Raw genomic sequence first — 57,671 nt, forward strand, 5'->3', positions numbered from 1 at the left:
GCGACGCTGTGGGCTGGATCGATAACGGCGAGTGGCTTGAGTACACCATCAACGTGGAGCAAGCGGGCAGCCACACCCTGTCCTTCGTGACCTCGGGCCCCAGCGGCGGGCGCAGCATCACCGCTTCGCTGGAACAGGACGGTAGCGTCTACGAGCAGGGCAGCGTGGCCACGCCGGTGACCAGTGACTGGGGCGTCTACGTCGACACGGCGGCGATGACCCTGGACCTGGAGGCAGGCGTGCAGGTGCTCAGACTGACCTTCAACGGCGGTTCCCAGGATCTGGCCTCGTTCCAGCTCACCCGGGATCCCGACGTGGCGGCGGCCAGCCTGTCTACCAGCAGCCTGTTGCTGGCAGCGGACGACCCTGTTGTCGATGTCTCCAACGACGATGTGGATGACCTGCCGATGAGTGACGACGTGGGCGTGCAGGGCGTGCAGGACGATGCCGGCCTGTAAGCCAGCGACGACCGGTGACGCCCGCGGTGGGTGAGGCGGGCGTCACCGAATGACGTAAAACGACCAGATGCATGGTCTAAGGGAGGTACCCCTCAGGGAAACGCAGCATCGTCCCTCAGGGGGGTGTCATCGGCGGAGGCTATCAGGGAGGCTTCTGTCGGACATGTCATGGTGTCCCGTGCCGGCAGGGAGCTGGCCCTGCGCGGATCGTCCCCCTGAACCTTGATCCGCGCAGTTTTTTTTGCCTTTCTCATGGTGGTTGGGTGGCGGTGCTATTGCTTGCGCAGGCGTCATTCCTCGCGCATGGCCCTGGCCAGCATGTCATTAAGCGGCTTCAGCATGTAGCTGGCAAAGCTGCGCTCTCCGGTACGAATCATGACCTCTGCGGGCATGCCCGCGACGAGTGTCATGCCCTCAGGCAATACGCTAGTGATCGGGTCTGTCACCTGGACGATGACCTTGTAGTAGCGCTGCCGACTCGTTTCATCGTCAAAGCTGTTGGCGCTGACATGGCCGATGGTGCCCGCGACCACCTTGGTTAAACGCTGATTGAAGGCACTGAAGCGGATGTCGGCGTGCTGGCCGACATGCAGATGATCCACGTCCTGGCTGGGGACCCGTGCTTCGACCACGAAGCGGTCGTTGGACGGAACCAGCTCCAGCAGGATATCGCCACCACGGACCACCGCGCCGATCGTGTGCACGTCGAGTCCGACCACCGTGCCGGACACCGGCGCCACAATGTGCGTGCGCGTCAGCCGATGATTGAGCGCGACCAGGCGCTCTTCGGCGTCGGCCACCTCGGCCTGAACCCGCCGCAGGTCCTCGCCCACCTGTTGCTGAAACTCCTGTCGCCGCACCTGCTTGTTCAGTACCAGCTCGCTGATCTGAGCCTGCAGCCTGGCAATGTCCGCTGCATGCCTGGCGTTGTCGCTCTGGTACTCAAGGCTTTCGCGCTCCAGCTCGCGCAGCCGCTGGCTGCTGATCAGGCCATCGTCAAACAGGCGGCGGTGGCTGGCGATGTCCCGCTCTAGGGAGTCGATACGCAGGTCGGTAATCCCCCGGGTACGCTCGAGCCCCTGGATCTGCTCCTCCAGTTGGATCACCTGTTGATCCAGGGCCGCCAGGGTGTCCGCAAGGGCCTGGCGACGTACCTCAAAGAGGTGTCGCTGCACCGCCAGCACCTCACGCACGCGCTGTAGCCGGGCGGCCGTCAATTCATCGGGAAAGGTCAGCACAGCGGCATTTGCCTGCTCCGCCAGCAGTCGAATCTCACTGGCACGCGCGATCAGGTAATCGCTGTCGGCGATGCGGCGTTCTGCCCGTGCCAGGGTGTCATCGAGGCGGAGCAACAGCTCACCATATTGCACCTGATCCCCATCCCTTACGAGAATGTCGGCGACGATGCCCCCCTCCAGATGCTGAACACGCTTGGTGAAGCTTTCCACCGATACCGCGCCGGGCGCGACCACGGCCACCGCCAGCTGAGCCGTGGTTGCCCACAGCACAAAGCCGCCCAGGGCGATCATCAGCAGCGCAAATCCCATGCGGCGATAGACGAGCAGCGCTGTCGGCGGCCCGCCTTGCGGTAGGGCTGGCGATAGGGCTGGCGATAGGGCTGGCGAAAGGCCTGGCGGTGGGGAGGCGTTGTGGGGGACGCTGGGAGACGCGCTGGGAGAGCCGCCGGCGTCTAAAGGGACCGCAGTCTTAGCGGAGGTCTCGGTGGATGAGCCAGGCGAAGGCAAGGTCATGGCGGGCCTCCTGCCGATGCCGATCGGTGTGGTGTCACCCGTTTGATCACCTTGCCGGGCAAGGTCTTGGCCCCGACCGGGTCATCGTCGGCGCTGCGGCGGGTGTGCAGCGCGGCCACCTGGCCGTCGCGAAGCGTCAGGATACGGTCTACCCGATCCAGCAGGCACTGACGGTGGGTGATCACCAGGGTGGTCGTCCCCTGGCGGCGCAGCCCATCGAGTGCCTGCGCCAGGGCGCGTTCGCCAGCGTCATCGAGGCTGGCGTCAGGTTCATCCAGCACGACCAGGCAGGGATGGCCGTAAAGCGCCCGCGCCAGTCCGATACGCTGGCGCTGACCGGCAGAGAGGCCCAGACCCTGTGGGCCGATGACGGTGTCGTAGCCGTCATCGAGGGACAGAATGAGCTCGTGCACGCCGGACAGGGTCGCGGCCTTGACCACGGCCTCGGCGTCGACGGCGGCAAAGCGCGCGATGTTATCGGCAATGGTCCCCGCCAGCAGCTCGACGTCCTGGGGCAGATAGCCCAGGTGAGGCCCCAGGGCGTGACGCTGCCAGCCGAGAATATCGGCGCCGTCGAGGCGCACGCAGCCATCCAGGCTGGGCCAGATGCCCAGCACGACCCGCGCCAGGGTCGACTTGCCTGAACCGCTGGGACCCACCACGGCCAGCTGCTCCCCGGGCGATAGCGTGAGGCTGATGGCCTTCAAGGTGATGTTCTGGGATCCCGGTGGAGCGGCGCTGACGCTCTCCAGGCTCAGCGAGCCTTGGGGGCAGGGCAACGCCATGGGCTCACCCCCCGTCGCGCCGCCTAGCAAGGTATTGAGACGTTCCGATGCATTGCGCGCTGCGATGAAGGTCTTCCAGCCGTTGATCAGCTGATCCAGTGGCGCCAGCGCGCGGCCGAGCAGAATCGAGCCGGCGATCATCATCCCTGGGGTCAACTCCGCGATCAGGACCAGCCAGGCGCCGAGCCCCAGGATCAAGGACTGGGACAGCAGTCTCAGCGCTTTTGACAGATGGGTCAGGGTGCCTGCGCGGTCGCTGGCCAGGGACTGCAGGGTGAGGCCTTCCCGATGTATCGCCTGCCAGCGATGCTGGACGCTTTCGACCATGCCAAGGGCATGCAGCACCTCGCTGTTGCGCAGGTTGGCCGCGGTGGTATCTCGATTGGACACCTGTCTGGCCCCGGCCTGCTTGAGCAGTTGCCGGGTCCTGGCCTCGTTGAGCACCGCCAGGGCCAGTAGCAGCGCTCCGGCACACAGGGCGAAGAGCCCGTAGTACGGATGAAACAGCGTCAGGATACCTAGATAGACGGGTATCCAGGGGGTGTCGAGGAACGCCGGGACGGCTGGGCTCGAAAAGAACTGACGTAGCGTGGCAAGGTCATCCAGGCCCTGGATGGAGGCAGCGCTGGGATTGGCGAGTGCCTGCCGATAAAGCGATTGATGAAGCCGCTGCTGGAGCTGTTCGTCGAAACGATTGCCCAGCCTCACCAGCAGGCGCGAACGCACCCAGTCCAGGCCGGCCATGATCGCAAACAGGAAGATCACGACAAGCGTCAGCATGATCAAGGTATCGACGCTGCGACTGGCGAGTACACGGTCATAGACCTGCATCATGTAAAAAGAGGGGACCAGCATCAGCAGATTGATGGCAACGCTGAAGATGGCCACATCCACGAGCCCCCTGCGACAGCCGCGCAGCGCTGCGGCAACGGCAGACGCCTCGCGGGATAGAGCATTGTCCTGAGACGGGGAGAAGCGCATGGCGATGAGCTCTTGGCAGCGTGAATGGAGGCGCTGGCGAGAAGCCTGGTGGCTCTCGATGGTAGGGCCTGATTCGTCGGTCCGGTTCGTCGTTCTGACTCGTCGTTCTGGTTCGTTCTGGTTCGGCAGATTGATTCAGTCCGTTCGCTCGGCAGAGTTTTAGTCGAACGACAACGGAGCTCTGGCAAGGCTCTGGCAGAGCGACAGTAGAGCTCCTGCAGTATGACAATAGAGCTTTCGCACAATGACGCACACAGCAATGTACTGTGTTCCAGAAAAGGCAGTTCTGACGTCGTTGTCTACCCGCCAGTATTATGTAGACATATTTGAGTAGGAATCTAGCGATTATTTGTCGTAAGCCTGGTTCAAGTTTTCTTTCATATATGACTTTTTAAGCACAAATATCTCGATCAAAGGTGATAAATTATTCTGTATTTTCTCTTCGATTTTTCTCACTTCTGAAAATTAGAAATTATCAATTTCGCGAACTATTTTTCTCATGCTATTGTTTTTTAATAAAAAATTTTCCTGTGCTGTAGGTGTTTTTCGACATGTCTTTGTGCCTTTAGGCGCATTGTTTTTTTGATTGCCTGTTGGTGTAAAAAAAGTAGCTTCAAAATGGCATTTTTCTCAATCAATGTAAGAATAGTGCTATTTATTTTTCTGTAAAAATTGCGCTCTATTGTGCCCATTGCGAGATTTACTGATGGGGAGGGCGGGGTGTGAGCGATGAAATCCGTACAAACGATGTAAGCGGCAGGAATGATGTCGACGGTGTCAGCGATGTAAAGGATGTCAACGAGGTAAGTCGCGAAAACGCGGTTAACGATGTCGATCACCTGGGGCAGGCCTTGCCGCCGTCCTCGGCGGTGGCGGCCCCAACGGTGATCAGCGAGCGGAGCGTATGGCGCATCAACTTTCAACCTGAAGCCTCTGCGGCAGTGGACGGTTATGCCGTAGACAGCGGCAAGGCGTTTGGCGAACAGGCGATCGAGGTCGGGGGCGTGTCCCACCAGTACGGCTGGGTCAGCGGCGCCAGCATCGCCGATGGCATCGACAACGGCACCACTCCCATGTCGCTGGTCGGTGTGGATGCGTCCTTGCTGGTTGACCGCTCGGGGGACTTTGACGGGTTGGACCCTCGCCAGGCCAGCTACGCCCAGATGACGCGTGATGTTGGTGTCGACGTCAATGCGGGATGGGAGATCGAGCTGGCGCCGGGCTTCTATGAGGTTACCCTGGCGGTGGGGGATGTCTCCGGCCGTTTTGATGCCTTCTATCAGGTCAACGCAGAGGGCGCTTCGCTCATCGATGGGTTTGTGCCCGCGCGGCCCGGCGACTTCCCGTTGGATGCCAACCTTACCGACGACACCGATGGCTTTCGCACGACGCTGGTGACCAGGGTGGTCGAGGTCACCGACGGACGCTTGACCCTGGACGCGCTGGGCGCGGATGCCCGCAACGTCAAGCTGCAATATGTCGAGATTCAGTCGTTGCCGGACCCCTCCCCAGGTGATGATCGTGATGCCGTCGATGACTATGCCCGGTTTGTCGGGGCCAGAGCCGTGGCGGGCGTCGGCAGCCAGGCGGTGGACGTTGAACTGGATCGGGATGATGGCGGTTTGCCTACCGGGGTCGATCCGGCCTCGGACATCTTCGTGGGCGTTCAGGTGGTGGAAGGCAGGGGAGGTGTACTGCTGGAAAGCCTGGCGGATGGATCTGTGCGCCTGTTTGAGACGGTCACCGGTGTCGAGGTGAACTTCGATATCAACACCACCGGTGGTTTCGATTCCCTGACCCTGTCCCCGGTTGACCCGTTCAAGCCCTATACCAGCTATACCCTGGTCATCGATGGTTTTCAGGATCGCGGTGACAACAGCGATATCGATGCGCCAACCCGTGACTTCCTTAAATACACCAACACCTTTGTCACTGGACCGGTGACCGAGAGAGACGCGGACGTCGACGTTGCCTTCGAGGGCACCGTCGAGCTCGACGGTGCTGCAGATGATGCTGTTGCCTTTACCTCACTGACGCTCAATGGGGCAGGCGACACCCTCTATGTGGTCAGCATGGGCGGTCAGATCCGACGCTACGGATTAGACCCGGAAGATGGCTCGCTGGGGCCAGGTGAAGTGCTGGACCTGGGATGGGATCCATTCGCGCAGCCTGATTCGGTGACTGACAATGTGCGCAGGGCCATTATCGGCGTGGCAGAAGACCCCTCCGATCCCCAGGTGCTGTGGGTCACCGATAACTATCCGGTGCCGCTGTTGGGACAGGTGCGCAGGGTGCCAGACTTCAGTGGTCGGCTGTTGAAGATCACCCTGGACGAGGATGGCAGCTTCAGCGGGCAGGTTGAGGTGTATCTGACCGGCCTGCCGCGCTCTGCGGCGGACCATGTCAGCAACAGCATCGAGTTTCGCAAGAACCCAGAGTTTGACCCGGATTCCCCCGACGCCGGCCCCGAGTATCTGCTGTACCTGACCCAAGGTTCCAACACGGGTGTAGGAGGCGTCGACAGCGCCTGGGCCAACCGGCCCGAGCGCCTGCTGTCTGCCACGGTGCTGGAAATCGACCCGAGCCGAACGCCTCCCGAGAGCGGATTTGACGTCACGACCGAGCCCCTGCCCGAGGATCAGACCCGCTTTCGCGACGACGATAACAACCTGAAGGATGATCCCATTTCCATGGGAGACGGGCGCTATCTGGTCTTCGACGAGCGCGGCGTCGCCAGCGTCCAGGACGTCGATGGTAACGTCCTGTCGACGTTCTACGATCCTTTCGCAGAGGACGCGGTGGCCAAGATCTTTGCCACCGGTATCCGTAACGCCTATGACCTGGTGTGGCACTCGGATGGCCGACTGTACGTGCCTACCAACGGGGGCGCCGCAGGAGGCGTGGTACCGGACGACCCGGCGACGACACAGGATGAATCGCTGATCAGCGTGGGGCTCCAGGACGATTATCTCTTTACTGTCGATCAGGGGGGCTATTACGGCCACGGCAATCCGTTGCGGGATGAGTACATACTGGATGGTGGCAACCCTACCCGTTTTGACGACGCCAACGAGGTGTCGACCTACGCGCCCGGCACCCAGCCTGATCCCAATTATCGGGTGGAAGATACCTACGCTCTGGGACCCAACCGCTCACCCAATGGGTCCACCGAGTTCACCAGCGACATCTTTGGCGAGGCCTTGAAGGGCAGCCTGCTGTTCACCGAGTTTTCCGGCGGCAATGATATTCGCTGGATACGCCTGGACGATGACGGCAAGGTCATCAGCGACGATGTGCTGCGTGACAGTGACGGCGGCGTCATCCGTTACAACAGCCCCCTGGATATCATCGAAAACCCGGCCACCGGGCAGCTGTATCTATTGACCTTGAATCGGCGTACCGGCGAAAGCCAACTGGTCCGTCTGGATCCGGTCTTGCCAGAACTGCCTGAGCCGCCGGAGCAGCCTGTGAAGCTAGCCACCATCCAGGCCGAGGACGATACCCCGAACGACGGTACCAGCGCCACGCTGTCAACGACCGGCGATGTAGCGATCTTTCAGGGCATAGCAGAGGACACGCCAGGCCTGCGACCGGGCAGCTATGGCAACGATGGCAATCTCGATGATCGCGACGGTGTCGGTGGCGGCTATGCCGACTTTGGCGTCAGCGCCCAGGATTGGATCACCTTTGGCTTCACCCTGGCGCCAGAGGAAGCAGGCTACAACGTGCTGCGCATCCGCTATGCCAACGGTGGCGGCAAGGAACGTCCCCTGGAGATATTTATCAACGGAGAAAGCTATGGGCTGGTGAGCTTTCCGGCTGCCCCGAGCCTTCAAAGCCTTGATGAAAGGTGGAACCTGTGGATGACCCAGGATGTACAGATCGACCTGCCGGCGGGGGAGGTCGAGGTTCGCCTGCAATCCTTGGGCAGGGCGGGCCCGAACATTGACCAGCTCGAGGTGTGGCAGGGCGATGCCTTTGGTCATACGGGCTATGAGGCAGAAGAAGCGATGCTTCAAGGTGTAGTGCCAACGCCGGATGACAGTGGTCGCGACGCTTCTGGCGAAGCCTATGTCGCGCTGTCGGACGCCCAGGAGCAACGTATCACCTGGGCGATTCGGGTCGAGCGGGGCGGTCACTACGAGCTGGGGTTTCGCTACTACCTTCCCGCGGATGGCGAGCCGCGTCAGCTGCCGTTCTCGCTCGATGGCGTCGAGCTGGCGCCGCTGCAGCTTGCGGCGGACAGCGAGACAGCCGATGACTGGGTGTACGTGAACGTGGAGGTATTCCTGGAGGCGGGAAGTCATGCGCTGGCGTTGGTCTCAGAGGGGGGGAGTGCGGTCGACGTCGACCTGCTATGGGTGCCGGATCTGTCACGGGAAGCCATCCGGGAGGCCATCAGCCACCCGGCAGACGCCACCGATGGGATGCGTATCTCGCTGGATGACGGCGTGTCTGGCCTGGTCTCCAGTCCGCGCACCGCCGATGCGTTTTTCACGGTCAGCGAGTCAGGCCTATACCGACTGGACCTGACGGTAGGCGAACCGGGGGACGAGCTTGACGTCACCCTCAATGGGGAGCCATTGCCGCCCCCGTTGCAGGCCGACGATGGCTCTGGCGGGGTGTTCTGGTATGTCGAGCTTGAGGCCGGTACGGAGTATCGCTGGCACCTGATATCGGATGATGACAGCAGCTCCCGGGTCGAGGCGGTGGAGGTGGCGCCGGTCGCTGTGGCAGAGGGGGCCGACGTGAGCCTGGTGAACGCCGAGAGCCAGTTCTTCCACGACCGACTGCTGTTCAACTATTTAGATATCAATGACTTTGCGGCCCCTGATCGGGATTTCAGGGAAACTGGCCTGGCGCGCATTACCAATGAAGGCAGCGAACCCCTGCAGATTCTGAATGCGATGCTCGATGGACCCTTTAGGCTGGCCGATGCCGACGCGCTGCAAGGGCGCGTGCTGGCAGCAGGCGAGTCCATCGACATCACGGTCATGTTCGATCGTGACAGTTACCAGGCCCCCGAGCGCAATGACGATGATGGACGTTTCTTTGGCCGGCTGACCCTGTTGACCAACGACGCCGACTCGCCGGTGACGTCCCTTGAGCTGGCGGGCTTCTGGCAGGCCCAGGACGAGGGCGGTTGGGAACCCACCGTGGATGAGATCTGGAGCGTCGCCGGGCTTGGCAACCGCATCGGCGGGCTGCCCCTCGCCGGTGGCGGCGGTGGGCCTGGCTCCCCCCTGTACGACTTTGGCTACTATCGTCCTGTCACTGACGAGGAGGTGCTGTCGCGTTACTGGACCTTTGCCGACGGCGTCGACAGCGTGCGCATCACCCAGCTCGCCTCCATGCAGAATCCCGGTGGGGCAGCGTTAGGGGTACATGCTTTCCAGGATACCTCCCAGGATCTCAGCCTGCTGCCCCACGGCCCGGACCAGAACCAGTCGCTGCTGCCACGCACCTTTGGTCGTGGTGAGTTTCCGGAGGTCACCTTGCAGCGCTCCGACATACCGGAGGACTGGACCGGGGACGCGCTGTTTGGCTTCGAGATCGCAAGGCTGTCATCAGACCCGTCTCTCAACCCCACAGGCCAAGGCACGCCCCCAGCCAATGGCCCTGATCTGGAGCGAGGCTACTTCATTCGTCTGTTCCAGGCCCTGGACGAGGAAGGCAACGACATCCCGGATACCTACCTGGTCATCCAGGACTTCAATGGCGGGAACTTTGACTACAACGACAACATGTACGTGATCGAAGGCATCAAGCCGATGTACGACGGCGATGGCGTGGTCCCGACTGCCCTAATGACTGAACCGCGGCCCGACCAGCAGCCCGTTGCGGACGTCACCTTGTGGTCAGAGGAGTCGCTGCAGCCAGACGTGTCGCCACAGGAGGAACTTCGACAGAGGCTTCTGCGGCAGGAACCGGAGCAGCAGCAATCCGAGCAGCAACGCCAGGCACCACCGCCCTCTGACGATATGGTGGAGGTGCAGGGCCTGCCCGATTCTGGGAGCGATATCTGGTGAAGGCGGGAGTGATCGAAATTGTAGCGTCTCCATCGGGCGACATATGGTGTGCTTGCCCGGCGACAGAGGTGGTTGTACGAACTTTGCGATACCCTACGACGATATCGCCTCTACGGGTTGTCACAGTGAATCGATAACCAGAGGCAAGAGTATCAGGATCAATAGGGGATCAAGAGTATGCCGATGGTAACTTCTGCTGCGAAATGGCTGATGCCGCTTCTGCTGATCATGACCGTTGCGGGCTGTAGCTACGAACCGGCGCGCATCTCGTCTGAGCCGTTGATCATCCTTGACGATGATCATCGTGACCACGGCGGCCATCACGGCGGCGACTTCTGTCCGCCGGGGCAAGCCAAGAAAGGCCGTTGCTAGGTGCTACTGCTAGCAAGGCACCAGTGTCAGCCTGGCGCGGTGGCTAGCCGCCGCACCGACGGCTGGCAACTGCCTTGGGATGGATGTCAAAGGTTGACCGACGTCAATCAAACGGGTGGCCTGCTGGCGGTGGCAAAAACGCCAGGTCAGGCCACGCCGAGCTGGCCTGCTGCGGCCAGCTTGGCGGTGATGATGGTCCCGGGAGTGGTATCAAGGTCGGGTTTTCCGGCACTATCATGGGGTAGACTCGCCCAGGAGCAGGCTTGGCTTGCTTTGGCCTGAACTGCTGTGGCCAGGGATAGACTCGCTCAGGTACCGACTCGTGGAGAGGGTGCCGAACTGGTGCCCCAGGGTACGCAAGACACGGGGAGCGAGATCGCGTCATCACCGGAGACCGATGTAGATGAAACTGTTTTACCATCCTGACCAGGAACGTCACGCACCCCCTCAGTTCTTGAAGCGAGGCGTGTTGAGCGATTCGCCCGAAGGGCCGCGTCGGTCAGAGTTGCTGAGCGAAGGTCTCGCCGAGGTCGGCCTGGCGCTGACCGCACCCGCCGAAGTCGACAGTCCCAAGTTGAGGGAGCGGCTCAAGGAGATCCATACCGAGCGTTATTTGGATTTTCTCGAGACGATTCATTCCCGTTGGCAAACGCTGCCCGAGGCCACCGACTTCGTGGCGCCCAACGTGCATCCCTGCGGTGGTGGCAAGCATTATCCGCGACACCCGGTGGGTCAGGCAGGCTGGCATCTACACGACATGGCCTGCCCGCTGACCGCCACAAGCTTTCAGGGCATTCTGGCCAGCGCCGCGACGGCTCAGGCCGCGGCTGAAAGCATCGTGTCGGGCGCAGGCACGGCGTATGCACTGTGTCGTCCGCCGGGGCATCACGCAGGGCCAGATCGCGCCGGGGGCTTCTGTTATCTCAACAATGCCGCTCTCGCGGCCACCGTGCTGCGCGAGCATGTGTCCCAGGTGGCCATCCTGGACATCGATCTTCATCACGGTAACGGCACCCAGGACATCTTCTACGACCGCGGCGACGTCTGGACCGGTTCACTGCACGCTGACCCTGCGGACTTCTATCCCTACTACTGGGGTAGCGCAGAAGAGACCGGCATCGGCCCTGGGCTAGGGGCCAATCTGAATGTCCCGCTGCCGGTGGGCAGTGGCATCGATGCCTTCCAGGCAGCGCTGGACGAGCTGCTCGATGCCATGGCGAGCTTTAGCCCGGATGCACTGGTACTGGCGCTGGGGCTGGATGCCCACAAGGATGATCCTCTGGCGGGGCTGAGCCTCGATACTCAGGACTTTGTGACGATTGGCCGCCAGGTGGGCGAGCTGGGCCTGCCCACGGTGCTGGTGCAGGAGGGGGGTTATCCGACCCCGGCGCTGAGCCGTAACCTCGCTGCCTTTCTGCGCGGGTTCACCGATACCTGAAGGTGCTGAACGTGAGTTTGCTGTGGCGACGTTGCTGCGGCGACGTTGCGGCGACGACATTGTCGCGGCCACATAGCACGGTCGCCTTAGCCGCTGACGTCCTCTGGGAAAGAAAGGCGTCGCAAAAAAGAAAAGCGCCACGACCGATGGACGTGGCGCAGCAATCTTTTTGCTTTCTTTCCTCCCTGAGGCACTATCCCGGTGCCTGAACTCCCTCGATGCGTCCTGCATCGTCGCATCCGTGACGCTCATGGGGCAGTATCCATTGCCCGATGTTGCCTGAACACGAGTGTAGTATGTCCTGCCAATATGACAAATCCGTAAACGCCGCGTGATGCTTTGGTGACATCCCGCAGCCAGCGCTTTTCTGGTATCCTTCGCGCCGACTTTTGCGGGAAACCTGCGCTATTCCTGGCTTTGCGCCCAGGTTTTCCCCTCCCTCAACCCTCGTAACCCCAACTCGGATGTTCCTATGAACGCAGTAATTATTGCCGTTCTGGTGATGGTGGGCCTGTCGCTGGCGCGGGTCTCGGTGGTGCTGGCGCTGGTGGTCGGCGCCCTGGTGGGTGGCCTGGTCGGTGGTCTGTCCATCGAGGATACCCTGGCGGCTTTCAATGACGGCGTAGGGGGAGGTGCCAAGGTGGCGCTGGCCTATGCCACGCTGGGGGCCTTCGCGGTGGCGATTTCTCGCTCAGGCCTGCCTGACCTGCTGGCCCGTCGCCTGATCACCTTGCTGGGGCAGGAATCCAGCGCATCTCGCCAGGCCACGGTCAAGTATCTGTTGCTGGGCAGCGTCCTGTTGGTCGCGGTATCGTCCCAGAACCTGATTCCCGTGCACATCGCCTTTATCCCGATCCTGATTCCGCCGCTGCTCAAGGTCATGAACCAGCTGCGTATGGACCGTCGCGCCGTGGCCTGTGCCCTGACCTTTGGTCTGACGGCGCCCTATATGCTGCTGCCGGTGGGATTTGGCGCGATCTTCCTCAACGATATTCTGCTGGCCAACATCAATCAGGCCGGGGAGAGCCTTGGGCTCGAGATCGGCCGTGCCATGGTGCCCATGGCGATGGGCGTGCCCGTGGCTGGCATGTTCCTGGGATTGCTGGTGGCGGTGTTTCTGTCCTATCGCAAGCCTCGTGACTATTCTGAGGCCGAGCTAACACACCATGCCCACGGCCATGAAGCGGGCGACACCGAGGAGCCCCGCGCGTTGGGGCTGATCATGTCGGTGGTGGCCATCGTCGCGGCGCTGGGTATCCAGCTTTACACCGGTTCCATGATCCTGGGTGGGCTGGTCGGTTTCTCGCTGTTGTCCATGGGCGGCATCTTCCGCTGGCGCGAGGCGGACGACCTGTTCACCAGCGGCATGCGCATGATGGCGCTGATTGGCTTCATCATGATCTCCGCCTCGGGTTTTGCGGCGGTGATGACGGCCACCGGCGATATCGAGAGCCTGGTCAGTGCCAGTGTCGAGGTCATCGGTGACAACCGTGGCCTGGCGGCGCTGCTGATGTTGCTGGTCGGTCTGTTCATTACCCTGGGCATCGGCTCCTCGTTTTCCACCATCCCCATCATTGCCGCCATCTTTGTTCCGCTGGCGGTGCAGTTCGGTTTCTCCGATCTGGCGACGGTGGCCCTGGTGGGTACCGCAGCGGCGTTGGGTGATGCGGGTTCACCTGCCTCGGATTCCACCTTGGGTCCGACCTCGGGGCTCAATGTGGACCGCCAGCACGACCACATCTGGGATAGCGTCGTGCCGACCTTCGTGCACTACAACATTCCGCTGGTGGCCTTTGGCTGGCTCGCGGCGATGACGCTGTAATCTCAGGAGCCCATTGAGGCCCTATAGAGACGTCCTAGCCAGCGTAAGCGGCCTAAGCTGAGGGGCTAAGCTAAGCGGCTAACGTAAGGGCTAACCTAAGCGGCTCACGTAAGGCAATGACAGCGCACACGCGATAGACCAAAACAGTGCCCGTGCTCCCGCAGCACGGGCATTGTCGTTTCAAGGGGGGGTAAAGGGGGCTGTAAAGGGTGTATGACGATATCGCTTACGGGTTGTGCTGATCCTTCACTTTGGTCCAGGCTAAGGGACAGGGAGTCGCGAGATCGAGTCGTCGAACACGGCCAACTGTCGTCAAGGCTCGGCGCTGAACTCTCTACAGGGAGAGAAAGACGTTCCTGACGGCAGGGTGTTCCAGAAGGAGCGTCGTACCCGATGGAAAGACACTTCACATGGAAAGGAGCCTCTAGATGATCAAGGCAACATGGTGGTTAGGCGCTAGCCTGCTGGTGGCGGGTGCAGCACATGCCGCGACCGAGGTGGAGATGCACCGTGTCAGTACCGACGGCGTGGGGGATAGCGTCGGTACCATCACCTTCGAGGATAGCGATCATGGCCTGCTGATTACGCCTGCCCTGGAAGGGCTGGACACAGGAATCCATGGCCTGCACGTACACGTCAACCCGGATTGCTCCCCGGCAGAGAAGGACGGGGAAGTGGTGGCTGCTGCCGCTGCCGGTGGTCACTATGACCCCGAGGAAACCGGCACCCATCAGGGCCCCTATGGCGATGGACACCTGGGGGATCTGCCCGCACTGTCCGTAGGACAGCAGGGCGAAGCCGAGCTGACGACCCTCGCCCCAAGGGTGAAGGAGTCTGACCTAAGCGGCCGCGCGATCATGATTCATGCCGGTGGCGACAACTACAGCGACGAACCCCACCTTGGTGGTGGCGGAGCCCGCGTCGCCTGTGGGGTCATTGACGGCTAAGCGTCAGCCCGAGCGGGTCGTGACAGTGTCGCGACCCGCGTTTAGGTGAACGATGCACTGTCGTTCTAGTCAATCAAAGGCCGCTCTACCCAGGTAAGAGCCGCTCTAGCCAACCAAGGGCCGCTCTAGCCGGTCAAATGCCGCTAGCGGTTGTCGTCGTAAGGAAGGTGGCTTTCCAAGGAGGACAGCCAGCCTCGCAGCAACGAAAGCTCCTTGCGCGAGGGGGTAGCACGGGCGAACAGGGCCTGCAGCTGCTCTTCAGTTTTCGCGTGGGGCTGGGTGATAAAGCCACTGCGTTGCATGACGCGGCTCAGGTGGCTCTGAAAGTGCCCCACCTGCTCACGTGTCGGCGGTGTCGCTATAGACCCGGCACCGGCCGTAGACTCCGCAGCATGCTTGCGCCATGCCCGCCTGGCCTCGTAGGACAGCACCTGGACCGCCTGGGACAGGTTCAAGATGCCGTAGTCAGGATTGGCAGGAATGCTGACCTGATGCGAGCACAAGCGAATCTCATCGTTGGTCAGGCCGTAGCGCTCGCGGCCGAACACCATCGCCACGGGACTGTTGCGAGCATCCTCCACCAGGTCCTTGGCCAGTTCATCCGGCTCGTCGTAGTGGGGCAGTGGCAGGCTACGCAGTCGCGCGCTGGCGCCGACTACCCGCACGCAGTCGCCAATGGCATCTTCCAGCCGCTCGACCACTCTTGCTCCCTCGATCACATCCAGCGCGCCCGCCGCCAAGCGGCTGGCTTCCTCGTCTGGAAAGGCACGGGGATTGACCAGCACCAGGTCCGTCAGGCCCATGGTCTTCATGGCGCGGGCGGCGGAGCCGATGTTGCCGGGATGATAGGTCTGGACGAGAACGATGCGGATATTGGAGAGCATTCGACAGCAAATCGCAGTAGAGACAGGGAGCGCCATTGTAGCCGCCAGCGGCCTGGCGGGGAATGAGCGGGCTTCTACGCCTTGTCTGTCCTGGTCTTTTCTCAGTCGCTACATCGACCTTCGCCATGTCTCCAGGGCGGCGATATGGCTGGGGCTGATGCCGCAGCAGCCGCCGATAAGGCGAGCACCGCGTTCGAACCAGCGAGTGGCGTAGTCCAGGTAGCCCTGGGGAGTGATCTGGCGGTCCTGGGTCAGGATGGCGTTGGCCTGATGGGCTGCGGCAATGGGCGCGAAGCTGTTGGCGTAGGCCCCCAGCGGCAGCGAGCAGCGCAGGCGTCGCATGGCGTCACTGGCATCGATCAGAGCCTGCTCGATCACTTCTGGAATCGAGCAGTTGAAGAGAATGGCATCGGCACCGCCCTGGCAGAGTTGTGTGACGGCTTCTGCCACGCTCTCGCCGGAGCGCAGGCGCGCCACGTCGGTGATATCGTCCTGCAAGGTCAGGGCAAACCAGCGTGGTGCGTCGCTATTCGCCAATACCTCCTGGACGACAGCGATTTCTTCCAGGCTCGACAGCGTCTCGGCCAGCCACAGGTCCACGAAGGGCTCTTGAGCTCGGTAAAGGTCCGTCAGCAGCGAGCGTGCACGATTGGCGTCAAACAGGTCCGGGCGGTAGCTGCCCATGACGGGCGGAAGGCAACCGGCGACCTGGGCGCGGCTGCTGGAGGCCTCGCCGGTCTGATCGGCCTGCCATTCGCTGATGGATCGCGCGGCTAGCCGGGCGGCTTGGGTGGCAAGGGCGATACCCTGCTCCTGGTAGCGTTCTTCGCCGAGATGGAAGGGCACGCAGGCGTAGCTGTTCACCGTGATGACACGGGCGCCAGCATCAAGAAAGTTGCGGTGGGCCTCGACCACACGATCAGGTGCCTCGATCAGCGCCTGGGCGCTCCACAGCGGTTGTGAAAAGGGCGCGCCGATACGCTTCAGCTCTCGCCCCATTCCGCCATCCAATAGCGTCAGTTCCATCGCTTGCCTACCTCGAAAAAGCCGGGACATAGTGAACCACGGCAGGGATCGTTCGATAAGTGAAATGTCCTCAGCGTGGATATGAGGCGGATCGATGAAGAGGGCGATGGCAATGGCTATGGCGCCTAAGCGTCGGGCACGAAAAAGCCCTGCCGCAGGGGCAGGGCTTTTGTGTTTGCTCTAGGGCTAGTGCGCTAGGGCTGGCACGCCAGAGGCAAGTGGTTCGTCGCCTCTGGGTGCGGGGCCGGGCAGGCTAGCCTGCCCGTGGGGGCACTTACATCATGCCGCCCATGCCACCCATTCCGCCCATGCCGCCCATGTCCGGAGCAGCGTCTTTCTCGTCCGGATCGTCGGCGATCATGGCTTCGGTGGTGATCAGCAGGCCAGCGACGGAACCAGCGGACTGCAGTGCAGTGCGGGTCACCTTGGCCGGATCCAGCACACCCATGTCGAACAGGTCGCCGTACTCGCCGGTCTGGGCGTTGTAGCCGAAGTTGCCTTCACCGTCCTTGATGCGGTTGACGATGACGGAGGCTTCCTGGCCAGCGTTGGTGACGATCTGACGCAGCGGAGCTTCCATGGCGCGCAGGGCGATGGCGATACCGTGGGTCTGGTCTTCGTTGTCACCCTTGAGACCAGCGATCTTGGTCAGGATGCGGATCAGGGCAGTACCACCGCCAGGCACGACGCCTTCTTCGACGGCTGCACGAGTGGAGTGCAGGGCGTCTTCGACGCGAGCCTTCTTCTCTTTCATCTCGACTTCGGTGGCAGCACCGACGCGGATGACAGCAACACCGCCGGCCAGCTTGGCGACACGCTCCTGCAGCTTCTCGCGATCGTAGTCAGAGGAAGTCTCTTCGATCTGAGCGCGGATCTGGTTGACGCGAGCTTCGATGTCGCTGTCGTTGCCAGCACCATCGATGATGGTGGTGTTTTCCTTGGACATGGTCACGCGCTTGGCGGTGCCCAGGTGGTCCAGGGTAGCCTGCTCGAGGTTCAGGCCGACTTCTTCGGAGATCACAGTGCCGTTGGTCAGGATAGCGATATCCTGCAGCATGGCCTTGCGACGGTCGCCGAAGCCAGGCGCCTTGGCAGCTGCCACCTTGACGATGCCGCGCATGGTGTTGACCACCAGCGTTGCCAGGGCTTCGCCTTCGATGTCTTCAGCGATGATGACCAGCGGCTTGCCAGCCTTGGCCACGGCTTCCAGAGTCGGCAGCAGTTCGCGGATGTTGGAGATCTTCTTGTCCACCAGCAGGATGAACGGATCTTCCAGTTCCACCGCCATGGTGTCCTGGTTGGTCACGAAGTACGGGCTCAGGTAGCCGCGGTCAAACTGCATACCCTCGACCACGTCCAGCTCGTCTTCGAAGCCGCGACCTTCATCGACAGTGATGACGCCTTCCTTGCCGACTTTCTCCATCGCTTCAGCGATGATCTCGCCGATGCGAGTGTCGCCGTTGGCGGAGATGGTGCCAACCTGAGCGATAGCCTTGGAGTCGGTGCAGGGCACGGACAGAGCCTGGATTTCCTTGACCGCCGCAACGACCGCTTGGTCGATACCGCGCTTCAGGTCCATCGGGTTCATGCCGGCAGTCACGCCTTTCAGGCCTTCGGCGACGATGGCCTGGGCCAGAACGGTAGCGGTGGTGGTGCCGTCACCAGCAACGTCGGAGGTCTTGGAAGCGACTTCCTTGACCATCTGCGCGCCCATGTTCTCGAACTTGTCCTTCAGTTCGATTTCCTTGGCGACGCTGACGCCGTCCTTGGTCACGGTCGGTGCGCCGAAGGACTTTTCCAGCACCACGTTGCGGCCTTTCGGGCCCAGGGTTGCCTTGACGGCGTTGGCCAGAACGTCAACACCACGCGCCATGCGCTTGCGGGCATCATCAGAGAACTTGACTTGTTTCGCTGCCATTTTCTGTACTTCCTTTGAATCTAAGCGTCAAAAGTGAACGTTGAAACGACCGAGTCAGTGGCGTGGGCTCAGCCCTCGACGACTGCCAGGATGTCGGACTCGCTCATGATCAGGACTTCCTCGCCGTCGATCTTCTGCTTCTCGACGCCAAAGCCATCCTTGAAGATCACGGTGTCGCCGACCTTCACGTCCAAAGGACGTACGTCGCCGCTCTCGAGAATCCGGCCGTTACCGACGGCGAGCACTTCGCCACGAGTCGGTTTTTCCTGGGCGTTGCCCGGAAGCACGATGCCGCCTGCGGTCTTCTGCTCTTCCTCAACGCGACGGATGACGACGCGATCGTGCAAGGGACGGATGTTCATTGCTCACGTTCTCCTGATGGTTTTGCTAGGCCGGGGCATCCACCCGCGGCGGTTCATTGTTCACTCTCGTCGTGACGCAGATCGCGGCGAGAGCTGGAGGTCATGGCCAGGCTGCCGATGAAAGTGGCAGGCCTTTGTCGGCCCTCCTGTCAAAGGCGAGGGAGCAACCCCCTCACCGAAGCTTGATGCTGATCTGGTAAGTGGGGCTGGTGAAGGGGCTTTCAAGGGCGAGGACGAAATTTTTTTCACACTCATGCGCCCCGTCAGCGCATCACGGCACAACCTTGGCGCAAACCTGGGCATGCCCACGGGCAATCTCCCCCCGCAAGGGATAACGACAGCGGTGACGACAGGAAAACGACAGGGGGGATGAGGGGGATGATGAGATGGGGGAGAGGGGACGACAGGAATAGCGAGAGGGCTGAGGATAGTGCTGGAGATAGTGCTGGAGGGAGCGCTGGAGGGAGCGCTGAGGATAGCGCCATGAAAAGGGGCGAAGACAGGGGCCGTTAACGCCCCTGTCCTCGCCCCTATCTCCGCCCCTGTCTCGGCCCCTGTCTCCCTAAGGCTTAGCGTCGACGATCGTCCTTGCTGATGAATTCGCCTTCGATGGGGTCGGCGTCAGTGTTGTCGGTGCCCTGTTGCTGCCGTTCTTGCTGCTGGCTGGTGCCTGCGTCTCGGCCAGAGGCTTGCTCCCAGCCATTGGCTGAACCGGCGCCGAAGTCAGAGCCTTGCGAGCCACCGTAGCCAAAGGTAGAGCCACCCATCTGGAAACCCTTCATGCGAATATCAACCTTGGCCAGCAGCTTGCCCAGCAAGCGACGAGCGTCCGGGATCAGGCACATGAAGCCAAGGGCATCGGACAGAAAACCAGGGGCCATCAGCAGCGCACCGCCAAAGATCAAGGCAGCACCGGTCATCAGCTCCGAGGAGGGGATTTCGCCGCGGGCCATGCGCTCCTGGGCGCGGGCGAAGGTCGCCACACCCTCACGACGGATCAGATGCAGGCCGATAAAACCGGTAGCCAGCACCAGGGCGAGGGTCGACAGCAGACCGATCTCACTGCCGACCGAAAACAGCACGGCGAAGTCGAGCAGGGCAAAAATGGTGAAGATAAGAAGGAAGGGCATGTCAGCTCCGCGTTGTGGTCTGTTGAGAAGATGGGGGTGAAAGGCGAAGAGTTCAAGCATCAACCTCTGGCGCTGATGCACAGTGCCCGACGGTCGCTCGCACCGGCGCCCCCGCCACCGCGTGCTAGTGGTCGGTCGGTGGCTGTGAGCGTCTGGGGCGAGCTGCAGCTGTCACTGCATCGCAGTGGAATATTGTCGTTTGCGTTTTTGCGTTTTTGCGTGAGTGACGTGAGGTCGACTATCGACTCGGACGCATTGGTCGGTGCGTCAATGGCTTATAGCGGGTATGCCATCGCCTGCAAACTAGCGTTTGGCGCGAGCCGGGTGTCGGAAGGTAGCGCCGCGCCGGGAAACTTGGCATGCTGCAACGCAATAACTGCTCGTTGTGCAGCGTTCCGGGTCCCCGATCCGTGGAGCACGCGTCGGCGAGCCACCGACCGGCCTGTCAGCCATGGCACGGCTGGTGCTTACCAGGGGAAACCGTATGCAGTTGGAAAATGCCGTCATTGCCATCACCGGTGGTGCTCGTGGCCTGGGACTCTCCATGGCCCATCATCTGGGCAAGCTGGGTGCCCGGCCTGCACTGATCGACTTCGATAATGATCAACTCGACAAGGCCGTCAACGAGTTGGTGGACGCCGGTATCGATGCTCGCGGGTTCGTCGCCAATGTGGCGGACGAAGCGTCGGTCACGGAAGTCTTCGCCGACATTCGCCAGGGTATGGGCCCGCTGGATGGGCTGATCAACAATGCCGGCATCCTGCGCGATGGTCTGCTGGTCAAGGCTCGCGATGGCAAGGTAGAGAAGACGCTTGGGCTGGATGCCTGGCAGGCGGTCATCGACGTCAACCTTACCGGCGTGTTCCTGTGCGGACGGGCTGCCGCCGCTGCCATGATCGAAGACGGCCGTAACGGCGTTATCGTCAATATCTCCAGCATCTCGCGGGCCGGTAACATGGGGCAGAGCAATTATGCCGCCGCCAAGGCCGGTGTGGCTGCCTTGACCGTGACCTGGGGGCGTGAACTGGCGCGCCACGGCCTGCGTGTGGCTGCCGTCGCTCCAGGGTTTATCGAAACCGAGATGACCGCGTCCATGCGTGAAGACATGCTGGACAAGCTGACGGCTGGAGTACCGGTACGCCGCTTGGGGGCTCCCGACGAGATCGCCAAGACCGTGGCCTTTATCTTCGACAATGACTACGTCAATGGCCGCGTGATCGAGGTAGACGGCGGTCTGCGCCTTTAAGCGTGGCCGTTTCGATCTAGCGCTAGCGCCTGGTGATCTGCAAGCACCCGCCACGTCCTGTGGCGGGTGCTTGCGCGATGAACGCTATTCGTCGTGACGCCGACAAGTCAGTCGGTACTGATTTCGTCCTTGAGCCGCGCCACGGTGTTGGCGCCAATGCCTTTTACTCGAGTCAGGTCCTCTGCGCTGGTGTAGGGTCCATTGACCTGGCGGTCTTCGACGATGGCTTGCGCCTTGGTGGGCCCAATGCCCGGCAGCTCGGCCAGCAGCTCAACACTGGCCTCATTGACGTTGATGGGCGCAATGGCGGGGCCTTCTGCAGCGAAGGCCGGATGGGCCAGGCTCAGCCAGGCGACACTAAGCCAGGCCAGCGTCACGAGCGTGATCCCATGGGGCCGGCGACGACGGGCAGTGCGTTGAGTGGTAGACGTGCGGTGATGGATAGACGCGCGGTGATGGACAGACGCGCGGTGATGGACAGACGGATAGTCATTGAATGTTGGCATGAGAGACGTCCTGTTGTTGTTGGAAATGGGCGGCCAAGCGCTGTGTGTCAGCAATAGCAGCAGCACCTGTGCCAGAAAGGCCGCACCGTCGATCCTTTAGGTGTGCGCCAAGCCCTCCCGAGTGAACAGTCGTTGGCGTTGTCCTGGTGGCCGTCGGCTGTCTTCTCTCACCTTAGGGTTAAATAAGAAAACTCTGTTATAAGAATATTCTTAATAAAATATCAGTCATCTATGAAGATCTGAGCCAGCCAAGCGGCAGCGCAGGTAGCGCCAAGGCTGATATACTGCGGCGATTTGGCGCCCTTTGCCTGCTGCGGGCTAGCGGGTAGCGGGCCTGGCTCAAGGCCTCAGTATTGCCCCCCGTGCAAGGGCAGTACTCCCGGATCAACAGGGCGCCAGCGCTTCGTTCACTTCTCGCCGGAGGCCGCCGTGACCCCCTCATCTCCCTTGATCATCGCCCTCGACTACCCCTCCATGGACGCCGCCCTGTGCATGGCAGACCGGCTGGATCCGGAACGCTGCCGCGTGAAGGTCGGCAAGGAATTGTTTACTCGCAGCGGCCCAAGCGTGCTCGACGCCCTTCACGGTCGCGGCTTCGAGGTATTTCTCGATCTCAAGTTCCACGATATTCCCAACACGGTGGCCGCAGCGGTGCAGGCGGCGGCAGAGCAGGGCGTGTGGATGGTCAACGTGCACGCCTGTGGCGGTCGTCGCATGATGGAAGCGGCCCGTGAGCGTCTTGAACAGAACGGGCTGTCCACCCATCTGATCGCGGTGACGGTGCTGACCAGCATGACCGCCGATGAGCTGGCGACCACCGGCGTGTCGTCGCCGCTGGACGAGCACGTGGAGCACCTGGCGAAGCTGGCCAAGGATAGCGGCTTGGATGGCGTGGTGTGTTCTGCCCAGGAGGCCGCCCGCCTGAAGGCAGCCTGTGGCGAAGATTTCCTGAAGGTCACGCCGGGCATTCGCCCGAGTTTTGCCCAGGCGGGGGATCAGCGGCGGATCATGACGCCCCAGCAGGCGATGGAGGCGGGCAGTACCCATCTGGTGGTGGGGCGGCCCGTGACCCAGGCAGAAGATCCGATGGCCGCTCTTGCGGCGATCGAGGACGAGCTCAAGGGCTGACGCTCTGTTGCAGCGCTATTCGCCCTCGATGCCGGTGATTGGCTTGGTCGTGCCCCAGTTGCGGCAACGGGGGCACTGCCAGTGCAGGTGCTCCCCCGAAAAGCCGCAGCGTCGGCAGCGATGCCGCGGCAACGCCTTCAGCAGCGGCTGCGTGTGTTGACGAAGTAGATCAAAGCGGCTGTCACCGGCGTCAGCGCCGCTGCGCTGGTAAAGGCCCATCAGATAATCGACGCCGCCCAGGCTCGGCTCCTTCCTTAGCTGCTCAGTAATCAGCTCGATGGCTTCGTCATCGTTGCCACGCACCTGCCTGAGCGTCTGGGCCAGCAGCACGATAACGCTGGTGCAGGGGTTGAGCTCCAGCAGGCGCCGCAAGTGCTCGATCAAGCCCTCGGCATCGTCCAGCAGCTGATAGGTGCGCTCCAACGGCTCCAGCATGGTGGGGATGAACACCACATCCTGCTGGGGAATACGGTCAAGAAACTTCAGCGCCTGGCGGTACTGGCCGGTGTCGTGGCACAGCTTGGCATGCACGAGATTGGCGCGGATGCAGCGCTCGTCGATGGACAGCGCTTGCTTGAGGTGCTTGCGGGCGACCCCGTGGCTATTGGAGGTGCGTGCTATTTCTGCCAGCTCGCAATGCCAGTGGGCTGCCGCGCGGCGCAGGTCGTCGTGCTGGCGGGTCAGCTGCGGTACGGCAACCTCGATGGCGTTCTGCCATTCCCCTTCACGCTCGAACAGGTCCACCAGCAGCCGCTTGGCGTGGTGGCGAATCTCGGCGTGGGTGTCCTCCTTGACCAGGCCCTTGAGCAGCCGTTCGGCGCGGTCATGCAGACCCAGGTGCAGGAAGTCGCGGGAAAGCTCGAGCTGGACCCAGGCGCCCTGGTGGGCATCGAGGAACGGCCGGGCGAGCAGATTCTGGTGAATCTTGACCGCTCGGTCGGCCTCCCCGCGAGAGCGGAACAGGTTGCCTAGAGTGACATGGGTCTCGATGGTGTCGCTGTTCACTTCAAGCGCGGAGATAAACGTTTCGATGGCCCTGTCCTGCTGGTCGTTGAGCAGGTAGTTGAGGCCGACGAAATAGTCGCGATGCAGGCTGGGGGCAGGGCGTTGTTGCGGACGGCTTTCCCGCCGGCCGAGCGCCCAGCCAATGGCGAGGGCGACGACCAGCAGGCCCAGTAGCAGGAGATCCGGCATTCAGGGCAGTTCCTTCATCTCCTGCACTCGAAGGCGGTCGAGTTCCTTGCGCTGCTGCTGGTTGTGGCGCTGGGCGCGGGTGAGCAGCGTGCGCAGCCTGATGTAGACGCCGGTCATGGCGAGCATGCCGAGCAGGACGCCCACGGCCAGGGAGGCCAGCAGCCAGACGGACAGGGATGCCTCGGGCAGCTCGAACCAGATCAGGTTCAGCGGCAGGGCCTGCTGGTTATTGGTCGCGAACAGGATACCGATGATCAGTACCGCCAGCAGAATGATGGCCATGATCAGGCCTTTTAGCCAACGCATGTGTGACTTCCCGTAGTGAGACGAAGAGAGGTTGAGCCAGAGATAACGGAAAACGCTGGCGCGAGTGGGCCCAGACGTTGGTCGCTAGTATCCCAGCGCACGGCTGGCATCGACCTGTTCGCGCAACTCCTTTCCTGGCTTGAAGTGTGGCACGAACTTGCCTTCCAGCTCCACCGCTTCGCCGGTCTTGGGGTTGCGTCCGACCCGTGGCTCCCGATAGTGCAGAGAGAAACTGCCGAAGCCACGAATTTCGACGCGCCCGCCATCGGCCAGGGTGTCGGTGATGTCATCCAGAATGAGGCGCACCGCAGCCTCAACGTCCTTGATCGACAGCTCGGGCTGCCGCATGGAGATCTGCTCTATCAGTTCGGACTTTGTCATCGGTTATCTCCGTGAGTCCCATCTGGGTGATGAGCGCTGGTCAGGCCAGTGTCGAGGACCGCGTCGATCGCAGTCCCTTGTTTTTAGATAGCATACTTTTCAAGTGTTGATAAAACAACGCACTACATTGATCGACATTCGTGGCAGGCCCTTGCCCGGCATCACCTTTTTCGCCGCCGTGCGGCTGCCCGCCGTTGGTGCCTGCGGTATACTGGCGCCACACTTAACATCCCAGACGAGGTTCCCCTTGGATCAACCGTCTTCCGCGGCCTCCCAGCTCGAGGCCGAGCGCAAGCGCCTGCACTGGCACTCCCGTCGCGGCATGTGGGAGCTGGACCTTCTGTTGTTGCCGTTTCTGGAACACCGCTACGATGATCTTGATGAGGCCGACAAGGCCGCCTATCGCGACCTGATCACCGAAGAGGATCAGGACCTGTTTATATGGCTGATGCGTCGCGAATGGCCGGAAGAGCCGACTCGCCGGCGTATCGTGCAGATGATCGTGGACTATGCAGAGACCACGGGTCACGGCCACAATCGGGGCCTCTGACCGACAGCATCTCGCCCATGGTGCAGTGGTGGTGGCGGTCAGTCTGATCGTCGCCATCGTCCTGCCTTCCCCGCTCGGGGGATATTGTGTTGCCTTGCTCGGTGCAGTGCTGATTCGCAGCGCCCGCCATCCTCTCCTCGGTCAGTTGCGCTGCCTGCCTGGGCCACAGACCACGCCGACCGCGTCGCCTTCCGCTATTTCCGCCGGGACGTCCTTCGCGCTGCCTTCCACACTGTCTTCCCCGCTGTCTTCCACTCTGTCTTCCACACCGCCTGTGTCGAGGTTGCAGACGTACCTGAGCCCCTGTGGCTGCCTTGGACGATTTCCTGGTCTATGGCTCGGTCTATGGCGTCGGTGGTGGCAAGGTGCCATGGCGTTTGTCGCCGGGCTGGCGTCCGTCTCAGTGCCTGTTCCCGGACACTGGCAGTGGCGTTCTGACGCCGGTCAGAACGGGCGTGGGCCCGTCACCGCCTCAGAAGACAGTCACGCTCCCTGGCATGACATCGACCTCTATTGCATCAGTGTGGGTCATTACCTGATCGCCCTGCGCTGGCATGGCCGAACCCACTGGCTGTGGCATGACGCCGTGGACCCCGGCGAATGGTGGCAGCTCAAGCGTTACCTGCTGGGAATGGAGGCGTCGAACAAGGGGCGCCTGGCAAGCGAGCGACACGACGAACAATACGACGAGGAACGCTACTCGTGAGAGGACGGCGTTCGCGCGCCGCAGCAAGGTGATGAGCGGGGGTAGCGGGCACCTAGAAGGGCAGGGTCAGCTGCTGCCGTGCCTCTTGTGGCACCAGCCTGACGCCAACCCCAAGCAAGCGCACCGGTCGTTGTGCCCGTTGCCAGGCCTGGTCCAGCAGCTGCGCAAAGGTCGCGGGGTCAGGTTCCAGGCCGCGGGACTCCAGGGTGGTGGTGGTGAAGTCATCGAAGCGTACCTTCACGAACACGCCAGCCAGGGGCGGCCGACCGTTGCGGTCGATACGTGCCTTGAGCTTTTCGCACAGCTCCACCAGTGCCAGCTGGGCGGCGCTCAAGTCGGGCAGGTCGCGTCCGTAGGTGCTTTCGACGCTGATCGACTTGCGCTCGCGCTCTACCTTGACCGGCCGCTCATCGATGCCGCGGGCCAGTTCGTACAGGCGGCGGCCGAACTTGCCGAATTCGTCCAGCAGGCGATCAATGGGCTGGGCGCGCAGCTCTTCGCAGGTGGTAATACCCAGCGCATCCAGGCGCGCCCCGGTAGCCGGGCCCACGCCGTGCAGCTTGCGCACGGGCAAGGCCAGCACAAAGGACTCGACCTGGTCCGGGGGGATGACCGTCAGGCCGTCTGGCTTGTCCCAGTCGCTGGCGATCTTGGCGAGAAACTTCGACGGTGCAGCCCCGACGGATACAGTGATACCGGTGCGCGCCAGGCACTGTTCCTTCAGCCAGCGGGCCATCCAGGTAGCGCTGCCCTTGAAGCCTGCGACATCGGTAACGTCCAGATAGGCCTCGTCCAGTGATAGCGGCTCTACCAGTGGTGTCAGCTCGTGGAAGATGGCCTGGATCTGGGCGGAGACCTCGCGATACTTGTCGAAGTTGGGTGGCACCAGCGTGAGTTGAGGACACAGGCGCAGGGCGCGGGAAGTCGGCATGGCCGAATGGATGCCGAACTTGCGCGCCGGGTAGTTGCAGGTGGTGATGACGCCACGCCCCTCACGGGCGCCACCCACGGCCAGCGGGATATCCCGCAGGGCCGGGTTGTCGCGCATCTCGACGGCGGCGTAAAAGCAGTCGCAGTCGGCGTGAAGAATCTTGCGTACCGGTTCCGTCATGGTCTGGCCTGGTAGCGGCGCGGCGTCTATTCATCTATCCGAGAGGGTGAGGCGGGGCCTCGGCCTTGCTCAGCGTCAATCTCAGTGTTGACCCTAGGATTGACCGCAGCACCAACCTTCGCATCAACCTTCGTATTAACCTTTCTATTAACCCAGGGCCTGGCCGTTGCCACCGCGAATGACACCGACCCCAACGCCCTCGATGTCCAGGCTGTCCCGCCGCAGGTCCAGGGTGATGGGAGCAAAGTCGGGGTTTTCCGCCTGCAGGGTGACGTGATGTCCGTCGCGCTGGAAACGCTTGACGGTCACCTCGTCCTCGAGGCGTGCCACCACGATCTGGCCGTTGCGAATGCGTTCAGTACGGTGCACGGCGAGCAGGTCGCCCTCCAGAATGCCAACGTCCTTCATCGACAGGCCGCGCACGCGCAGCAGGTAGTCGGCACGGGGAGTGAAGTAGTCAGGCGGCAGCGGGCAGTAACGATCGATATGCTCTGCCGCCAGGATGGGGCTACCCGCGGCGACTTCACCGATGATCGGCAGGCCCTGGACGGGACTGGTGTCCTGGGGCGCATCGTTGGCGGCAGTAGTGTCGGCTTCCTGGGCTGGCAGACGAATGCCCCGCGAAGTGCCGCGAATCACCCGGATGGCGCCCTTGCGTTCCAGCGCGCGCAGGTGCTCTTCAGCGGCGTTGGGGGAGCGAAAGCCCAGTGCGCGTGAGATCTCCGCACGGGTCGGCGGGTACCCCAGCTCGTTCATGGTCTTGACGATAAAGTCATAGACGTTTTGCTGGCGAGGGGTCAGGGGACGTGTCATGCGGCCTCCCACGGGCGGCGGTGAGTCAGGACGGCAGCGGCAGGGTAGCCCCAGCGTGCTGCCAGACAGCGGGTACCTTCAGCACCCTTGGTGAAGTGTACAGTATGGATGCCTATCCAGTAAAACGGTGATCTGCCTCGAATTTCGCGTTCGGGGTGAGAGGCGTCGTGGCACCGGTATGAGCGGTCTGATGCACACGTTTCAAACACCGTCTGCGATGGTTGATTGTGCGTAGAGAGCGCCTCCCTTACACTCCGGCTAACATTCAAACAATTGTTTCCAACTGCCCTGACTGACTGGACGGAGCCCGCGAATGGCCCAGACCGATACAGTGACTCGCATTCTGGACACCGCCGAGGTCCTCTTCGCTGAACGAGGTTTCGCGGAAACGTCGCTGCGCAACATTACCGGCAAGGCCAAGGTCAACCTGGCCGCCGTCAACTACCACTTTGGCTCCAAGAAGGCGCTGATCCAGGCGGTCTTCTCGCGCTACCTGGACCCGTTCTCCGACCGCTTCCACGCCGCCATCGATGAGTTGGAGCGTGGATACGGCAGCAAGGTCATACCGCTGGAAGTGCTGCTGGAAACCATGGCCAGGACGGTGCTGGAAGTCCCAGCGGAGCGTCATAGCCTGAAAGTCTTCATGCGCCTGCTGGGGTTGGCCTATAGCCAGGCCCAGGGGCACCTGCGCCGCTATATCCAGGACCAGTACGGCACCGTGTTTACCCGCTTTGTGGCGTTGGTGCGCAAGGCGACCCCGGAGCTGCCGGATTCCGAACGGTTCTGGCGCCTGCATTTTGTGCTGGGTACGGTCATCTTCACCTTGTCTGGCCTCGATGCCCTGCGCGACATCGCCGAGAAGGACTACGACGAGCACGTGTCGGTGCGCGACCTGGCACGCCGGATGCGGCCAGTGGTGGTCGCGGCCATGAAGGCTCCCTTGCCGGAGCCGCCGCAGGCCAGTTCTCAGGCCTGAAGCCAGAACGTAAAACCAGGCCCGACACCAAAGCCGCATCGGAACCACCCGGGCGGTGACGCGTCGAACAGGCAACACGGCAGGTACAGCTGCAGCGTAAACAAACAGGGAGAGACGATGCAGACACCGCGACTTGAAGCATTGCCGCCCGCCGATAGCGTGTGGGTGGAGGTCGACACCTCCACCCAGCAATTGACGCTGTGGCGGGGCAAGCAGCCGGATTGGCAGTGCCTGGTGTCGACCGGCGTTGCCGGCACTGGCCAGCAAGAGGGCAGCGGCCAGACGCCGCTTGGCTGGCACTACATTCGCGCTGCTATTGGGGGTGGAGAGCCAGTAGGTAGCGTCTTTCGTGGGCGGCGGCCAACCGGAGAGGTGTTCGACACCGAGCTGGGCCGTGATAACCCCGAGCGGGATTGGATACTGACGCGCATTTTATGGCTGTGCGGCCTAGAACGGGGCGTCAATCGCGGCGGTAACGTCGACTCTCAGCGGCGCTACATCTATTTCCATGGCACTCCACCGGACAAGCCCATGGGCGTGGCCGACTCCCACGGATGCGTTCGGCTGCGGGACGACGACCTGCTGAAGCTGTTCGATCAGGCGCCCCCTGGGACTCCGGTGTGGCTGCATGATTAAGGTATCCGTTCAAGAGGTCTGTCAGGCCTCCATTAACGGACTGAGCTGATAGCTCTTAGATAGGGCTTAACGACACCCTCGACGCGTCGTGCCTGGATGAGAGCCCGTTACACCACATTGCCCAATTGGAAGATGGGCAGATACATCGCCAGCACCAGGCCGCCGACCACCACCCCGAGCACCACGATAATTAGCGGCTCCAGCAGGCTGGTCAGGGTATCGACCCGGTCATCTACCTCGCGCTCATAGTGGTCGGCCACCCGGCTTAACATGCTATCCAGGGCGCCGGCTTCTTCCCCGATAGCCACCATCTGCAAGGCCAGTGACGGAAAGCGCTGTGTTCGCCGCATCGCCAGGTGCAGCCGCTGGCCGCTGGCGACATCGGCCTGCAGCGCCAACACCGCCCGGCGATAGACATCGTTGCCGCAGGCGCCGGCGGCGGTCTTCAGTGCGGTCACCAGCGGTACCCCCGCCGCAAAGGCGGTGGCAAGGGTGCGGCAGAAGCGCGCCACCGCCGCGTGATCCAGAATCGTCCCCACCACCGGCAGCCGCAGCGACAGGGCGTGAAGCTTGAGGCGGGCCGCCTGGGACTTCGCCACCCGCCAACGAACCGTCGCGACCAAGGTGAACAGACTTCCCAGCGTGGCCAGCCACCAGCGTTGGGCGAACTCCGACAGCAGAATGGTCCACTGGGTCATGGCAGGCAGGCTCGCGCCCACTCCGTCGAACATCTGCTCGAATTGGGGCACCACCTTGATCAGCAGGATCGCGCTGACCGCCATACCCACTGCCACCACCGTGGCGGGATACCAGAGCGCCTTGCGCACGCGAGCCTTCAGCAGCTCGCGTTTCTCTAGGTGATTGGCCAGGCGATCCAGCATCTGGTCCAGGGTGCCCGACTGTTCGCCTGCCGCAACCAGGTTGACGTACAGGCTGTCGAAGGCGGCGCCCTGTCGGGACAGCGCCTGCGCCAGGCTGGCTCCGGCACTGACATCCATGCCTAGGGCCTGCACAATCAACCGCATGGCGGGGTTGGACAGGCTGTCGGCCAGCACCCGAAAGGCCTCCAGTAGTGGCACACCGGCAGTCAGCAGGGTGGCCAGCTGGCGGGAGAACAGCATCAGGTCCCTGGGCTTGATCTGTCGTTGATAGCGGGCCAACTTGCCGGCGGGTTTGAGCTTACGCGGCGTGATGCCCAGCAGGTGCAGTTGACGCTGCGCATCGGGTCGCTTCGATGCCAGCAGCATGCCGGTGCAGGCCAGACCCTGGCGATCTTCTCCCTTCCACTTCCAGCAGAGCTGCCGTTGCTGCGCTGACCTTGATCGCCCAGCCGTATCTGCTCGAGCACCTGAGCGCACATCAGGCCTGACACCCGGGCCGCCGATGGGGTGATGAAAAGCGTCGACACCAGGGGGAGGTGACGTGGTGCGTTCCATGCCGGTGGGCAAGCCGGCGATGAGGCGGGTGCTCTGATCCGTTCCGCTGTGATCATCTCCATGTCCAGCGCCAGAACCAGCAACAGAACCAGGACCAGGACGAGGATCAGAACCGGGACCGTCGCCATTGGACTGGCGGTGGTCCCGATACACAGAGGAGGAGGGCGAGGACGAACGGTCGCGGAAGGGCACGTGGTCTGCATCTCGCATCAAGGATTAAAGGAAAGAGGAAAGCCGCTATGCCGTGGTGATGCGGCAGACCTCCGTCAGACTGGTGACACCTTCCATCACCCGTTCCAGGCCACTGCGGCGCAGATTGGGAAAGCCCTGACTGCGGGCGAGGGTGTCGAATTCGTCGGCGCTACCGCCGCTGAGAATCAGTCGGCGCATGTGCTCGTCCACCGGCACGACCTCGAACAGCCCCACACGCCCCTTGTAGCCCTGGGTGCACTGGCGGCAGCCGACGGCGTCGTAGAAGCTGCCCTGCTGGGCCTGTAGCGAACTCAGCCCATGGTGGATGAGCACATCCTCAGGCAGCTGTACCGGTGCCTTGCAGTGGGGGCACAAGCGCCTTGCCAGACGCTGGGCCACGATAAGGGTGACCGCGCTGGCAATATTGAAGGATTCGATCCCCATGTTGGCGAGCCGGGAGAGCGTGTCGGCGGCGGAGTTGGTGTGCAGCGTCGACAGCACCAGGTGGCCGGTCTGGGCCGCCTTGATCGCGATTTCGGCGGTCTCCCGATCGCGAACTTCTCCCACCATCACCACGTCCGGGTCCTGGCGCAGAAAGGCCCGCAGGGTGTGGGCGAAGTCCAGGCCAATACGCGGCGCCACATTGACCTGATTGACCCCAGGCAGCTTGATCTCCACCGGATCCTCTGCGGTGCAGATATTGCGCTCGGTGCTGTTGAGCAAGTGGATGCCCGTGTACAGAGTGACCGTCTTGCCGCTGCCGGTGGGGCCGGTCACCAGGATCATCCCCTGAGGGCTCGCCAGGGCCGTCTCGAACAGCTTTCGCTGGCTGGGTGAAAAGCCGAGCTGTTCAATCCCGATACGGGCGGTGGCGGAGGCCAGCAGGCGCAGCACCAGTTTCTCGCCGTAGACTGTAGGCAAGGAGTTGACGCGAAAATCGATATCCTCGCCGTCGTCCAGCTGGACCTTGATGGTGCCATCCTGAGGTAGGCGCCTTTCGGAGATATCCATGCGCGCCATGACCTTCAAGCGCGAGGCGATGCGACTGCGCAGGTTGAACGGCGGCTGAGCGACTTCATGGAGCAGCCCATCAATGCGAAAGCGAACGCGGAAGCGGACCTCGAAGGGCTCGAAATGGATATCCGAGGCGCGCTTTCTGACCGCGTCCCGCAGGATGGTATTGACGAACTTCACTACCGGGGCATCGTCTGCCTGGCTGGTGAGGCTAGCCGTCTGGCCGCTGCTAAGGTCCTCGTCGAGCCCGCTGTCGTCTCCCGCTAACCGGTGCGGCTCCGCCCGGCTGAAACGCTCACCGCGACTCTGGCCCTGCGCTGCGACGGATTTGCTACGGCTTGGTGGCGCCTCTGGGCCAAGCTCGTCAATCGCATCGGCAATATCCTCGGCATTGGCCTCGCCCAGGTAGGCATCCAGCAGCAGGGAGAGCTTGTCCATGGGCGCCAGCGCCGGCTTCAGCGGCTTGCCCACCACGAACTGCAGCTCACCCAGGCGCGCAAGCGTGGACGGGTAGGGCACGGCGACGTGCAGATGGTCGTCATCCAGAACCAGGGGCAGTACCTGGTGTTCCCGCAGTAACGCCTGGGGAAAGTGGCTGAGGGGCGGCAGCTGCTCCGCTACCACCGTACTTAGATCGGTAAAGTCGAGACTGTACTCCTCCGCCGCTGCGCGAGTCGCGGGACCGGGTTCGACGCGTCCCGTCTCGACAAGATGGCGCAGCAGCGTGCTGCCGTGGGCCAGGGCGTCGTGCTCGGCGCGTAGCGCCTCCAGCGGTGGTAGCAGGCCCAGGGCCACCAGGCGTTGCCCCAGGCCGCTGTGTGGCCCTTGGGCGTGTCTATCCCCCACAGTTTGATCAAACGGCACAATGATTCCTCTGCGAGCCAGTATCCAGCGTCGACAATAGCGCCAGTTTGCGCCTCTGCGAGTGGTCAATTGCGCCGCAGCGCGTGTTTTGCGCTAGCAACCCGACGCATATCAAGGTTTCAGCGCGCTCAGCCCTGCGCGGCACGAGGTCCGGCGTACTATCCCGATATTCCCCGCCGCACCTCCCGGTCCGGCGATACGTCAAGCCCCACTGAGGAGAGAGTCGTCATGGACGCACACCATCCGTCACACGCGGCGACAGCGTGCACTGAAGTCCGTATTGCGAGTGCCATGCAAAAGCCCACCACCACGGCTTCGGCTGCCGAACCACGCGCCACGACGCAAGCACAGCCGACACAACGGCAAGGGCAGGGCGGCTTCACCTTGATCGAACTGCTGGTGGTCGTTGCCATCATCGGCCTGCTGTCTGCCATCGCGATACCGCAGTACACCAACTTTCAAAAGCGAGCGGCGGTAAATGCCTGCAAGGAGGAGCTCGCGGCTGCACGAACGGCGCTATCGATAGACGGAACCCTTGCGGAGGTGGACGTGGCTAACACGGGGCTCAAGGACGCCTATTCCTGGTCAGCCTGTCTGGACACCAGTGTGAAGTACACGGCAGGCGTAAACGGAACCGGGGGCACGGCGGATAAGGATGGTGAGCTATATGCGACCCCCTCCTCAGAGAAATTCAAGACGGAAGCGGTGAAGTTGATCATTCCTCCCGTTATGGATGTCGATGACGCCCTCGGCAGTTAAGCGTCAAAAACGCAGTAAACGCCAAAGGGTCGCTAATGTCCGACAGATCTACTGAAGAAAATCGTTTACCGTCGGATTTTCCGGCGATTGTGCATCACGGTGGCGCCGACGGCGTCACCGGGAGCTGCCACCGGCTCCAGATCACCCCACACCAGGCCATTTTGATCGACTGCGGGCTGTTTCAGGGCAGCGACCTGAAAGGGCAGAGCAGCTTCGAGCGCCACCAGATCGAGTTTTCCGTCGAAGATGTCGTTGCGCTGGTGGTTACCCACGTGCATATCGACCATGTCGGGCGGCTTCCTTATCTTCTGGCCGCCGGCTTCACAGGCCCCATAATTTGTACCCCGCCCAGTGCCAAGCTACTACCGCTGGTAATTGAAGATGCACTGAAAATTGGCTTTACCCGAGACAGAAGACTCATCGAGCTGTTTCTTGATAGAGTCGAGATGCATCTTGAGCCAAGTCCTTATGGTGTCTGGAAAAGTTGCATAGACGAAGAGCAACTCAAGGTCAAGGTGCGTCTCCAGAACGCGGGGCATATACTCGGTTCTGCATACGTTGAAATTGATGTTGAGGACCAGCGCGCCAGTCTGGATAATCGCTACGTCTTTTCGGGGGACCTGGGGCCGCCCGACACTCCGCTGTTGCCGGACCACACCCCATTGGAAAAAGCCGACGTCCTGGTGCTGGAAAGCACCTATGGGGATCGTCGGCATGAAGGCCGCAGGACGCGGCGCGCACAGCTCAAGGAAATGATTTATCGTGCACAGCGCGAGGGCGGTAGCGTGGTCATTCCGGCCTTCAGCATCGGCCGCACGCAAGAGCTCCTCTACGAGATAGAGACCCTGCTGCACGACCTGCCGGGCCAGCACGAGGCAGAAAGCCCAGGCCCCAAGCCCAGCGAAACGCCTCCGATACCCATGGTTGTTGTTGACTCACCACTGGCCGCCAGGTTTACCAAGGTCTACCGCGAGCTAAAGCCCTGGTGGGACAGTGAAGCGAAGCAGCGACTGGACGACGGCCGCCACCCCCTAAGCTTCGATGGCCTCGTGACCATCGACAGCCACGATGACCACCTTTCCATGGTGGAGCGTCTGGCCGAGACGACTACCAGCGCCATCGTGATCGCCGCCAGCGGCATGGCCACCGGAGGGCGCGTCGTCAACTATCTCGCGCGACTGCTACCAGACCCTAGACACACCGTGCTGTTCGTCGGCTACCAGGCCGAAGGCACCCCAGGGCGAGACATCCAGCGGGCAACACCAGGCAGCCACGTCCGCCTCGAAGACAAAGAAGTCGCCGTCAACGCCACGATCAAGACGATCTCCGGCTTTTCCGCCCATGCAGACCAGCAAGACCTGCTGAACTATGTGCGAAGCGCCAAGGAACCGGTAGGGGAGGTGAGGTTGGTGCACGGGAGTGAAGGGGCTTGTTACGAGCTTGGAAGACGGCTGATAAAGAGATTTATGCGAATTATTCGCTGATATTTTTGATAGTTCACTATTGTAGTTCTCATTTATTTAAAAGAAAAGCTGCATGCAGACAACGCTTTAAAAATAAAAATTAAGCGACCAACAGATTAATTCGAATAGGCACAAACCTTCTATGCTGGATAGTTTCAAGACACTTTTAATTATTATGATGCGAGCAGGAAGCGCGCGAGCAATTATCGTAGTAGGTAGCGTTGGGCTAACAATTTTTTTAGGCAGATCTACTGGTGCAGAAGGGTTGGGTCAATTCTCGATTCTTCAAAGTATCATCATGGGCGCTGGTATTATAGCAACTTGTGGTACTGATCTTGCGATATTAAAGTTTGCATCTGGAGACAAAGAGACGAGAAGCAAAAGTATATTAATCTATGCATTGAAAGTAGTGGCCATACCCTTAGTGTTAATTGTCGTTGTGCTAGGCATTATGTCAGAAGCTATTTATGCCTTTTTCAACTTTTCTTTCTCGACGAGTGCTTGGCTTATTTTCACAGTAGCAATCACTAGTTATGTGGTTTTAAATATTACGTCATCATTTTTGAAAGCCAGAACGTTTGCTTTTAGAGGAAGTATCGCTGAGCCAGCGATAATTCCAATTGTTGCGTTAGTATGTTGTATAACTGGCTATTATGCGAGCGATTTTCTTAGCCTTGACTTTATAGTAAAGAGTTACTTAGCCGCAAGCGCTTTAGCACTTTTCTTTTCATTGTTTTCTATCTGCTATTCTTTTGGAAAGGGCGGTTTAGTCGAGCTGAATCGTACGGAAAAAAAAGCGTTCAAGCATTCTGCACAGCATTTTTTTGTATACAACATTATGGGGCTGTCGCAAAGCGTAGGACTGATTTTAATAGTAGCTGCCGCACTACCCCCTGCTGACATGGGCGTGTTTAAAGCAGTTGAGCGCATTGTAGTTTTGGCAAATGTAGTTATTATGATGCTGAACTCATTCATTCCGCCGAAAATCGCTCACGCTTATCAGCAGAAAGATTATACAAAAATACAGCACTTGGTTGATTTTAGCTGTATGGCTGGAGTTATATGCTTTTTACCTGTATTTTTAATATGTGTCATGTTCCCGGAAGCTGTATTGTCTATATTTGGGGAAGGCTTCGAGGGAGGTGCGTCCGTCTTGGTTTTCATGGTAAGTGCTCAGATGTTTAATGTGGCGACAGGTCCTATGTTGTATCTGTTAAACATGACAGGACATCAGATGATAGCAACGTTAATACTTTCATTTGTCACGGTAGTGATACTGCCAGCTGCATATTATTTTTCACATATCCTGGGTTTGCAGGGAGCTGCTTATTCGATGGCAGCACTATACACAGTCCCCAAATTAATTCTTGTATTTATATGTTTAAGAAAAGTCAAAGTTTTTCCATTTATAGGTATGTTTAAAAGAGTGCTTGGTAGCTAGAAAAAAGTGAGTGTGTTGGGACTGTAATGCTGGTGCGTTGTTGCGACAACAAAACATATACATTTCATAAAATATCGAGTTTTAAGGCCTGGTGCCTAAAAACAATTTTTCAAAACGCAATGCCAGTTAATTATATACCAAAGTTTGTGATAGTGAGCAATCTCTTATTCCGTAGTATCTGACAGTTAACAGGTGTGATGTGCTTTCCACTAGTTCTTTAATTCGATATGGCTGTACTAGACTCCTTAGTTGTACCGATATCTTAAAAATCTGGCCTATTCTAAGCAAACCAGAATTGGGCTATGCCGGAGCACTCACACAGGTAAGGCTACTTGCTGCAAATAACTCGAAAGTGTATTGGTAGTTCGCTCTGTTTTATTGCGTAGGAGTTCCAGCTGCTTGAGTTGAGCCGCGCCCGAGCTTCACAGGCTATTAGTGCAGCCTTAGGCGGTCATGGATACCTTTAAGGACAACACCACAGAAGCTGGGGTGGCGCACCAGTACGATCTCACCATTTCCGCGCTCGAAGGCGGGTCGACGAGGTCTAGCACGATATGAAAGTAGGTTCAAGGCTCATCCGAAGGAAGTCTGAGAACGATACGAACCTTAACTGCAGAAGACCAAAGCGGCGCTGGGGGAGGCCCATCTGCAGATTTATGAACTAAAAACAATTCGCCGCCTACCCGACGAGGACGAGAGCTTTTTTAAGGTAGCTTCAGGCGGAAATTGCCCAGCAGGGTCATTCGGTGTTGCTCGTCAGACATTTTCAGTGACTGGCGCTCCCAGCGGACGTCGTATTATCTTCCGAGCCCACTGTGCAGTCGGCCCTACGCTTGGACATGGGCCTAGCTTACAGCAGTCGCCACTAATGCACGATGGTGCAAGACTACGGGCTCTCACAAGAGTTCACGACGTCCTTCATGCCGGGAGCAAAACCGTTTCGTCGAGCGCATCGATCATTAGTGCCGTAGGGTGGGCCGAAACCTGGAGCCATGACACTTAGGCCTAGCGACCGAGTTTGCGTAGGTGCTATCTCGAGAGCTGAAGCTGTAGTGATTCTGAGCTCATACCCAATAGAAGCAAGGCCTCTTAAGCGCGAGCGAACTGTGGCCGATAACAACCTTAGTTGCAATGACAGCTTGCTGAGAGTTTCGATGGGCATTGAAAATGCGAAAGAGTGTAGTGACAGGACCATAATATATACGATGCTGCAAATTTGTGGTTATTGAGCTTGCTTGAAAGATATCCGTAAGAAAATAACGTTCACAAGTTGGCATAAGTAGCCTAATTATTTGTTCTTTTTTAGATAGTATATCGATTTTAAAGAATGCTAAGATCTACTAGCTGGGAATGACTGAACTAATTAAAATCAATATTGAGTTAAGAAAATGAGTGAAACAACCTATGTAATAGGCTACTTTGAAAGTAATCTCGGGGATGACCTTATGATAGAAGTAGTCAGCAAGTCGAACACGAATGTCATTTATTTTTTAAGAGCAGCTGATTTTAAGGCTAAAAGTTCATCTGCAAACTTGCAAGTATCAAAGAGTTTTTACGACTTCATCAGGTCTAAGGAGCTGTCCTTTATCGGAGGCTCACTTTTTTATGATTATGGGCCGACTTCAGTACTGCAATTTTTCAAACGATTTTTGATAGTTGCAGGTGCTAAGTTATTAGGTAAGAAGGTTAGTATTAATGGAGCCAACATAGGACCCTTCAAATATACAACATCCAGAATATTAATGAAAGGAATTCTATCGCTCTGTGATAGTATCGAAGTAAGAGATAAAGACTCCTATTCCTTTGCGAGAAGCTGTAATAATCGGTCATCTCTCAAACTGGACATAGTAGATGAATACTACTATAGAGCAAACGGTAAAATTAAGCAGGAGCCGGAGCAAGCTAGTTTAGGCTTATCCCTTGTCGGAATGAGGAGCAAGACCAATCAAGCGATTATTGAAAAAGCAGAAGAAATTATTGAGACTCGCAAAATAGATAAAATTAAGCTTTTTGCGTTCTGTAAGCACGAAGGCGACCAAGAAGAAGTTAATAAGTTGAGCCAAGAGTGGAAGAAAACCTATGCTAATATTGAGATCATAGTTGTTAATTATAATGGCGATGTTTCGAATGTAGAAGATGAAATTGCGACATGTTACTACTTTATAGGAGGGCGTTTTCATTCGATAATCATAGCTAATCACTGTTGTAAGAAGACATATGTAGTGGGATATAGTGATAAGTTTAAAAATTATTTTAGCAGTCACTATCATATTTCCTGGGTTAGCGATGCAGTTTTTGAGCTTTCTGCAAGGAAGGCATTGTGAAATTTAGTATTATCATACCGTTGTATAATAAAGAAAATCAGGTCAAGCGCTGCATAAAATCGATAGCTAAACAAACATACTCTAACTATGCTGTTATCATAGTAAATGATGGCTCGACGGATAATAGCTTGTTGAAAGCCGAGGAAGCCACGAAAGAGTTTGGCATTAGTGGCACGATAATTGATACTAAAAATGAGGGAGTATCGGCAGCCCGTAACCGAGCAATAGAGCTAGCTGGAGATGATACATATTTAGCTTTTATAGATGCTGATGATGCCTGGGATCCAAAATACTTGGAGAATATGGCCGAGCTCATAGCTAAATTTCCAGATTTTAATATCTTTGCCAGCTCATATGCTTGGTACAAGCAAGGAAAGGTTGTTAGGCATAAAAATGGTTATAAAGATGGAGAAATTATAACGACAAACTATAATGATTTAAGTAGTTTCCCATTTTTGAGTTGCAATATGTCAAGTGTAGTTGTTGCCAAAGCTGCAATCTTTAGTAAAAAATTACTTTTTCCAACTGGGCAGAAAATGGGGGAGGATTTAAATTTTCTATTTTTATTATCCATCTTCTATGATATGGTGTTCGTAAATAAACCCCTGTCTTTTTATTATATCGAAACCATTGGCAATGCTACTTCCACTCATGGAGCTATGGACGAACAGTATGGATTAAAAGAATTAAAGGGTAAGAATACTTATCTTGGAAAAACTCTCCAAGCTAAAGACAGAAGTTTCTTTGATTACTTGTTATGGTTTTATCTTAAGAGTAGGTATAAGTGCTTAGACTTTAGGTCTGTACGAGAATCTGCTTTTGACTTTAAGAAAAATGGGCTTAAATTTCTATTGTTATATATGATGACCTTTTTTCCTAAGAGTTGTGCTCGTAAAGCTATGTTGGCCTTTGATTATTTAAAACAGCGAAGAAAACTCAATGAGTAAATACATTCTATTTTTCTCTTTTTTTAGCCTTTCTTCGCTTCCGGCTAATCCAGCGCTAGTGCTTGGTGTTTTAGCGACACAGTTTGTCTTTTTGAATAGACTGCTATTCAGCCCAGAGCTGCACTACAAAAGTACGACATTGCTGATTCTAGGTTTTTCAACAATATGTAGCCTTTCCTTTGGTTGGTTTGTCTCTAAAAGCAATAATATTGCAGACTTGTCAAACTATTTGTCAGTCATTCTTTATGCGTACTCTTTTTTAATGGGCTGCGCTTTGTTCGAGTGTATTCGAAAGTACGATGTACACTCTTTGCGAGACATTTTATCTAAAGTTTATTTGTGGCTGTTGGTTTTTTTCTTTATTGAGCTAATGACTCGACTTTTAAATGCTAAAGATAATCCAGGTCCTTGGTTTTATGATTATAAGTATAGCGTTTTTTATTATGATAGTAATTTTGTCGCATTGGCGCTTGTATGTTTGCTGACGTTATATTTATACCTTAGAGATAAGTTGCAAGTTGTTTTTTCTGAATTACCGCTCTGGCTTCTTATTGCGGCATCTTTTTCAAGAACAGGCTTATTTCTAGCGTTATTAATAAGGATGGTATTCTGCTTTCCAGCTAAATCACGATCGACAGTTACATATCTAATTGTTCTTGCTTTCTGGTCTTTGCTGACCTTCTTGTTTGTTATGGAAAATTCTTTAATTGGTAGTGTTGCTACTATTGACGACAGTTTTAGGACAAAAATAGGATTCTTAATCGACTACCTAACGATATGGAAAAGCGATACAATATTGTTAAATCAAATTTTCGGCATTGGCCCAGGAGTGTCTACGAGTACATTTGGCTTGTATGTTCATAATATCTACGCAGCCTTGTTATTAGAATGGGGGGTGGTAGGATTTGCACTATTTTCTTTCACGCTTATCTTTATGGCAAAAAGCAGCAATGGTGAATTTGCACCATTTCTTCTTGTACCTCTGATTGGCGGTTTTTCTCTATTTGTTACATACATGCCTTTTTTCTTTGCGTGCTGGGCCGTAGTTTGCCATATCTCCGCAAAAAAAACTTGGTTTGGTTAGGAGTTTTTGTCAGCGTAATTATGCATAACTAATTTTTTAATCATTAAAAGATCGAATTGGGTCAGCCTGCCCTTGTTACCATCATTGGGTAGGTTGCGATGCTTCCAACTAAAAAATTTGCGTCATACCTATCTCAAGCATTAGAACACTTGGCTTACAGCTATTTTGTAATCACATCTTGGTTTCTGCATGCAATACGTGTAATGCCCCCCTGGTTTCTGCACACCCTACGCCGCTAACGCCGGGTGTGCTCGGGGTGCCACATAGCCTAGAGACTGATGTGGCCGCTCTTCGTTGTAGTACCGGATCCAGCGGCTGATTACCGCTCGGGCATGGCTCAGCGACTCGAACCGGTGCTGCCACATGCATTCTTCCTTCAGGGACCGGAAGAAGCGCTCGACGAGACCGTTTTGCTCCGGGGTTTAGGGCGTCGTGAACTCCTGTGTAAGCCCGTAGGCCTTCACTGTCGCCGTATAGTGTCGACTGCTGAAAACGAGGCCGTTGTCAGAGCGTAGGGCCAGCGGTTGATGAATCCGGCCCAGTGCGCCGAATCGATGCACCAGAGCTTCTTCCAGCGCTGCTTCAGGCGTCTTGCTGTTGCCGTTGTCCGATAATCGCCAACCAAGGATCTCTCGGGTGCAACAGTCGATGATCACCGCCAGGCTGGCCCGCCGATCCTTACCGCACCACACATGGGTGAGGTCGGTGGCCCAACGCTCATTAGGCCGAGAGGCGACGGACGGCAGGCTCCGGGCACGCGGCCGGAAGCCTTGGGGCCGCTTACGCACCTGCCAGCCTTTGAGCTGCAAGATGCGTTGGATCGGCTTGCGGTTCTCCCCCAGGACGCACGCCAGACGGCGATAGCCGTAGGTGGGGAACTGCTCCAGCGCAAGCTTCACTCTCTTGGTTAGCTCCGTATTGATCGTGCGTCGCCGCGGCCTCTGACGGTAATACAACGTCCGCCGGGGAAGCCCCAACCACTGACAGAGTTTGACGAGCGACACCACGTGGCCCTGCTGGACCATTTCCGCCTGCAGCGACCTTACGAGCTCTCGTCCTCGTCGAGCAGGCGGCGAAACTTTTTTAGCGCATAGATCTGCAAGTGGGCCTCACCCAGCGCCTCTTTGGTCTCCCGCAGTTCAGATTCGTACTGCTCTCTGACGTCCTTCGGACGAGCCCTGAACCCGTTTTCCATACTGCGCTGGGCCTCATCGACCCAGCCCTCGATTTCGGAGACGGTGAGATCGTATTGGCGGGCCACCTCAGCTGCTGTGGTCTTGCTCTTGAAGATGTCCATGACCACGGAGGCCTTGCGCTTCGCGGTCCATCGCTTGATGGGGTTGACGTCCGTCATTCTGTCCTCCTGATGGCTGCACTATAGCCTGTGCAGCTCGGGAGGGGGTCAGTTCAAAGCTTTAAAGCAATGTGCGATGTTATTGCTTTGATAAAGCAAACACAATTACTGTTGTGTTCATACGGAAATTATGTAAGTAGAATTCCAGCATTTAGTAATTTTTGTTAGCAGTTTGAAACACAAAGTAGAGTCTTAAGCTAATATATTATATCAAGTAGTGGGTTTATGATGACATGCGTAGCTTTCTTGATTGATTCTTTGGAAGTAGGTGGTGGTACTGAGCGTGTTTGTGTTAACTTAGCGAACGCTATTTCCAAAGATAGTGATTTCAGAGTAGTGATATTTGTTTTGAATGGGAATGGCGCTTTTTATGAGATTAATAATGGCGTTGAAGTGATATTTATTGAGAACCAGCTAACTATATCTAGCGAGTGGGTGAAAATATTATCGGTGATGAAGAGTGTGAGACAAAGAAAAATTGAAAGTCTTATATGTGTATCCATGGGGGCTTTGTCGTTCAAAAGTTCGATTTTATACTCGATTTTCCATCGACGTCACTTCAAGTTTCTTGCCAGTGAACACGTTGCATTCCATAGTTTCAGCACTATGAAGAGAGCGATTAAGAGAATAGGATATAAGCTATCTTCAATGGTAGTAGTGTTGACAGAGTCTGACTTGAAGAGCCTGAATACACTCGGACACACAAATATACACTGTATTCCCAATTTTGTACCCTCAAGCTTTAGTCGTACAACTGACATAGAGCGGTCCAGTGCCAGTGACGGTGAGACCCTATATTTGGCTGTAGGGCGACTAACCTATCAAAAGAACTTTGATAGTTTGATAGAGTTGTGGCACAGAGCTGGCGAGCTAAATCATGAGTTTAAAAAAGGTAGCAAGCTTGTGATAGTCGGCGAGGGAGAAGATAAAAATAAGTTATTGGCTATGATTAATGATTTAAAACTAACTACAGTTAATATAGTGCCCCCAACTTTAGACATTAGCAGCTGGTATCAACGCGCTGACTGCTTTGTCATGACCTCAAGATATGAGGGACTACCCATGGTTTTAATCGAAAGCCAAGCGCATGGGGTTCCAGCAATAGCTTTTGACTGTCCGACTGGGCCATCAGATATCATCAAAGACGGATTAAATGGATATCTAATTGCACCTAAGGACGACGACATGTTTGTAAGTAGACTAATTGAGACGTATGATGATGTGCGGACTCGTGATGAGTTGAGCGAAACGTCGCGGCTGCTCTCACAGCGCTTTGCGGAAGAAAATGTAGTTAACTACTGGAAGAAAATAATTCGGAGCATAACGTGATTGATGGGCGCCCTGCTTTCAGTATCATCATGCCAGTTTATAAATGCTCTGGTACGATACTCGAATCAGTCTCGAGCGTATTGAATCAGACATTTAGAAATTTTGAGCTGTTAGTGATAGATGACTGCTGCCCTCAAGGCAGTACTTCAAGATTGGATGTGTACGATGATCCAAGAATTCATATTTATAAATTGGAAATCAATGGCGGAGTTGCTGCAGCTAGAAACTTCGCAATAAGTAAAGCTCGTGGAAGTTATATTGCATTTTTAGATGCAGATGACGTCTGGAAAGAGAAGAAGCTTGAGTTACAATACGACTTGTTATCGTCCAATGAGTTAGTGGTATGTTCATATTACTATCGTTTTTCACCGAATGAGTACTCGGTGGTAACCTGTGACTCTAAAATTGATTACTATGCTTTACTGAAGTCTAATAAGATTGGTAATCTTACAGGTGTCTATAATTGTGATATCCTTGGAAAGTTTTACCAAGAAAATTGTGGGCATGAAGATTATTTGATGTGGTTAAATGTAGTTAAAAAAGCAGGATATGCTCGCGTCGTTCCTCAGGTTTTGGCAGGTTATAGAGTCGTGGGTGGCAGTCTTTCGTCTAATAAATTTAGAGCAGCGAAGTGGCAGTGGTATATATATAGAAATAAAATTGGGCTAAGTTTTTTTAAATCTAGTTGGTTTTTTGCGCACTATATAATTAATTCACTACTAAAGCGTTGGAAAGCAAGATGCTTTTCTTTAAAAGACTAAAGCATTTCCATCGTTCGTCGATGTAGGCTAGCTGCCATTTCTGAGTTTCATACATAAGTAGATTAGTTTTTTTCTTCGAGGGACTCTGGTGGTTATTTAATGGTGGGGCATGACGCCGTATCAAGCTCTGGTTCTCTCACTAATTAAAGGTAGTGTCTTTGTTGTTTTTGATAGTAGGTATGGTTCTAGTATTTGCGCGACACCACTGAAGTCGCTAGAGGTTAAGGGTATTAGGATTTTGATTTTTTGTAATGTTAAGTGACAACTACTTTGGTTCAAAAGAAAGGATTCGTTGTGAAAAAATCTTATGAGCGTCGCCACTCTCGGTGGTATGAAATGATCCTCTTAACGCTACCTTTTCAATTGATCGTCGGTAGCTTTTTTGTGGCTTTTTTGCCCGCTTTAGAGAGATGGGGTTGGGGGTTTTGGCTGTCACTTAATGATGTTCGGCTGAATAGCGTATTAGCAATTTCTCTGTCATTTATACTAATAGTTGTCACACAGAGGCGTTTGCTTAAGTACCCAGGTGTTCAAATTGTCGCGTATATCATACCTACGGTGACAAGTGCTTTTTTGCTTGCGATCGCTGTTCTTTTTTTTAGCCGCGAGGCATACTCACGTCAGGTTCTTTTTACCGGCTATATTCTTACTTTGTTTTGGTGCTTTTCTGGCTACTTTTTAGGTATACGTTACCGTCGCCTTAAGTTGGCAGTGGTGCCAGTTGGCTCAGCGCTTAATTTATTATCTGCTGGGGGAAGCGAGCTAAGGTGTTTGGCAAAACCTGATCTCGACAACGTGCGCTATGATGGCGTAGTGGCGGATTTGAGATCTGACGATCTTTCACCGCAGTGGGAGAAGTTTCTAGCCCATTGCACTCTTAACCATATTCCTGTGTATCATGTAAAACAGATTTCTGAATCGATGACAGGTCGAGTTCAAATTGAACATCTTGCCGAAAACGAGATAGGATCATTGCTTCCCTCGCGGCTTTACAGTTTTTTTAAGCGGTGCTTTGATATTTTTGCTGTGTTGCTTGTAGCGCCATTGACCGTGCCTTTGATGGCGCTGACTGCGATAGCCGTTAAGCTGGACAGTCGCGGGCCTGCTCTTTTCATCCAAGAGCGAGTAGGGCAAGGAAACAAGAGTTACAAGATATATAAGTTTCGGAGTATGCGAGTGGACTCTGAGAAAGATGGTGCTAAGCTGGCACAAACGTCGGATTCCAGAATTACTCGAGTTGGAAAGTTTATTAGAAAGACACGTCTTGATGAGTTACCTCAGTTTTTTAATGTTATTAAAGGTGATATGAGTTTAATAGGCCCTCGTCCTGAGCAGCGTGCCTTTGTAGAGCAATTTGAGGAAGAAATTCCTTTTTACACATATCGTCATGTTGTTAAACCCGGTATTACAGGTTGGGCTCAGGTTGTGCAAGGTTATGCCAGTGATGCAGATGATACGCGAATAAAAATTCAACACGACTTTTATTATATTAAGCATTTTTCTCTCTGGATTGACATACTCATTGTCTTTAAAACAATTAAGACGATATTGACTGGTTTCGGTGCTAAATAATTTTGTCGGAGGTGCTGTGTGGCTGTACTGGTGACTGGTGGCGCAGGATATATTGGCTCACACATGGTATTGTCTCTTTTGAAAGAGGCATACGAAGTTGTAGTGGTTGATAACTTTTGTAATTCTTCTCCCGAGGCTTTGCGCAGGGTTTGCTCGATCGCGGAGCGTGAGTGCTCTGTGGTAGAAGGCGATATTCGTGATGAAGCTTTTCTTGATAAGGTCTTCAAGGAGAATGACATAACTGAAGTACTACACTTTGCCGGCCTCAAAGCAGTGGGAGAGAGTGTAAGCGCTCCTCTAAAATATTATGATAACAACATAACTGGTACTTTGACTCTATGTAGAGTAATGCAACGTGCGGGCGTTCGAAATTTGGTGTTTAGCTCTTCGGCTACGGTCTATGGAGATGCTAAGAATATGCCGATCAGTGAGGACTGTCCTACGGGCACACCGACTAATCCCTATGGCAGGTCCAAGCTCATCGTTGAAGAGATTTTGCGTGATGTGGCGAAATCTGATCCGGAATGGTCCATCGCTCTTCTAAGATATTTTAACCCAGTGGGGGCTCATGAGAGCGGCCTCATAGGAGAGGATCCAATGGGTGAGCCGAATAATCTTGTTCCTTACGTGGCCCAGGTTGCTGTAGGAAGACGACCACGGTTGTCGATTTTCGGTGGTGATTATCAGACAAAAGATGGGACTGGTGTCAGGGACTACATTCATGTGGAAGATCTCGTTGCTGGGCATCTAGCCGCTATGAAGAAGCTTGCGACTGAGAAAGGTGCCAAGATTTGGAACTTGGGCACAGGGCATGGGTCTTCGGTGCTAGAGGTAGTTGAAGCTTTCCAGCGTGTGTCTGGTCGAGATATTTCTTACACCATCATAGATCGAAGAGAGGGCGATATCCCAGAGTGTTGGGCCGATCCTAGCCATGCAAAGAAGGAATTGGGATGGGCGGCAACAAAGTCATTGAACGATATGATGGCGGATACTTGGCGTTGGCAGTCTAAGAATCCCGATGGCTATCGAAGTTAGTTTTTTACTCGCGTAGCTCATCGGGATTTTCTTATGAAGTTGTCTAATGTTAGTGGACCGCTTGGTGTATCGCTTCCCACGTGGTCTATTTTCCTTGGTACTGTCTCAGCGTTAGGGTACTCAGCCCTCAGGATTTTTTTATCGGATGTCGGACAGGGCTTAGGTACGTTATGTGCTCTGTCCGCCTTGTTTCTTATTCTTTTTTTTAGTAGAGCCCTTCGCAGCAGCGCTGTTTTTTGGTGTCTGCTCGGAGTTGTAGCAACTCAGTCGTTAAGCTGGGTAGCGGGGTACTATCACCACCCAGATTGGCTGCCAGGCAATCCGGAGATTGATCGTCTGGGCAAATGGTTTTTATTTGTTGGCGTGGCGTTCTGGCTTGGTGGAAATTATTTTAATGTCAAGCTTGCGTTGTCACTTGCTTTATTTGGCTTTCTGGCGACGTGTTTCTTCTTTGATGGTTCGCTGGAGCAGTGGGTAAGGGGGATGCAGGGCCATAGGATTGATCTCGATATCAGAAATGCACAGCATACTGCAATGTTTTTTGGTGTGGCATTGATCGGATTACTTTTTTTTGTCAGGCTATGCTTTTCTGGTGAGCGCTTAGCTTGGTTAACAGGTACAGCCTGGGTCGTTGCTTTCACAATATGCTTGCTTGGTGTCGTGGTTACTCAAACACGCGCTGTGTGGCTAGCTATAGTAGTTGTCACCGGTTTGGCGTTTTCTATTTTAGTGGTGGCGGCGTTAAAAGGTAAGTTTTCTCGTAGCGCCCGACGCCAAGGAGTTATTGCGATCTTCAGCGTTGTTGCCTTAGCTGTTATAGCCGGTATAACGTTTGAGGACACGCTTCAAACACGCCTCGCAGCTGAAAACTCCGTGATGGCTCATGCCATGCAGGGTAACTGGGAGGAGGTTCCTTATAGCAGTATTGGTACGCGTCTGCATACGTGGCGCGCAGGATTTGAATGGTTTGCAGAGCGCCCCATAGTGGGTTGGGGTGGAGAAGGACGTGGCCTGGTGATTGATCATACCGACTGGCTGCCTCAGCAGATTAAGGAAGAGTACGGTCATTTGCACAATACCCTGCTGGACTTTCTTGTTAGCTATGGCCTGCTAGGCCTGTCCGTGATCAGTGTGCTCGTGGTGTGGACGGGGCTTGGTAGCTACAAGTCCTGGAAGGCTGGAGTGATGCCAACAGAAGTGTTCATTTTTGGATGGGCATTTTTTGTTTATTACTTTATTGTGAGTCTGTTTGAGTCCTATAGTTTTTTCTGGACAGGCTCGTACATTCAGAATGTGGTGATGGGCGTTGTCGTCACCTTTATCTGGCGCTGGCAGCTCGAAAGCGGCAGCTCGGTCTTTACCTTTGGACGCAAGCAAGCTGCCCCATAAGCAGAATTCGGCCTGAGCAAGCCATCGCGTGAGTTGGCATGGATCCCGCGACGGTCATCACTTCAGTTGAATCGAACAGAATACCTCATGGGCCTTCACGTGAGTCTGAAAGTAATCGTGACCGCCGTACTCTTTCCACTGATGGGAGGGTACGCCGCTTAACCATCGCATTAACTGTCGTTTCCAACGTCTTTCAAGCCCTGGCTTGCCTCCAAGATCATACATGGAGTGCAATGCCAGGGCTTTTTGCTTCTGAGTTTCCAGGTCTAGCCGTGTGCTCATTAGCCGCCATTCGCCAAGTCTGGATGTTGCCAGCTGGGTGGGCCATACGCCGGCAGCAGCATGAGCCGGGCCTCTTGGGAACCCTCGGGTGCTCTTTAGGTGGTTGGCATACAGCAACATCGTCTCTGGCGAGTGCTCGCTTTCTTGCATAGCGGCAAGAAGGTGCTCGGTGGCGGCTATGTGGTCTGTGTGAGGGTCCAGCTCAAGGTGCGGTGTGATAACGGTGGTGGGTTTTATCTGGTCGAGCAGGGCGCTTAGGTCCTGCTGCAGGCAGCGCCCTGTGTTGGTGGCTTGGCCATCGCTCGGTAGTGCCAAATGATTCCATTGGCGAAAGGTGTCCGGTGTGACATCTCCCGCGCTGTGTGAAGGCTGCGGCACGTCGGGGGCTGCATAAAGTGCAGCCAACGTGTCATTGAAGTAGCCAAGCATCACCAGTTGCTGAGCCGGGACGCCTGCCAAAAAAGGCGTTGTAGCGCTGTTCCAGGTCCGGATAAAGCCCTTGCGTCGTGATGCTTCCTCGAGGCTTTCATCCATGTTGGGCCAGTACTGCTTGTGGAGCTTCTTGAGCCTCTCACCGGGGGTAAGGGTAATAATCCAGGTATTGTCGGGGTGCTGGGCGTAGAGGCCGAAGGCCGCGAGCTCTGCGTCATCGGGGTGGGGCGCGATGATAAGAATCGGCCCGCTATCAAGATCAGGCTGCTTGAACCCTAGCAGCCTTGCTTGGGTGTCCAAGCGCAGGTGCAAGAGATCAAGCCGTATGTCCTCCAGGCTGCTTATGCCGGTGAGGTTGATAAGGCGGCTGCCAGCCTCATTGGGCTCAAAATACTGTGTGAAGAGATCGGTACCGGCCTGGTGGGTGGTTACCGCGGGGAGTTTCCAGCGGGAACTCGCGCGATAGCTGACGTCCAACATCCACGTGATGCTGCTTTTGTTCGGTAAGCCCTGTTGAGCCTGTCGTCCTGTGCTTTCTAAGGTTAGGTGCCCGTCGCTTCCGATTGTGGCCGTATATTCCCAGTCAGGTGTCAGGGGGAGCTGGTGGTCACGTTGATGGGGCATAGAACACGTCCGTTGTCTCAGGGGCCAATGCTACAAGATCGCTGATGATCCTTGGGGCTTCAAACGCTTTTACCATCGAGTCGTCGATCGTTACCGGATCCGTTACTGCCTCGCGCATCTTGCTGGCCAGCGCCTCCACGGTTGGCGCGGCAAGCAAGCGTGCCTGGGGTCCGGTCAGTACCTCGCCAATACCCCCTGGCACATCGCAGGCAACGCATTGGGTGCCCAGCGCCAGGGCTTCTATCAGCACAATGCCCAGGCCTTCAAAGTTGGAACTCAGCACAAGGGCGGTCGCATCCTTCATCCACGGGTAGGGGTTGTCCTTCTGGCCAAGGAAATGCACCTTGGCGGCGAGCCCCAGTGCCATCACCTGGGCTTCCAGGTGTCGGCGTTCGGAGCCATCACCAATGATGACGAGGTCGTGCTCAAGGCCCTGGTTCACGGCCAGGTGGTAGGCCGCAATCAGGCGCTGTTGGTTCTTCACCGGCACCAGGCGCGCGACGTGCAACAGATAGGGTTTGTGTAGGTGAAGATCCTTATCGGCGGTGGCCATTCGCCTGATCGCGGGTATAGGGACCGCGTTGTAAAGAATCTCGCTACGCAGCGGTGTGACGCCCTGGCGCTCCAGGTATTGACCTACTTCCTTCTCGACCCCGCGAGAGACAAACAGCAGCTTCTTGTTCTGGTAGAGCGCTCGTGCCAGCCAGCGCCCCTTAGCATTAGCGGGGAAGCGTCCGGTGACCGCTTCTACCACGCGCCAGGTGCGCTCATCATCAAAGGCCCATAGGTTCTCGAAGGCGCCCTGACCCCGTATCAGTATCAGGTCAAAGTGTCCGTATGTGTCCTCCAGCTCACTGATGTAGCGCTTGAATTCCTGAGAGCAGCGCTTGCCCCGCCAGATGAAGCCCGACTGCTTGATGAGCGGGGTCAGTAGCAGCTTGTCGGCCAGGTGACACAGTCGACCCAACCCCTTGCGGCTGGCTCTATCCACGTCATGGTGGTGAGTCTGGAAGGGAGTGTCGGAGGGGAGGGCGCTGGCCCCTTTCAGCACCAGCAGGTGCGCCTCGTGTCCTGCGCTCTCCAGCGCGGTCGCCAGGGTCTTGGTGGCCTGTTCGATACCGCCGATGCCCATACGTCGCAGCACCAGTAGAACGCGCTTTTTATCTGCCATCTTTCACCGCCTAGCCTGGTAGGGCTTTCCTTGTGTCAGAATCTATGCGGCGGCCCAGCCCAGACGTTTCGGTTGGCTTTCGCCACAAAGTGTTCCTACTGCAAAGTCTAGCAAGCCCGCAGGGGGGCGCGTCTCGGTGGAATGAGGACTTCGCGTGTTTCAGCAAATTCACATATAGCGAGTCGCCGTTGTGTCGAGGGCGGTGGTGTAGCGGATGCTGGCAGTACCGCGCGCCGTGAGTGATCGGCAGGAAGGCTCGATCACGCATAGTGATCTGTGTTCTCATTAGCCTCTTTTCGTTGGCAGGTGGACAAGGCGCCTTTCATGAGAACGCTGGTGGTAGTGAGATCGCTCAAGATGGGCGGTATGGAGAGGGTGGCCGTCAACCTGGCAGACGCCTTCCATGAGGCTGGCCATGAAAGCCATCTGGTCAGTTTTCGCAAGGTGAAACGGCCCCTGGCTCCGGAGCACGAAGGTGTCACCGTGCACCATCTGCCACTGCAGCAGCGGAACCGCCTGACGCTGATTGGCTATGGTCTTGAGGTGATCGCTCGCTTGATTCTCAATCCGTTGCTGGGCAGGGCGCTGTTCCTTGGCAATGGGATCATGGGTGGTGTTGTGTTTCGCCACTGGCTGAAGCGTTTCGAGAAGCAGTACGGCAAGGTGGATCGCATCGTGTTTCGGGGCATCGGAACCTTCGAACTGGTGTGGAGCTTCAGCGACAAGCGGGCTCGCTACGTGTTGGAGAACATCTTTCACCTGAAGGGGACGAGCCGGCGCAGAATGCTGTTTGCACGCTGTCTGTATCACCGCCGGGACCTCGTTGCGGTGTCGGAAGGGGTGGCCGAAAGCCTGCGTGAAGCGCAAGCGCTGTGGAAGTTTCGGCCTCGCTCCTTGACGGTGATTCCGAACCCTTGCCCCATTCGTGCCATTCGCAGGTCAATGCACGAGCACAACCCGCAGATACCTGAGCAGCCCTACCTGCTGAATGTGGCCAGGCTGGTACCCGCCAAGGGCCATGATTTGCTGCTGCGTGCCTATGCCTTGTCGGAAACCCAGATGCCGCTGGTGCTGGTAGGCGATGGGCAGGAGCGGGAAGCGTTGGAACGCTTGGCGGAAGAACTGGGTATTGCTGAGCGAGTCATCTTTGCTGGTAATCAGCAGAATCCCTACCCGTGGATGCATTGGGCCAGACTTTTCGTATTGAGCTCACGCTTTGAAGGTATGGGTATTGTGCTTTTCGAGGCACTGGCCTGTGGAACGCCGGTGCTTTCTGTAGATTGTCCCGGCGGAGTGCGGCAAATTCTCAAGGGGGAGCTTGAGACTTGCCTGGTAGAGAGAGATGCTTCGTCACTGGCGGAGGGGATCAACCAGGCGTTGACGAGCCCGAAGCCAGCCATCCGCGATGCTTGGCTCCAGGACTTTATGCCGGAGAGAGCGGCAGCCGCCTTTATAGATAAGTGAGCGTCAGTGAATCAGAGAAGGTTTGGCGAGACACTGGTGCTGCATCGGAAGTGGTGGGAGAAGGCGTAAGCTTAAAGAGCAGCGGACTGTAGGGCAGGCATAGTAAAGCAAGCAATAGTAAAGGACGGAAAAGTAAGGGAACCAAGAAATGAGCGGAGCCACCGAAAAGTAGTACCGCAGATGCTACGGGCTGTCGTGGCTTTGGTCGCTCCCGAAGATCTTTAAGTGATCCGCCACACGGCTGGTAACTTCAGCCCGGTTGTCTTCCCCACGTAGCTTGCCCGCGGTGAATGACGACGCGATGGCGCGCCACTTGCGCTGCGCTTGTCGTGGCAGTCGGCGGACATGGGCATCTACCCACACCAGCGATCCGGAGGGGGCAATAAGCAGGTTGTTGAAGTGCAGGTCGCGGTGCACAAAACCGGCTTCTGCCAGTTGGGCCACCTCCCGGCTGAACCGATCCAGAAAGTCAGCTCGCTGTCCCGGTGTAAAGGCCTCGAATGCATCGCCGCCAGATACCGCTCCTTCCACTCGTTCCATCAGTAGCAGCGACGCGTTGCGATTGCCGGGGTTCAGGCTGACGCCCCATCCATGGCAGCGGGGTGTGGTCAGCCCGGCGTTGTACAGAATACGCATGCTCAAGTACTCCTTTCGCGCGTCTGACTGGGCCAGCCAGCGTTTCTCGAGGTAGTCGCGGGTCAACCATTTGAAGGGCTCGAGCTTCTTCGAGAACTTGTCCGCTACCACCTTGGCCAGAATCCTGCCGTCCTCAGAGACGAAGAAGCGACTGGAGCCCACTGCTTCAAACGCTTCCGTGGTGGTTGTCTGAGACAGAGCCAGGCGCTCGGGCAGGCCCTGGGTATGAAACATCAGGTAGCGGCGGCGCCGATCGTTAAAGGGAATATCCAGCAGCTGCATGGTGTTACGCCTGCTTGCTGACGTGCAGGGATTCGAACTTCGGCAGCACGTTCTCCTTCAGGAACTGCTGGTAGTGACGGGGCTCGATAGTGACGGGAGTCGAGGCCATGCGAGCCATGGCACTGGCCAGCCCATCTTCATCATCGCGGTCGATCAGAAAATCGCTGAGCTCCTGGGTCAGAATCTCCTTCGGGCCGCTGGGGCAGTCAACGCTGATCACAGGTGTGTGCAACAGCAGCGCTTCAATCAACACCCGTGGCAGCCCTTCGGCGTCAGAGGTCAGCACCATCGCCAGGGCGTGGCGAATAAAAGGGTAGGGGTTGGCGGTATACCCGAGCAAATGAACGTGTTCACCAAGGGATAACTCGTCAATCAGCGCCATTACCGTCGCCTCGTTCTCCGGCTTGCCCTTGCCCAGCAGCACCAACGGCGTGGTGAGCCCGTGTTCATCACGTGCCTTGCGGTAGGCTCGCAGCAGTCTGTCCTGGCGTTTGCGGGGCTCGATGGCCGCCACGGACAGCAGGTATTCCCCCTGGCGGATGCCTGCCGGTAGGGTCAGCGTCTCCGCCGCCATCTCGACAAAGGGCTCGCGCTCGTAGGGGTTGTAGATGGGGATAATGGTCTCGGCCTCGAGGCCGACAACGTTTTCCAGGTTTTCCTTGACCCCCTGGGACACCGCTATGACCTTGCGACCGTCGTAGAAGCGTCTCACCTTGTCGAAGGCCTTTTCCCTGGCCTCTGGCTGGCTGAACTTGGCACTGACGTCGGACTTGATCCAGAAGTACAGGTTGTCCCGGTCCAGATGTCGCGTGATCTTGTCGCAGGAGCAGGAAATCACGACCTCTGGTCGCCAGGCGTCCAGAGCCTTGCCTATCTTGCGGGCCTGCCATTTCTCGGTCAGCGTGGTGGAGGTCGCCTTGGTAAAGCGCGTGACCACCGCCAGGTTTTCGATATCGAGGCCCGGCGGCAGGCGATGTTCCACCTTGTCGCGCAGCGTGAAGACCTTGACCGCGTGGCCGCGCTGGCGCAGCTGGTCCGCCGTGTACAGCAGGGACTTCTGGGCACCGCCCCCATAAAGGTCTTCAATGACAAAGGCGATGCGCTGTGATTTCACGGTTGGCTCCTGCAACGGGTGGGTCTCGCGTGATGATGTCGACGCGAATGCTATCATAGCCACTGTCGCGATGGTCGTTAGATGAGCATGTCATGATCGTCATATGCCTTTTGCGGAAAGTGCTCGACAGATGGCTGACCTCGTACCCCGTTACCGGGTTACAATGGCGCCGCACTTGGCAAGGACTCTGCGATGAAACTCTTGATTACCGGTATGGCGGGCTTCATAGGTCATGCCGTGGCGAAGCGGCTTAGTGGCGCTGGTCATAGTATTGTCGGTATCGACAACCTCAACGACTACTACGACGTTGCCCTGAAGCAGGCGAGGTTGGATGATCTGGCTTCATGCACTGACGTTGCCTTTCTCCCATTGGACTTGGCTGACCGCGCTGGCATCGCGACGCTGTTCGAACGCGAAGGTTTCGATCGCGTCATCCATTTGGCTGCCCAACCTGGGGTGCGGTATTCGATCGACAACCCCCACGCCTATGTCGATGCCAACCTGGTGGGGCACCTCAATATCCTGGAAGGATGCCGTCACAGCCGGGTAGAGCATCTAGTCTATGCCTCCTCCAGCTCGGTGTACGGCGCCAATGATAAGGTCCCCTTTGCGACTGACGACGATGTGGACCATCCCATCAGCCTGTATGCGGCCACCAAGAAGGCCAACGAGCTGATGTCCCACACCTATTCCCACCTGTATGACCTGCCGACCACTGGGCTGCGGTTCTTTACCGTTTACGGCCCCTGGGGGCGTCCCGACATGGCCCTGTTCAAGTTCACCCGGGCGGTGCTGAACGGCGAAGCCATGGAGGTCTACAACCACGGCCAGATGTCTCGTGACTTTACCTATATTGACGATATCGTTGAGGGGATTGTGCGTGTGCTGGAGGTGGTGCCGACGCCAAGAGGCAGCACCGAGGTCACTACGGACACCGCGTCTGCGCCCTACGCCCTTTACAATATCGGTCATGGTAGCCCGGTATCCCTAATGGACTTTGTGCGCGCCATCGAAAAGGCGACGGGCAAGCAGGCCATCTGTGATTACAAGGACATGCAGCCGGGCGACGTGCCCCGTACCTGGGCGGATACCGATGCCCTCTACCAGGCGACGGGCTATAAGCCCCAGGTGCAGGTAGAGGAGGGCGTTCGTCACTTTGTTGACTGGTATCGTCAGTTCTACGGTGTGTAGACCCAATTTTGTAGATTCGTCGTTGGCTTAGTAGCGAGCAATGCATCAGGTCAATAGACAGTCGTCCCCCCTTCATGGCGATGCCAATTGCAGAACGAGATTGCTATGCTTGGGCCACTGAAAAAAAGCAGCGAGTGATAGGGAATGAAGATCACCATTTTTGGCACCGGCTACGTGGGGCTCGTCACTGGCGCTTGCCTGGCAGACGTCGGTCACGACGTCGTGTGCATGGACGTGGACGAGAACAAGATCGCTCGCTTGGAAGGTGGTGAGATCCCCATTTTCGAGCCAGGCCTCGAGCCGATGGTCAAGGCCAACGTGGCGGCGGGCCGACTGGTCTTTACTACGGATGCCAAGACGGCAGTGGACCACGGCACCCTGCAATTTATCGCTGTCGGCACCCCGCCGGACGAAGACGGCAGTGCGGATCTTCAGTATGTGCTGGCGGTGGCCAAGACCATCGGTGAGCATATGCAGGATGACAAGGTGGTGGTGGACAAGTCCACCGTACCGGTCGGCACCGCCGACAAGGTCAAGGCCATGGTGCAGTCCCTGCTTGACGCCCGCGGCGTGGCGTTGAACGTGGACGTGTGTTCCAACCCCGAGTTTTTAAAGGAAGGCGCCGCCGTCGAGGACTTCTCCCACGGGGCGCGAATCGTGGTGGGTACGGATTCCGACAAGGTCAAGCAGCTGATGCGGGAATGTTACTCCCCGTATATCCGCCTGCAGGAAAAGCTGATGTTCATGGACGTGCGCGCGGCGGAGCTGACCAAGTACGCCGCCAACGCCATGTTGGCCACCAAGATCAGCTTTATGAATGAGATTGCCAATCTGGCGGAGCGCCTGGGGGCAGACGTGGAGCAGGTACGCCGCGGTATCGGCAGCGACCCGCGCATTGGCTACCACTTTATCTACCCCGGCTGTGGCTACGGCGGTTCCTGCTTCCCCAAGGATGTACAGGCTCTGGAGCGCACCGCCCGTGAGGTCAGCTACCAGGCCGAGCTGCTTGGCGCGGTCGAGGCGGTTAATAACCGCCAGAAGCAGACGCTATTTACCAAACTGGCCAATGCCTTTGATGGGGATCTAACGGGGCGCACCATCGCCGTGTGGGGGCTTTCCTTCAAGCCCAACACCGACGATATGCGTGATGCGCCTAGCCGCACCCTGATGGAGGCTCTTTGGCAAGCCGGTGCCAAGGTCCAGGCGTATGATCCTGAGGCCATGCGTGAAGCCCGCCGCATTTACGGCGAGCGTGAAGACCTGATGCTGGCGGGGGATCGTATCCAGGCAGTGAAAGGTGCCGACGCCCTGGTGATCTGCACCGAGTGGAAGGAGTTTCGCTCCGTCGACTTCAGCTGGTTGAAGGAACAACTGGCAATGCCCGTATTGATCGATGGCCGCAACCTTTACGACCCGGAGATCGTGCGCCAGGCTGGCTTGATGTACTTTGCAGTAGGACGCGGCGACTCGCTGGTTGAGGCCGGTTAAGGCTGGTCGAGGCATAGCAGCCCCCTGACCTTGCTCCCCGAAGAAGGCCAAGCCAAATAGAAAACCGCCCCGCAGGCTTGGCCTGCGGGGCGGTTTTGGGCGGTTTTCGTTGATGGTGCTGCCGGACTCTTAACTTATAAGAGAGCCTCTTGGCTTATTAGCCTCTTAGCCGCGCTGCTGGGAGGCCTTGCGCACAGTGCCGGCGAACTCGGCAATAAAGGCGGCCATCACGGCGAGCATGCCGCCCAGCACAATCGCCAGCGCCATGATCAGGGCCTTGCTGGTACCAACGGGTACCCGACTCTGAGCTGCGACTCGCTGCACATGGCCTTCTGCTAAGTAAGCGAGGTCTTGCTCGATGTCTACAATATTTGCAGTGTAGGTTGCGACTAGTTCCGCAGCGCTTTCTGATGTGGATTGTTTTGCTGCTTCCAGGCTTTCCTCTGCACTTTGCAGCTGTTGTTCGAGCGTGTTTTTCCGCTTGGCAAGCAATTGGTCTTGATCCTGCTTCACGGTGTCTAGCAGGGTTTGGTGATACTCCTTGACCAAGGCTGCGCTGTCCTCATC

Annotated in this window: 48 protein-coding genes and 1 pseudogene (2 of these 49 cut by a window edge); 26 read left to right on the forward strand and 23 right to left on the reverse strand. The window is 57.2% G+C overall.

All coding sequences use genetic code 11. The features are described from left to right. Positions 1 to 458, forward strand: partial view of a carbohydrate-binding protein gene (locus KUW18_RS13645; RefSeq protein ID WP_222561642.1) — the 3' portion only. The gene continues 13,909 nt to the left of window position 1, outside the view; only the last 458 of its 14,367 coding nucleotides appear in the window; the start codon falls outside the window, past its left edge; the stop codon is at positions 456 to 458. Positions 459 to 748: 290 nt separating this feature from the next. Here the strand turns inward: KUW18_RS13645 and KUW18_RS13650 are convergent, their stop codons facing one another. Together KUW18_RS13650 and KUW18_RS13655 are read right to left on the reverse strand one after the other, a co-directional pair. Beyond that, positions 749 to 2,209: an HlyD family type I secretion periplasmic adaptor subunit gene (locus tag KUW18_RS13650; RefSeq protein WP_261396677.1), complete on the reverse strand. Its 1,461-nt coding sequence runs from the start codon at positions 2,207 to 2,209 to the stop codon at positions 749 to 751. Continuing rightward, entirely contained in the window at positions 2,206 to 3,975 is a 1,770-nt protein-coding gene (locus tag KUW18_RS13655) for a type I secretion system permease/ATPase (RefSeq protein WP_222561643.1), read from the reverse strand. Before KUW18_RS13655 ends, KUW18_RS13650 begins: the two co-directional genes overlap by 4 nt. 722 nt (positions 3,976 to 4,697) lie before the next feature. Here KUW18_RS13655 and KUW18_RS13660 point away from each other — a divergent pair. From KUW18_RS13660 to sodC, 5 genes are all read left to right on the forward strand, one after another. Further along, the gene (locus KUW18_RS13660) at positions 4,698 to 10,004 is read left to right on the forward strand and encodes a hypothetical protein (RefSeq protein WP_222561644.1); all 5,307 of its coding nucleotides are present in this window, start codon (positions 4,698 to 4,700) and stop codon (positions 10,002 to 10,004) included. Between the two features lie 183 nt (positions 10,005 to 10,187). Beyond that, positions 10,188 to 10,376: a hypothetical protein gene (locus KUW18_RS13665; protein ID WP_206939279.1), complete on the forward strand. Its 189-nt coding sequence runs from the start codon at positions 10,188 to 10,190 to the stop codon at positions 10,374 to 10,376. Between the two features lie 403 nt (positions 10,377 to 10,779). After that, complete coding sequence (locus KUW18_RS13670) at positions 10,780 to 11,814, forward strand: histone deacetylase family protein (RefSeq protein ID WP_222163108.1); 1,035 nt, start codon at positions 10,780 to 10,782, stop codon at positions 11,812 to 11,814. Between the two features lie 472 nt (positions 11,815 to 12,286). Further along, complete coding sequence (locus KUW18_RS13675) at positions 12,287 to 13,636, forward strand: Na+/H+ antiporter family protein (protein ID WP_206937906.1); 1,350 nt, start codon at positions 12,287 to 12,289, stop codon at positions 13,634 to 13,636. Positions 13,637 to 14,064: 428 nt separating this feature from the next. Then, on the forward strand, positions 14,065 to 14,583 hold the full coding sequence (gene sodC / locus KUW18_RS13680) for a superoxide dismutase family protein (protein ID WP_222238273.1): 519 nt from the start codon (positions 14,065 to 14,067) through the stop codon (positions 14,581 to 14,583). A gap of 143 nt (positions 14,584 to 14,726) precedes the next feature. Here the strand turns inward: sodC and KUW18_RS13685 are convergent, their stop codons facing one another. The 5 genes from KUW18_RS13685 to KUW18_RS13705 form a co-directional block, all read right to left on the reverse strand. Beyond that, positions 14,727 to 15,467, reverse strand: coding sequence for an RNA methyltransferase (locus KUW18_RS13685; RefSeq protein WP_222561645.1), 741 nt, complete (start codon positions 15,465 to 15,467; stop codon positions 14,727 to 14,729). Between the two features lie 108 nt (positions 15,468 to 15,575). Continuing rightward, a complete protein-coding gene (locus tag KUW18_RS13690; protein ID WP_222561646.1) occupies positions 15,576 to 16,493 on the reverse strand; it encodes a homocysteine S-methyltransferase family protein in 918 nt (305 codons plus the stop codon). A gap of 274 nt (positions 16,494 to 16,767) precedes the next feature. Then, complete coding sequence (gene groL, locus KUW18_RS13695; protein WP_206937932.1) at positions 16,768 to 18,411, reverse strand: chaperonin GroEL; 1,644 nt, start codon at positions 18,409 to 18,411, stop codon at positions 16,768 to 16,770. 68 nt (positions 18,412 to 18,479) lie between these two features. Continuing rightward, the gene (locus KUW18_RS13700) at positions 18,480 to 18,773 is read right to left on the reverse strand and encodes a co-chaperone GroES (protein WP_045994577.1); all 294 of its coding nucleotides are present in this window, start codon (positions 18,771 to 18,773) and stop codon (positions 18,480 to 18,482) included. 569 nt (positions 18,774 to 19,342) lie between these two features. Next, positions 19,343 to 19,903, reverse strand: a complete 561-nt coding sequence (locus KUW18_RS13705; RefSeq protein ID WP_222561647.1) for an FxsA family protein — start codon at positions 19,901 to 19,903, stop codon at positions 19,343 to 19,345. Positions 19,904 to 20,387: 484 nt separating this feature from the next. On the opposite strand from KUW18_RS13705, the gene KUW18_RS13710 reads away from it, so the two are divergent. Continuing rightward, a complete protein-coding gene (locus tag KUW18_RS13710; protein ID WP_222163112.1) occupies positions 20,388 to 21,149 on the forward strand; it encodes an SDR family NAD(P)-dependent oxidoreductase in 762 nt (253 codons plus the stop codon). Between the two features lie 107 nt (positions 21,150 to 21,256). On the opposite strand, the gene KUW18_RS19905 is transcribed toward KUW18_RS13710, so the two are convergent. Then, positions 21,257 to 21,655 carry a ComEA family DNA-binding protein gene (locus KUW18_RS19905; RefSeq protein WP_222561648.1) on the reverse strand — a complete coding sequence of 133 codons (399 nt, stop codon included), beginning with the start codon at positions 21,653 to 21,655 and terminating at the stop codon, positions 21,257 to 21,259. A gap of 429 nt (positions 21,656 to 22,084) precedes the next feature. Here KUW18_RS19905 and pyrF point away from each other — a divergent pair, with 429 nt between their 5' ends. Next, entirely contained in the window at positions 22,085 to 22,783 is a 699-nt protein-coding gene (gene pyrF, locus KUW18_RS13720; protein ID WP_222561649.1) for an orotidine-5'-phosphate decarboxylase, read from the forward strand. A gap of 15 nt (positions 22,784 to 22,798) precedes the next feature. Here the strand turns inward: pyrF and lapB are convergent, their stop codons facing one another. From lapB to KUW18_RS13735, 3 genes are all read right to left on the reverse strand, one after another. Further along, positions 22,799 to 23,977: a lipopolysaccharide assembly protein LapB gene (gene lapB, locus KUW18_RS13725; protein ID WP_222561650.1), complete on the reverse strand. Its 1,179-nt coding sequence runs from the start codon at positions 23,975 to 23,977 to the stop codon at positions 22,799 to 22,801. Further along, positions 23,978 to 24,283: a lipopolysaccharide assembly LapA domain-containing protein gene (locus KUW18_RS13730; RefSeq protein ID WP_206937961.1), complete on the reverse strand. Its 306-nt coding sequence runs from the start codon at positions 24,281 to 24,283 to the stop codon at positions 23,978 to 23,980. Positions 24,284 to 24,367: 84 nt separating this feature from the next. Continuing rightward, positions 24,368 to 24,664 carry an integration host factor subunit beta gene (locus tag KUW18_RS13735; RefSeq protein WP_045994571.1) on the reverse strand — a complete coding sequence of 99 codons (297 nt, stop codon included), beginning with the start codon at positions 24,662 to 24,664 and terminating at the stop codon, positions 24,368 to 24,370. A 247-nt stretch (positions 24,665 to 24,911) separates the two neighbouring features. Here KUW18_RS13735 and KUW18_RS13740 point away from each other — a divergent pair, with 247 nt between their 5' ends. Together KUW18_RS13740 and KUW18_RS13745 are read left to right on the forward strand one after the other, a co-directional pair. Continuing rightward, positions 24,912 to 25,214 carry a succinate dehydrogenase assembly factor 2 gene (locus KUW18_RS13740; protein ID WP_222486719.1) on the forward strand — a complete coding sequence of 101 codons (303 nt, stop codon included), beginning with the start codon at positions 24,912 to 24,914 and terminating at the stop codon, positions 25,212 to 25,214. Continuing rightward, positions 25,174 to 25,920: a hypothetical protein gene (locus KUW18_RS13745; protein WP_222561651.1), complete on the forward strand. Its 747-nt coding sequence runs from the start codon at positions 25,174 to 25,176 to the stop codon at positions 25,918 to 25,920. The genes KUW18_RS13740 and KUW18_RS13745 overlap by 41 nt, the downstream gene beginning before the upstream one ends. A gap of 52 nt (positions 25,921 to 25,972) precedes the next feature. Here the strand turns inward: KUW18_RS13745 and dinB are convergent, their stop codons facing one another. Both dinB and lexA read right to left on the reverse strand, forming a co-directional pair. Further along, entirely contained in the window at positions 25,973 to 27,031 is a 1,059-nt protein-coding gene (dinB, locus tag KUW18_RS13750; RefSeq protein ID WP_222561652.1) for a DNA polymerase IV, read from the reverse strand. Positions 27,032 to 27,178: 147 nt separating this feature from the next. Next, positions 27,179 to 27,844, reverse strand: a complete 666-nt coding sequence (gene lexA, locus KUW18_RS13755; protein ID WP_222163118.1) for a transcriptional repressor LexA — start codon at positions 27,842 to 27,844, stop codon at positions 27,179 to 27,181. A gap of 313 nt (positions 27,845 to 28,157) precedes the next feature. Here lexA and KUW18_RS13760 point away from each other — a divergent pair, with 313 nt between their 5' ends. Beyond that, on the forward strand, positions 28,158 to 28,820 hold the full coding sequence (locus KUW18_RS13760; RefSeq protein WP_206937984.1) for a TetR/AcrR family transcriptional regulator: 663 nt from the start codon (positions 28,158 to 28,160) through the stop codon (positions 28,818 to 28,820). A 117-nt stretch (positions 28,821 to 28,937) separates the two neighbouring features. Continuing rightward, positions 28,938 to 29,456, forward strand: a complete 519-nt coding sequence (locus KUW18_RS13765) for a L,D-transpeptidase (RefSeq protein ID WP_222561653.1) — start codon at positions 28,938 to 28,940, stop codon at positions 29,454 to 29,456. Positions 29,457 to 29,563: 107 nt separating this feature from the next. On the opposite strand, the gene KUW18_RS13770 is transcribed toward KUW18_RS13765, so the two are convergent. Next, on the reverse strand, positions 29,564 to 30,892 hold the full coding sequence (locus tag KUW18_RS13770; RefSeq protein WP_222561654.1) for a type II secretion system F family protein: 1,329 nt from the start codon (positions 30,890 to 30,892) through the stop codon (positions 29,564 to 29,566). A gap of 237 nt (positions 30,893 to 31,129) precedes the next feature. Then, entirely contained in the window at positions 31,130 to 32,962 is a 1,833-nt protein-coding gene (pilB, locus tag KUW18_RS13775; protein WP_315900668.1) for a type IV-A pilus assembly ATPase PilB, read from the reverse strand. 228 nt (positions 32,963 to 33,190) lie between these two features. Between pilB and KUW18_RS19910 the strand changes: the two genes are divergently transcribed. The 6 genes from KUW18_RS19910 to KUW18_RS13805 all read left to right on the forward strand — a co-directional run bounded on the left by KUW18_RS19910 (position 33,191) and on the right by KUW18_RS13805 (position 40,980). Continuing rightward, entirely contained in the window at positions 33,191 to 33,721 is a 531-nt protein-coding gene (locus KUW18_RS19910) for a prepilin-type N-terminal cleavage/methylation domain-containing protein (RefSeq protein WP_315900669.1), read from the forward strand. 35 nt (positions 33,722 to 33,756) lie between these two features. Further along, entirely contained in the window at positions 33,757 to 35,205 is a 1,449-nt protein-coding gene (locus KUW18_RS13785) for an MBL fold metallo-hydrolase RNA specificity domain-containing protein (RefSeq protein WP_222561655.1), read from the forward strand. A 121-nt stretch (positions 35,206 to 35,326) separates the two neighbouring features. Beyond that, positions 35,327 to 36,625, forward strand: a complete 1,299-nt coding sequence (locus KUW18_RS13790) for a lipopolysaccharide biosynthesis protein (protein ID WP_222561656.1) — start codon at positions 35,327 to 35,329, stop codon at positions 36,623 to 36,625. A 1,388-nt stretch (positions 36,626 to 38,013) separates the two neighbouring features. Next, complete coding sequence (locus KUW18_RS13795) at positions 38,014 to 38,949, forward strand: polysaccharide pyruvyl transferase family protein (protein WP_222561657.1); 936 nt, start codon at positions 38,014 to 38,016, stop codon at positions 38,947 to 38,949. Then, positions 38,946 to 39,896: a glycosyltransferase family 2 protein gene (locus KUW18_RS13800; RefSeq protein ID WP_222561658.1), complete on the forward strand. Its 951-nt coding sequence runs from the start codon at positions 38,946 to 38,948 to the stop codon at positions 39,894 to 39,896. The genes KUW18_RS13795 and KUW18_RS13800 overlap by 4 nt, the downstream gene beginning before the upstream one ends. After that, on the forward strand, positions 39,889 to 40,980 hold the full coding sequence (locus KUW18_RS13805) for a hypothetical protein (protein ID WP_222561659.1): 1,092 nt from the start codon (positions 39,889 to 39,891) through the stop codon (positions 40,978 to 40,980). The genes KUW18_RS13800 and KUW18_RS13805 overlap by 8 nt, the downstream gene beginning before the upstream one ends. A 227-nt stretch (positions 40,981 to 41,207) precedes the next feature. Here KUW18_RS13805 and KUW18_RS19975 read toward each other — a convergent pair. The 3 genes and pseudogenes from KUW18_RS19975 to KUW18_RS13820 form a co-directional block, all read right to left on the reverse strand. Beyond that, a pseudogene (locus KUW18_RS19975) lies at positions 41,208 to 41,390 on the reverse strand (integrase core domain-containing protein); the annotation flags it as partial. 12 nt (positions 41,391 to 41,402) lie between these two features. Then, positions 41,403 to 41,879, reverse strand: coding sequence for a DDE-type integrase/transposase/recombinase (locus KUW18_RS13815; protein ID WP_222561660.1), 477 nt, complete (start codon positions 41,877 to 41,879; stop codon positions 41,403 to 41,405). A 143-nt stretch (positions 41,880 to 42,022) separates the two neighbouring features. Beyond that, positions 42,023 to 42,334 (reverse strand): DUF1153 domain-containing protein, encoded by a 312-nt coding sequence (locus tag KUW18_RS13820; protein ID WP_222561661.1) that lies wholly within the window; start codon positions 42,332 to 42,334, stop codon positions 42,023 to 42,025. 246 nt (positions 42,335 to 42,580) lie between these two features. Between KUW18_RS13820 and KUW18_RS13825 the strand changes: the two genes are divergently transcribed. From KUW18_RS13825 to KUW18_RS13845, 5 genes are all read left to right on the forward strand, one after another. Continuing rightward, the gene (locus tag KUW18_RS13825; protein ID WP_222561662.1) at positions 42,581 to 43,663 is read left to right on the forward strand and encodes a glycosyltransferase; all 1,083 of its coding nucleotides are present in this window, start codon (positions 42,581 to 42,583) and stop codon (positions 43,661 to 43,663) included. Beyond that, positions 43,660 to 44,424, forward strand: a complete 765-nt coding sequence (locus tag KUW18_RS13830; RefSeq protein ID WP_222561663.1) for a glycosyltransferase family 2 protein — start codon at positions 43,660 to 43,662, stop codon at positions 44,422 to 44,424. Before KUW18_RS13825 ends, KUW18_RS13830 begins: the two co-directional genes overlap by 4 nt. Before the next feature lie 294 nt (positions 44,425 to 44,718). After that, on the forward strand, positions 44,719 to 45,996 hold the full coding sequence (locus tag KUW18_RS13835; protein ID WP_315900670.1) for a sugar transferase: 1,278 nt from the start codon (positions 44,719 to 44,721) through the stop codon (positions 45,994 to 45,996). A gap of 18 nt (positions 45,997 to 46,014) precedes the next feature. Continuing rightward, complete coding sequence (galE, locus tag KUW18_RS13840; protein ID WP_222561664.1) at positions 46,015 to 47,031, forward strand: UDP-glucose 4-epimerase GalE; 1,017 nt, start codon at positions 46,015 to 46,017, stop codon at positions 47,029 to 47,031. Positions 47,032 to 47,064: 33 nt separating this feature from the next. Continuing rightward, positions 47,065 to 48,420: an O-antigen ligase family protein gene (locus KUW18_RS13845; RefSeq protein WP_222561665.1), complete on the forward strand. Its 1,356-nt coding sequence runs from the start codon at positions 47,065 to 47,067 to the stop codon at positions 48,418 to 48,420. A 57-nt stretch (positions 48,421 to 48,477) separates the two neighbouring features. Here the strand turns inward: KUW18_RS13845 and KUW18_RS13850 are convergent, their stop codons facing one another. Together KUW18_RS13850 and KUW18_RS13855 are read right to left on the reverse strand one after the other, a co-directional pair. Then, a complete protein-coding gene (locus KUW18_RS13850) occupies positions 48,478 to 49,614 on the reverse strand; it encodes a PIG-L deacetylase family protein (protein ID WP_222561666.1) in 1,137 nt (378 codons plus the stop codon). Between the two features lie 127 nt (positions 49,615 to 49,741). Next, complete coding sequence (locus tag KUW18_RS13855) at positions 49,742 to 50,929, reverse strand: glycosyltransferase (protein ID WP_222561667.1); 1,188 nt, start codon at positions 50,927 to 50,929, stop codon at positions 49,742 to 49,744. Between the two features lie 324 nt (positions 50,930 to 51,253). Between KUW18_RS13855 and KUW18_RS13860 the strand changes: the two genes are divergently transcribed. After that, a complete protein-coding gene (locus tag KUW18_RS13860; RefSeq protein WP_222561668.1) occupies positions 51,254 to 52,393 on the forward strand; it encodes a glycosyltransferase in 1,140 nt (379 codons plus the stop codon). A 183-nt stretch (positions 52,394 to 52,576) separates the two neighbouring features. Here the strand turns inward: KUW18_RS13860 and KUW18_RS13865 are convergent, their stop codons facing one another. Next, positions 52,577 to 53,311, reverse strand: a complete 735-nt coding sequence (locus KUW18_RS13865; RefSeq protein WP_222561669.1) for a lipopolysaccharide kinase InaA family protein — start codon at positions 53,309 to 53,311, stop codon at positions 52,577 to 52,579. Between the two features lie 4 nt (positions 53,312 to 53,315). Continuing rightward, positions 53,316 to 54,425: a glycosyltransferase gene (locus tag KUW18_RS19915; RefSeq protein ID WP_222561670.1), complete on the reverse strand. Its 1,110-nt coding sequence runs from the start codon at positions 54,423 to 54,425 to the stop codon at positions 53,316 to 53,318. A gap of 192 nt (positions 54,426 to 54,617) precedes the next feature. Here KUW18_RS19915 and KUW18_RS13875 point away from each other — a divergent pair, with 192 nt between their 5' ends. Both KUW18_RS13875 and KUW18_RS13880 read left to right on the forward strand, forming a co-directional pair. Beyond that, complete coding sequence (locus tag KUW18_RS13875) at positions 54,618 to 55,616, forward strand: NAD-dependent epimerase (protein WP_222485310.1); 999 nt, start codon at positions 54,618 to 54,620, stop codon at positions 55,614 to 55,616. 144 nt (positions 55,617 to 55,760) lie between these two features. Continuing rightward, entirely contained in the window at positions 55,761 to 57,104 is a 1,344-nt protein-coding gene (locus tag KUW18_RS13880) for a UDP-glucose dehydrogenase family protein (protein WP_222561671.1), read from the forward strand. Positions 57,105 to 57,269: 165 nt separating this feature from the next. Here the strand turns inward: KUW18_RS13880 and KUW18_RS13885 are convergent, their stop codons facing one another. Continuing rightward, positions 57,270 to 57,671, reverse strand: partial view of a lipopolysaccharide biosynthesis protein gene (locus KUW18_RS13885; protein ID WP_222561672.1) — the end only. The gene runs 402 nt beyond the window's last position; 402 of the gene's 804 nt are visible here — the last part of the coding sequence; its start codon lies off the right edge, out of view; the stop codon is at positions 57,270 to 57,272.

It is taken from the genome of Halomonas sp. DP5Y7-2 (assembly GCF_019802025.1).
Taxonomy (GTDB): domain Bacteria; phylum Pseudomonadota; class Gammaproteobacteria; order Pseudomonadales; family Halomonadaceae; genus Halomonas; species Halomonas litopenaei_A.

What these genes read in the sequence shown, in the direction of transcription:
- KUW18_RS13700 (WP_045994577.1), bottom strand. Translation starts at nt 18,773, where the DNA reads ATGAACATCCGTCCCTTGCACGATCGCGTCGTCATCCGTCGCGTTGAG.
- KUW18_RS13655 (WP_222561643.1), bottom strand. Translation starts at nt 3,975, where the DNA reads ATGCGCTTCTCCCCGTCTCAGGACAATGCTCTATCCCGCGAGGCGTCT.
- KUW18_RS13675 (WP_206937906.1), top strand. Translation starts at nt 12,287, where the DNA reads ATGAACGCAGTAATTATTGCCGTTCTGGTGATGGTGGGCCTGTCGCTG.
- groL (WP_206937932.1), bottom strand. Translation starts at nt 18,411, where the DNA reads ATGGCAGCGAAACAAGTCAAGTTCTCTGATGATGCCCGCAAGCGCATG.
- KUW18_RS19905 (WP_222561648.1), bottom strand. Translation starts at nt 21,655, where the DNA reads ATGCCAACATTCAATGACTATCCGTCTGTCCATCACCGCGCGTCTGTC.
- KUW18_RS13765 (WP_222561653.1), top strand. Translation starts at nt 28,938, where the DNA reads ATGCAGACACCGCGACTTGAAGCATTGCCGCCCGCCGATAGCGTGTGG.
- KUW18_RS13860 (WP_222561668.1), top strand. Translation starts at nt 51,254, where the DNA reads ATGAGAACGCTGGTGGTAGTGAGATCGCTCAAGATGGGCGGTATGGAG.
- KUW18_RS13850 (WP_222561666.1), bottom strand. Translation starts at nt 49,614, where the DNA reads ATGTTGGACGTCAGCTATCGCGCGAGTTCCCGCTGGAAACTCCCCGCG.
- KUW18_RS13705 (WP_222561647.1), bottom strand. Translation starts at nt 19,903, where the DNA reads ATGCCCTTCCTTCTTATCTTCACCATTTTTGCCCTGCTCGACTTCGCC.
- lapB (WP_222561650.1), bottom strand. Translation starts at nt 23,977, where the DNA reads ATGCCGGATCTCCTGCTACTGGGCCTGCTGGTCGTCGCCCTCGCCATT.
- KUW18_RS13785 (WP_222561655.1), top strand. Translation starts at nt 33,757, where the DNA reads ATGTCCGACAGATCTACTGAAGAAAATCGTTTACCGTCGGATTTTCCG.
- KUW18_RS13790 (WP_222561656.1), top strand. Translation starts at nt 35,327, where the DNA reads ATGCTGGATAGTTTCAAGACACTTTTAATTATTATGATGCGAGCAGGA.
- KUW18_RS13880 (WP_222561671.1), top strand. Translation starts at nt 55,761, where the DNA reads ATGAAGATCACCATTTTTGGCACCGGCTACGTGGGGCTCGTCACTGGC.
- KUW18_RS13820 (WP_222561661.1), bottom strand. Translation starts at nt 42,334, where the DNA reads ATGACGGACGTCAACCCCATCAAGCGATGGACCGCGAAGCGCAAGGCC.
- KUW18_RS13650 (WP_261396677.1), bottom strand. Translation starts at nt 2,209, where the DNA reads ATGACCTTGCCTTCGCCTGGCTCATCCACCGAGACCTCCGCTAAGACT.
- KUW18_RS13865 (WP_222561669.1), bottom strand. Translation starts at nt 53,311, where the DNA reads ATGCAGCTGCTGGATATTCCCTTTAACGATCGGCGCCGCCGCTACCTG.
- KUW18_RS13795 (WP_222561657.1), top strand. Translation starts at nt 38,014, where the DNA reads ATGAGTGAAACAACCTATGTAATAGGCTACTTTGAAAGTAATCTCGGG.
- KUW18_RS13805 (WP_222561659.1), top strand. Translation starts at nt 39,889, where the DNA reads ATGAGTAAATACATTCTATTTTTCTCTTTTTTTAGCCTTTCTTCGCTT.
- KUW18_RS13770 (WP_222561654.1), bottom strand. Translation starts at nt 30,892, where the DNA reads ATGGAACGCACCACGTCACCTCCCCCTGGTGTCGACGCTTTTCATCAC.
- KUW18_RS19910 (WP_315900669.1), top strand. Translation starts at nt 33,191, where the DNA reads ATGGACGCACACCATCCGTCACACGCGGCGACAGCGTGCACTGAAGTC.
- KUW18_RS13730 (WP_206937961.1), bottom strand. Translation starts at nt 24,283, where the DNA reads ATGCGTTGGCTAAAAGGCCTGATCATGGCCATCATTCTGCTGGCGGTA.
- KUW18_RS13760 (WP_206937984.1), top strand. Translation starts at nt 28,158, where the DNA reads ATGGCCCAGACCGATACAGTGACTCGCATTCTGGACACCGCCGAGGTC.
- KUW18_RS13845 (WP_222561665.1), top strand. Translation starts at nt 47,065, where the DNA reads ATGAAGTTGTCTAATGTTAGTGGACCGCTTGGTGTATCGCTTCCCACG.
- KUW18_RS13855 (WP_222561667.1), bottom strand. Translation starts at nt 50,929, where the DNA reads ATGGCAGATAAAAAGCGCGTTCTACTGGTGCTGCGACGTATGGGCATC.
- KUW18_RS13745 (WP_222561651.1), top strand. Translation starts at nt 25,174, where the DNA reads ATGCAGAGACCACGGGTCACGGCCACAATCGGGGCCTCTGACCGACAG.
- dinB (WP_222561652.1), bottom strand. Translation starts at nt 27,031, where the DNA reads ATGACGGAACCGGTACGCAAGATTCTTCACGCCGACTGCGACTGCTTT.
- KUW18_RS13665 (WP_206939279.1), top strand. Translation starts at nt 10,188, where the DNA reads ATGGTAACTTCTGCTGCGAAATGGCTGATGCCGCTTCTGCTGATCATG.
- KUW18_RS13685 (WP_222561645.1), bottom strand. Translation starts at nt 15,467, where the DNA reads ATGCTCTCCAATATCCGCATCGTTCTCGTCCAGACCTATCATCCCGGC.
- KUW18_RS13735 (WP_045994571.1), bottom strand. Translation starts at nt 24,664, where the DNA reads ATGACAAAGTCCGAACTGATAGAGCAGATCTCCATGCGGCAGCCCGAG.
- KUW18_RS13670 (WP_222163108.1), top strand. Translation starts at nt 10,780, where the DNA reads ATGAAACTGTTTTACCATCCTGACCAGGAACGTCACGCACCCCCTCAG.
- KUW18_RS13710 (WP_222163112.1), top strand. Translation starts at nt 20,388, where the DNA reads ATGCAGTTGGAAAATGCCGTCATTGCCATCACCGGTGGTGCTCGTGGC.
- lexA (WP_222163118.1), bottom strand. Translation starts at nt 27,844, where the DNA reads ATGACACGTCCCCTGACCCCTCGCCAGCAAAACGTCTATGACTTTATC.
- KUW18_RS13690 (WP_222561646.1), bottom strand. Translation starts at nt 16,493, where the DNA reads ATGGAACTGACGCTATTGGATGGCGGAATGGGGCGAGAGCTGAAGCGT.
- KUW18_RS13875 (WP_222485310.1), top strand. Translation starts at nt 54,618, where the DNA reads ATGAAACTCTTGATTACCGGTATGGCGGGCTTCATAGGTCATGCCGTG.
- sodC (WP_222238273.1), top strand. Translation starts at nt 14,065, where the DNA reads ATGATCAAGGCAACATGGTGGTTAGGCGCTAGCCTGCTGGTGGCGGGT.